Here is a 40,713-nt window from a genome sequence, read left to right as displayed (position 1 = left end):
CACCTGGAAGTTAGAGAAAAGTAGAGCAGCGGACAACAACCCTGACAGAGGGGGGAAAGCTTCAAGTTCTCTTTCTCACAATTATTGTCGTCTGGCTGTTACCTGATTGGGACTGGTCCAAAATTAATTCACGAAACCAATCACTTCAAACTTCGATTGACGTTCCGCCATATGCAACCCGATATACCCGCGAAATGAACGATACTGCACTGGAAGTGGCAGCGCGATTCCCCGACCCGCATTCCTGCCTCGTGGCCGGAACAGAGAACCAGCAATCGCCAGAGCGGCTGAGGATAGATTGGGAACGGATCAACTGGACTACCGAAGCTGAAGTGTGCATTTTCCGGCTTCTATCCGCACTGGGAGGGATCGAAGCGTCCCGCCCTTTCATGGAAGCGCAGGGGTTTTCGATGTCGCCAGACAGTTTCAGCTCTGAGAACCCTTATGTGGAGGCTAGCGACGATGCACTTCGCATTACGGCGCAATGGTCCATTCGCAACAATGAACCAGAATTTCCCACACGCGGCGTTCTGGCTCGCGTTAGGGCAGTAGTTCCGTATTCAATGAAGGTGAATGTCTATTTTAGCCAGGACGGGAGCGCGGTGCTGGCGGTGCAAATTGGGTACAATACGCTTTGATCTGCCGAAATTCGACCTTCTGAGGAGCCTCTTGAATGCGGAAGATGAACGGAAACACTCATTCTCTCCAAGAACAACCATTGTGAGGTCACCACGATAGGTAGGCGCATTGCCCTCTCATCAGAACAGACATTGGTGCGTGATGCAGCATCCAGCACAACGGGCTCAAAGTGAACTTTCGCTGATGTCAGCTTGGATAAGCACTGGGTTGGCCGCCGCAAGGTCGCTCACCCAGTGCCGTCATAAGCGGCCATCGACCTGAATAAGAAGCCTCGAAGAAAAATTTCGAGGCTCCTTGTGTGCCCCAAAATCCGGAATGCGCCACATTTTCATGCCGAGCCTTCTGTCTACTCATCACTCCGGCACGCACTGCTGCGGGCCGTCCTCGTTAAAGCGACATTCGCACAAATTACCCAGACACCAGTTAACCAGCATGTCTCAAGAGCTACGGTTCAATCAGTTCAAAGGTTTCACTCATATCGATGAAAGGGGTCTTTAGTTAAACTAGAGCTCTGTAAGGGGCGCTGCTGCAAGGATGCTACCTGTGGGCGCACCAGTGGGTGATCCGCCCGCTGGCTCGTCCGAGATCGCGAGTGTCAGCTCACCCGCACGGTCACGCAACGCTTGCGGCAACGAGACGCGCATGGTCGCCTCCTCCGACAGTACGCCCAATGAAACAGGAGCAGCCTCCGGCACAATCGCCCACAGCTCGAACGCGCGGCTTTCGCCCTCTTTGCCTGCGACACGGCTAAGCGCCACATCGCCGCGCGCACTATCAAATACGGCGAGCACCTGAAGCGGGACGTCAGTACTACTAAGCTGGGTCGCATAAAGCGCATCCGTACCCGAGACCGGATTAACCGCAAGCTGCTGGACCCCCAAATAGGTGGCAACGGCCAAGGCGGCCACGCTAAGCCCTTTCCAAACCCACAACCGCTGTGACAGCGGCACAGGCATAGTATTGAACAAACGTTTGAGAAGGCGTTTTTTGGCGCGGCGCGGCGGTGCAACCGGTTCGATAGCATCGGTCATAGGGACAAAGCGTTCCTGCCAACCGGCTACCAAAGCGGCAAAAGTCGGCTCCGTGCGGCTCTTCGTCAGTGCATCACGCTGCTCGTCGCCCGCAAGCAGACCAAGCACCAACTCAGCGGCCAGCAGGTTATCGCCCTGCGGCGTGCTCTCATCTACCATTTCGGGTCCCTCACTCACGGCTCATGCACTCCCGCAACGAAATCAGGCCACGGCGCAGCCATGTGCGCATGGTATTGAGCGGGACGGAAACCGTCTTCGCCAGATCGGCATAGGTTTTCCCGTCAAGGTAAGCACCGCGCACCGCAGCACCGCGATCCTCGGCCAGCTCATCCAGACATCTGGTCAGCCGCCGCGCTTCACCGGCCGCCACAGCCAACTGCTCAGGTCCCGCGGTGGCGGCAGCAAGCTCAAGCCCCGGGGCGTCAATATCCACGTGGCCCTTGCGCGTGGCCCGCAGCCGGTCAATGGACGTGTTGCGGGCAATGGTGATCAGCCACGTCATCGGGCTAAGCTCGTTGGACTGGTAGCGCGACGCGTGCTTCCAAACCTTTACAAAACTGTCCTGCATAGCATCCTCGGCGGCTGATCTGTTGTGCAACACACGCAGGCATACCCCGAAAAGTTTCGCTGAAGTCGCGTCATACAGACCCGAGAACGCCTCGCGATCATTCATCGCTACCCGCCCGATCAAAACTTCTATCTCTTGACGGTCCATCCAATGACACCCTTACCATACGGTCATGAGAGTGGCGCATCCGCGTGCAAAGTCAAACAACCACACGACAAATGCCCCCGAAAGGATCACCATGAGCAATAATGTGATAGAATATTTCTACTCGGCCCATTCCGCCTATGCCTATCTGGGTGCCCCTGCCCTGACGCAGATCGCGCAGGATGCCGGATGGACCATCGCGCATCGGCCATTTGATTTCCTGCCTGTGATCGCCAGCGCAGGCGCGCCGGGGTTTAAAGGACGAAGTGCAGCGCATATCGACTATTTCTTTGGCCGCGAGCTGAGCAGATGGGCGCAGTGGCGTGACCTGCCGATCCTCTGCCATCGACCAACCCACCACGACAACCCGCTTGCACTTGCTAGCGGTATGATCATGGCCGCATCCGACCCCGACCGCCTCAGCTTTGCCATTCTGCAAGCGCACTGGCGCGATGACGTCGATATTTCCGACCCCGAAACACTGCACGCACTAGCCCAGACATGCGAAGAGGACGCGGCATCCATACACGCCGCCGCAACAAGCGCGCAGATGCAAGAGCGGTTCAGTGCCAACACCCAAGAGGCGATCGAACGGAATGTCTTTGGCTCTCCGACCTATTTTATAGGCGGCGATATGTTCTATGGGCAGGACAGGCTTGAAATGGTTGCGCGTGCCATTGCATCGCCATTTGATCCTTGATGATATCTCTGGGCAAAGCATCCGAGCCGTGGTTATCGTGCCGGTGTTCGTTCAGCAGAAAGCACTTCTATGCAGGCTCCATCCCGCTCAAGTTATGATGTATTAATCGTTGGCGGCGCCATCTACGGTTCTGCCGTAGCTTGGTGGCTGACCCAGATGGCCGGTTTTGACGGCAAGGTTCTGGTGGTCGAGCGTGACCCGACCTACGCCTTCGCCTCGACCTCGCACACCAACAGCTGCATTCGCCAGCAGTTCAGTAATGCCACCAACATTCAGGTCAGCCAGTTCGGCGCAGAGTTTATCAAGAATTTCCGCCAATTCATGGGCGGCAATCCCGACGTCCCGCATCTATCGCTGCATAGCTTTGGCTATTTGTATCTGGCCGATACGCCTGAGTTTGCCCTCACGCTGGAACGTGCGCAGGCCGTGCAAGAAGCGTTGGGCGCAGGCACCCGCCACCTTTCCCGCAAAGAGATCGCCGCCGCTTACCCCTTCTACCAGCTGGATGACATCATCGCCGGCAACCACAATCTTGTGGATGAAGGCTATTTCGACGGCGGCACGATGTTTGATTGGTTCAAACGCAGCGCGCGCGCGAACTGCGTCGAATATATCCACGGCGAAGTGACGGCCATCACCCGCGCAGGCAACGCCGTGCAAAGCGTGACCCTGAGCGATGGCACACGAATCGACTGCGGCGCGCTGGTCAATGCTTCGGGTCCTCGCGCGGCGGCGACCGCGCGCATGGCAGGGCTAGAAATTCCCGTGGTGCCGCGCAAGCGCTATACATTCGTGTTCGACGCAGCCGAACCGCTGGATCGCGACCTGCCGCTTACGATTGATCCCTCTGGCGTACATGTACGCACGGAGGGGAAATACTATCTGGCTGGCTGCCCACCGGACGAGGATGACGACGTCGCCTATGACGATTTTATCTTTGATCACAGCATTTGGGAGCAAAAGGTATGGCCTGCGATCGCCACCCGCATCCCGCAATTCGAAGCGGTCAAAGTCATCAACCAGTGGGTCGGGCATTATGCCTATAACACGCTGGATCAAAACGCGCTGCTGGGCCGCGCACAGGAATGCCCGAATTTCATCTTCGTCAACGGATTTTCCGGCCACGGCCTGCAACAATCCCCTGCCATGGGGCGCGGCATCGCCGAACTGATCACCTATGGCGAGTACCGCAGTCTTGATCTGTCGGCCTTTGACGTCAACCGCGCCACCACCGGCACCCGATTTCTTGAAACCGCTGTCATCTGACCTGCAAGGAGCCTGTCATGTCTGTCACCATCCGCCCCCTTGAGCCAAGCGATAAAGCCGCTTGGGAAACCCTGTTTCAGGGCTATGCTAAATTCTACGCCGTCGAACAGACACCGCAGATGCGCGAGACGGTTTGGGGCTGGCTGAACGATCCCGACCACGGCTCGAACTGCCTTGTCGCTGAGCAAGACGGCAAGTTGATCGGCTTCACCCACTACCGCCCCTTCGTCTCAACCTTGAGGGCCATCACCAGCGGTTTTCTGGATGATCTGTTTGTGGACCCCACCGCACGCGGCAGCGGTGCGGCACAGGCGTTGATCGACGCTGTCAGCGCTGTGGGCCGCGAAAAAGGCTGGGGCGTGATCCGCTGGATCACCGCCGAGGACAACTACCGCGCGCGCGGCGTTTATGACCGTGTCGCCACCCGCACGCCGTGGGTAACCTACGACATCAAACTTTAAGACAGGACAAGAATATGAGCAGGCAGGACGCGCGCCTCGGCGTGGATATCGGTGGCACATTCACCGATGTGGTGCTGGAAACGCGCGGCGAGAGTTTCTCGACCAAGGTGCTGACCAAATATGACGCACCCGAGCAGGCGATCCTCGACGGGATGCAGGCTGTGTGCGCCAAAGCGGGTATCACACCGCACGACATCACCCAGATTATCCACGGCACCACTCTTGCCACCAACGCCTTGATTGAACGGCGTGGCGCGAAAACCGCGCTGATTACCACCGAAGGCTTCCGCGATGTGATCGAAATGCGCACCGAGTCGCGGTTCGAACAATACGACCTCAACCTACAACTGCCGGAGCCGCTGCTGCCGCGCCAGATGCGCTATACCGTGCCGGGCCGCATTGATGCCACCGGCGCCGAGCTGATCCCGTTGGACCCCGCCGATATCGAACCTGTCGTCGAGGCGATTGCATTGGCTGGTTATGAAAGCGTCGCGATTGGCCTGCTGCACAGTTATCTTAACCCCGCGCATGAGCGGCTGGTCCGCGGCGTGCTGGCGGCACGCCTGCCGGATGTCACGATCTCGATCAGTTGCGAGGTCAGCCCGCAAATGCGAGAATACGAGCGTTTCAACACTGTTGTTGCCAACGCCTATATCAAACCGCTAATGAAAAGCTATCTGGGTCGCCTTGAGGGCCGCCTGCGCGAAACGGGTGTGGATTGCGCGATCTTCCTGATGCACTCGGGCGGCGGCATCATATCGCTGGAAAGTGCGGCAGAATTCCCTGTGCGGCTTGTCGAAAGCGGCCCTGCTGGCGGGGCAGTCTTTGCTGCGCATATCGCCGCGCGCTACGGGTTGGACAAGGTGCTGAGCTTTGACATGGGCGGGACTACCGCCAAGATTTGCCTGATCCAGAACCAGACCCCGAAAACCTCCCGCGTGTTCGAGGTTGCCCGCAGCTACCGGTTCAAGAAAGGCTCCGGCATGCCCATCTCGATCCCCGTGATCGACATGGTCGAAATTGGCGCAGGCGGTGGGTCGCTGGCCCATGTGGACAGCATGCGCCAGATCCGAGTGGGCCCGCATAGTGCCGGGTCCGAGCCCGGGCCTGCCTGCTACGGGCGCGGTGGCTTGAAACCCGCGGTGACCGATGCCGATCTGGTGCTTGGAAAGCTTGATAGTGACAATTTCGCTGGTGGATCAATCACGCTTGATGTGACAGCCTCAAAATCTGCGATTGCTGAAACCCTTGGTGCGCCGCTCGGGCTGGATGACATGACCGCCGCCTTCGGCCTGTCTGAAGTGGTGGACGAAAACATGGCAAACGCAGCGCGCGTGCATGCTGTGGAGAACGGCGAGGATCTGTCAGAATACACGATGATCGCCTTTGGCGGTGCAGCCCCGCTGCATGCCGCACGTCTGTGCGAAAAGCTGGGGGTTGAGCGGTTGCTGGTGCCACCGGGCGCAGGCGTAGGCTCTGCGATCGGGTTCTTGCGCGCGCCGTTCAGCTTTGAGGCGACCCGCTCCGTTTACATGACGCTGGACGGGTTTGACGCGCCGACAGTGCGCAGCCTGCTCTCAGAACTGCAATCCGAAGCCACCGCTTTTGTGCAAATTTGCGCACCCGATGCGGACATCATCGCGGAATACAAAGTCTATATGCGTTACAAGGGCCAAGGCTGGGAAATCCCCATCGCACTCACCCCTGCGCAGGCAAATGCCCCAGACGCCGCCCTGTTCAAAACGCTCTTCGAGGCGGATTACGCCCGCCTCTTCGGGCGCGCCGTTGCGGGTATGGATATCGAGATCACCGTATGGTCTGTTAATGCCACGACCCCGCCCCAAGACACCCCGCTGACCGAGCAAAGCGACGGTGAACGCAGTGCCGTGATGAAGGGCAAATGCACGTTCTTCGACGCCGCCTTGGGCGCGAAGCAAAACGGCTATATCTTTCCACGCGACACCCTGCGCGTTGGTGACATCGCTAACGGCCCAGCAATGATTCCCGAGGACGAAACCACGATCATCATCCCCTCCAGCAGACGCGCGATCCGCCAGCCTGACGGCTGCATCGACATCACTCCAAAGGAGCAAGACGCATGAGCACGCCGTCAACTGTCGCTTATCAAGTTATGTGGAACCGCCTGATCTCGGTCGTGGAGGAACAGGCACAAGCGCTGGTGCGCACGGCCTTTTCCACCTCTGTGCGTGAGGCCGGCGATCTGTCGGCAGGCGTTTATGACACCGACGGCCTGATGCTGGCGCAAGCCGTCACCGGCACACCAGGCCATGTGAACGCCATGGCCGATGCCGTTGCCCATTTCATCCGCCGCATCGGCCGCGAAACGATGGCCGAGGGCGACGTATACCTGACTAACGACCCATGGGAAGGCACCGGCCACCTGCATGACATCACCATGGTTACCCCGTCGTTCCACCATGGCGCGCTGGTGGGCTTTTTCGCCTGTACAGCCCATGTCGTCGATATCGGCGGGCGCGGGTTCGGCGCAGATGCCAACTCCGTCTACGAAGAAGGGCTGTACCTGCCGATCATGCGCTTTGCCGACCGTGGTGAAGTGGACCAGACCCTGCTGCGCATTGTGCGCGGCAACGTACGCGAGCCTGACCAGCTGGTCGGGGACCTTTACGCGTTGGCTACCTGCAACGAAATCGGCCACCGCCGCCTGATCGAGATGATGACCGAGTTCGACCTAGATGACCTGACAGGCATCGCAGAGTTCATCTTTAACAACTCGCGCCGCGCCACATTGGAGCGGCTCGCTGCCCTGCCCCAAACCTCAGCCACTGGCGAGATGACGGTGGACGGCTTCGCCACGCCAATTACCCTGCGAGTAAAACTTACCATCAGCAAGGATCGCATCCTGAGCGATTTCACGGGGACTTCGGGGCTGGACCCCAAGGGGATCAACTGTCCTCTGGTCTATGCCAAAGCCTATGCCTGCTACGCGCTCAAATGCGCGATTGCACCGGAGATCCCCAACAACGCTGCATCCCTTGCCCCATTCGAGATTTATGCACCGGAAAATACCATCGTAAACGCGCTGCATCCGGCACCCGTGGCCCTGCGCCACATCGTCGGTCACTTCGTGCCAGACACCGTCTATGACGCGCTGGACAAAATCCTGCCTGATGTGGTCCCCGCCGAAGGCGCAGGCTGCTTGTGCAACTTTCAGGTCTCACTGCGTCCCCTAAAGGACGCACCCGCTGATGCCCGCCGTGCAGAAGTGCTCACCTTTAACTCAGGCGGTGCAGGCGCGCGTCCGCAGGTGGACGGGCTGAACGCAACCGCCTTCCCCTCTGGCGTGATGACAATGCCAGTTGAGGCCACAGAGCACGCAGGCCCAGTGATCATTTGGCGCAAGGAATTGCGCCCCAATTCAGGTGGCGTTGGCCGAATGCGTGGCGGTTTGGGTCAGTTCATGGAAGTGGGCGCACGCGATGGCTATGAATTCGATCTCTCCGCGATGCTCGACCGTGTAGATCACCCTGCCCGTGGGAGACGCGGTGGCGGCAATGGCGCGCCCACTACAATCGCCCGCGATGACGGCACGCCCATGAAAGGCAAAGGCCGCCAATTCGTCCACCACGGCGCACGCGTACACATGGCATTTCCCGGCGGCGCAGGTTACGGCGCTGCGTCAGAACGCGATGAGGCCGCAATCAAGCGGGATTTGGCGAGAGGTTACATTACCGCAAGTTCTGCCGCCAATGACTATGGTCTGAGCAGAACAGAGATTGAAAAAGTACAAGCTTCTGTTGCTGCTGGTGAGGACATTTAGTGGATTATCCTGACAATCCCTTCACACACGCCCTACGCGCAAAGCAAAAACAACTTGGCCTATGGATCAGCTTGTCGAGCGCTTTCGCAGCCGAAGTCACCGCCCCTGCAGGTTTCGATTGGGCGCTGATTGATATGGAGCATGCACCCAACGATTACTTCAGCACGTTGGGCCAGATGCAGGCCTTTGCCGCCACAGGCACCACGACAATCGTGCGGCCCGAATGGAATGACCCCGTGATGGTCAAGCGCCTGCTAGATCTTGGCGCGCGCGGCCTGTTGTTTCCTATGATCAATACCGTGGCCGAAGCCGAGGCCGCCGTTGCCGCTACACGCTACCCTCCGCGCGGCGTGCGCGGGTTCTCTGGCGCCACGCGTGCCAATAACTTTGGCCGCATCCCTGACTACCTCTCCAGGGTTGAGGATGAGACGACCGTCCTGCTGCAACTGGAGTCGCGCAGCGCCATCGCCCAAGCCGAGGCTATCGCGGACGTTGATGGCGTCCATGGTATTTTCTTTGGCCCGGCTGACATTGCTGCTGATATCGGCAAACTGGGCAAGCCCTTAGACGCCGAAGTCTGGGACCTGATCCGTCCCTGCGCCCAAAAGCTGATCGCCAAGGGCATGCCCGTAGGCACGCTGGTCAATGATGCCACCTTCGCCGCACAGCTGTTGAACGAAGGCTTCACCTTCGTTGCTTGCGGCACCGATACAACGCTTCTGGCTCGCGCCACCGATGCGCTTCTGTCAGATGTTCAAGAACAACTGAAATAACCTACCCCGAAAGGCCTCCACATGCCCAAAAAGCTTAGTAAAATAGTCCTCACTGGTGCCGCAGGGCGCCTTGGCTCCTATCTGCGTGAGCCGCTGACCGCGCTCTGCGACGAACTCGTTTCCACCGATATCAAAGAGCAGCCAGGCACGCTTTATGCAGGCGAGCGGTATGTGCAGGCCGATCTGGCGGACTTTGACGCCATGAACGCCATCATCGAAGGCGCCGAAATGGTGGTACACATGGGCGCTTTCGTGGACGAAGGCCCCTTCGAGCAACTTTTGGGACCAAACTTCATCGGTTCCTACAACATCTGGGAAGCCGCATCGCGGCATGGCGTGCGCCGTGTTGTCTATGGCTCGTCGATCCACGCTGTCGGCATGTATCCCAAAAACGAATTCATCAACACCGAAGTGGCCCACCGCCCCGATACGTTCTACGGCCTTGCCAAGTGCTTCTCCGAAGATCTGGGACGCATGTACTGGGAAAAGCGCGGCGTAGAGAGCGTTCACATGCGCATCCTGTCCTGCGCACAGGTCAACAATGCCCGTGCTTTGGGATCATGGCTCAGCTATGACGACCTGATCCAGTTGGTCACCCGCTGCATTGAAACGCCGGTCACAGGCTTCGCTGTAATCTACGGCGTCAGCAACAACGACCGCGCGCCAGTGGACAATTCAAAGGCAAGCTTTCTGGGCTACCGCCCTACGGACAACGCCGAAAAATTCGCGCAAGAAGTGCTGTCCAACGAGCCCCCCATGGACCCGCATGATCCAAACCACATGTGCCACGGCGGACCCTTCGCAGGTGTAGAGTTGGGCAATTCCGGCCTCGCCACAATGAACGTGGTCGACGACACAAAAAAGAGCTGAGGCAGAGTGCGGGGCTAACATGCTCCGCACCCTTTAACCCGCAAGATAATCGCTCAACATCTGACCAACAGGCAGCCGCGCTTTCAGCTTTACACCCAGCAGATATAAGCCCGCCAACTTTCGCTGCACATAGAGTGCATCCATTTGAATAACGGGTGGCACAAACCCGTCACGCGCCAAGGCTTCACCCGCGCGCTGCATCTTCTGTGTGAGGGTTGTATCCGCGAAATCACAGACAGTTGTGCGCAGGCCATGAAACGCCATCTGCATAAGATCAAGCACTTGATCTCGATGCGCTCGACTTGTATTTTCACCTATAAATCCAATACTTAATGACAGTTCTTCAAGTTCGCGCCGCTGCCCACCAGCGCCTGCCATCAGTAACTTTATGTAAAGCATTGAAATGTCGCTACTTATCTCCCGCACCGCTCCAAAATCGAGTAAAACCACATCACCCGTCACTGGGCCATAGCGATAGTTTGCGAAATTAGGATCGCTCTGTATCAATTTGAATTCAAACACCTCTTTTAGAAACAACTCAATTAGCTTCTGCATGATCAGATTGCGCTGCTCCTGGCTTTCCGACGCGGACTCTTCGATCGGCTTTCCTGCGACAAAACTCATCGCGAGGATGCTTTGTGTGCTCCAGTCTGCATGGACTTGCGGCAGGGTAAATCCCTGTTCATCTGCGAGCAACTCGCGGAACCTATTGAGGTAGTAGGCCTCCCTTAGATAGTCGGTTTCTTCGTGCAGCTGCAGGGCCGCCTCGGCCAGATATGGCTCAAACGCAAAGCCCTTTGGCAGCATGCCCGACATACGGATCAACGCCCCCACATTCGCCACATCGCTGTCGATGCTACGGGCCACACCGGGGTACTGAACCTTGACCGCCAGATCGCGACCGTCACGCAATTGTGCGCGGTGGACCTGCCCGATGGAGGCAGCCGCAATGGGACGCACGTCAAAACGGGAAAATTCCCGCAACCATCCCTCTGGCCACTGCCCCGCCAGCACTTTCTTAAGCTGGGCTGGCGGCATGAAATCGGCATCCTCACGCAGCCGTGCCATAATCGCGGCAAGCTCGGGTGGCAGCACATCGCCGGCGTCCATGGAGACAAGTTGCCCGATCTTCATCGCCGCGCCGCGCATCTTGGAAAGCTGGTCAGCAATGCGCGTGACGTTCGCCGACGTGAGCAGCAGCCCTCTCCAATCAGGGCGCTCCCCGCGGCCAAGCTGCGCCATGCCGCCGATTGCCATGTTCCCTGCAACACCTGCGGTCATGAAGCCAAGGCGCGACAGGCGACCTAACCGGCTGGCCGGAACCGCAAGCCCTTTGTCGCGGGGCCGGCTCATTTGTACTGTTCCCGACGGGTACCAAAGGCATGCACGCGCTTGCGCCACGTGCGGTAGCTTCCCGGCTTCAGCTCCCGCCGCATGAGGGTTTGAACCTCTTTTTCCGACAGGCCATATTCTAGTTCTATCGTGGAAAAAGGCACATGATCGCTGAGCGCCATCTGGATGATCGCACTAACATCGGCTGCATCAAGGTCACGTGATTGCCCCATGCTATTCAACGGTAAAACCTAACGGCCGAGATGGCGATATCGGCCTGCATCTCTTGCCCATAAGCAAGAATACCGATCCGGCGCAGGCGGGCGGGATCGAGCGTCTTGTCGGTCTTGCGAGCCTCGAAGTTGGTCCACGGTAGGCGCAGGGTCCGCCAATCATCGGCCACATCAAAGGCCGCGCGAAAGGATTGCCATGGCCGCTCCAACTGATCCGTGCGCAGCCGCATCTCATAACCGGTGCCAACACCGAGCGCCTCGATCTCGATCCCCTGCCAAACGGAGGCATCCATCACATCACCGTGCGCCACATCAAAGGCCATCTGGATGAACCCGCCACTATTCTCAAGCGAGACATGGCCCGTCAAATGCGCCGCCTGCCGCCCCGCGATCAGCTCTTGCCGGACCTCACCGGTTGAAATTCCGCCCATTACCATGTCCGCCACGTATTCCCATTCCGGTGTCAGTTCCATTGCGCCCCGCCTTTCAACTATCTTGCAATCTAGCTGCCGCAACGCCGCTGACCACTGCGCACGCGACATATGGTCCAAGCGCCCCGAAATCCTGCTGGCCTTCACGCACATCTGCGATAGGACTTAGGCAGCCCACGGAGTGCCCTATGCTGCTGAATGTCAAAGCTCTCAAGAAATTCTACGCAGGTGCCGAAGGCCGCGTGCCTGTCTTGCGCGGCATTGATCTGGAGGTCGCCGCCGGAGACACCCTCGCGCTGACTGGCGAGAGCGGGTCTGGCAAGAGCACGCTTTTGCATCTGATCGGCGGATTGGACATTGCAGATGAAGGCAGCATTCTGCTGGACGGGCAAGATGTCGCGCAGATGGATGATGCGGGTCGTGCGGCTGTGCGGCGGAGTGGCGTCGGGATTATATTCCAACAGTTCAACCTAATACCCTCACTGGATGTAGCTGCCAACATTGCCTTTCAGGCGCGGTTGGCTGGCGTCTATGATCGTGAGGCTGCGGATGAGCTGGCTGCAGCGCTCGGTCTGGGCGCGCATCTGACCAAATATCCGGAGCAGCTATCGGGGGGCCAGCAACAGCGCGTCGCCATCGCGCGCGCCTTGGCGGCTAGGCCGAAGCTTGTGCTGGCGGATGAGCCGACGGGAAATCTGGACGAAGCAACAGCGGCCGAAGTGATGGACCAGATGCTGACCCTGGTACGCCAGACCGGTGCCGCGCTTGTGATGGTCACGCACTCACCCCGTCTGGCAGGGCAGATGCAGCGGCAACTGCACCTGCAACGCGGATTGCTGGCATGACAGCTGCTGCTCTTTCGGCGCTGCTGTCGCATTGGCGGCGCAATCCCTTACAACTGTTTACGCTAGTGGCTGGGTTAGCACTGGCGACCGCTTTGTGGTCAGGCGTGCAGGCAGTCAACGCCGAGGCCCGCGCAAGCTATGACGCCGCTGCCGCCACGCTTGGTGAAGGGCAGTATGACCAATTGCTGCCGCGCGCAGGCGAAACGATCCCCCAAGAGACCTTCATCGCCCTTCGCCGCGCAGGGTGGCTGGTAGGTCCGGTCATAGAGGGCCGTTTGGGGGATGTGCGGCTAGTCGGGATTGATCCGCTCACGGCTCCCGGCGGGTTGGGACCAGTGGGCGGCAGTGGTGTTATGGATCTGCCAGCGTTTCTGGCGCAACAGCCGGTGTTCGCAAATGCCGCGACAGCAGAAAAAATTGAGGGGTTGATTGACGCTCCTGTGGTGGTCCAGCCGTCAATCGCCCCGGGTACTGCCATTACCGATATTTTCGTGGCCCAGCGCCTGCTCGCCGCAAAGGGTGAATTGAGCCGCCTGATTATCGCACCACAGCAGCCTGTGGGCCGCCCCCCGCTGATAGACATCGCCCCCGATCTTATTCGCCGCGTGGCGCAAGGTGGATCCGATGTCGGGCGGCTCACAGATAGCTTTCACCTCAACCTGACCGCCTTCGGTTTACTCAGCTTTGCTGTTGGGATTTTCATTGTGCACGGCGCCATCGGCCTGGCGTTTGAACAGCGGCGAGGCATGGTGCGCACGCTGCGTGCTTTGGGCATGCCACTGCATCGATTGATTGCGCTGATGGCGGCTGAGCTTTTTGTGCTTGCTCTGATCGGAGGGCTTATCGGCGTGTGCCTTGGCTATCTGGTGGCAGCGAGCCTGTTGCCTGATGTGGCTGCGACGCTCAAAGGGCTATACGGCGCGCAGGTGTCGGGGACATTGCAACTGCGGCCCTCATGGTGGCTATCGGGCATTGCGATTTCGGTGCTTGGAACAGGGATCGCAGCGGCCGGTGCGTTGGCATCAATTGCGCGGATGCCGCTTCTGGCCAGCGCCCAGCCACGAGCATGGGCCACAGCACGCGGGTCGCGGCGGCGGCTTCAGATCGCGGCAAGTTTGACTTTGCTGGTCGTCGCCTGCTTGCTTGCCCTGCTGGGGGAAGGGCTGGTCATGGGGTTCGGCCTGCTGGGCTGTTTGCTGGTCGGGGCGGCACTGGCCCTACCCCTGCTGCTGGACGCCACCCTTCGCCTGTCGCAATCCCGCGCCAAAGGGGTCACCGCGCAATGGTTTTGGGCTGACACCCTGCAACAGTTGCCCGGTCTGAGCCTCGCTCTCATGGCGCTGCTACTTGCGATGGCTGCAAATATCGGGGTGTCCACGATGGTCTCAAGCTTTCGGCTCACCTTTACCAGCTTTCTCGATCAACGCCTTGCATCAGAGCTTTACGTGAGCACCGAAAGCAGAGAACAGGCCGACGCGCTGGAGGTCTTCGTCGCCCAACGTGTGACCGAGGTTCTGCCTTTGCTGTCGGTAGAGGCCGAGCTTGCAGGCCTACCTGCAGAGCTTTACGGCGCGCGGATCGGTGCGACCTACCGCGAGAATTGGCAACTGCTTGATGAAATGCCCGAAGTCTGGGACCTGATTGCCGACGGCACGGCTGTGCTGGTGAATGAACAACTCGCCCGTCGCGCAGGGATTTGGGTAGGTGATAGCCTGACGATCGCGCCGGGCCTTGCGCTGCCCATCGCAGGCGTTTTCGGGGACTACGGCAACCCTATGGGGCAGGCTATCATCGCAGAGCCTTTGTTTGCCGAACTGAACCCACAGATACGCGCAACGCGTTTTGGCCTGCGCACTGTGACACCGGATGCCCTGCGAACGGCGCTTACTACCGAATTCGGGCTAACCGCACAAAGCATCACGGATCAGGCCCAGATCAAGGCGTTTTCTTTGTCGGTGTTTGAACGAACATTTACCGTGACAGCGGCGCTTAATGTGCTCACCCTCAGCGTGGCCGGCTTTGCCATTTTCATGAGCTTGCTAACGCTGGCAGGCATGCGGCTGCCGCAATTGGCGCCCGCGTGGGCTCTGGGGCTAACACGGCGGCGGTTGGGGCAGCTTGAATTGATACGGGCAGTGGTGCTGGCCGTGCTAACAGCAATGATGGCTCTCCCACTTGGGCTTGCGCTGGCATGGGTCTTGCTGGCGGTCGTGAATGTCGAAGCTTTTGGCTGGCGCCTGCCAATGTATGTGTTTCCGCGCGATTACGCGGTGCTGGGCCTGTTCGCTTTGGTCGCTGCGGTTGCGGCGGCGGCATGGCCTGCACGCAGACTGGCACGCACCCCGCCAGCTGATTTGTTGAAGGTGTTTGCCAATGAACGTTAAAACCGTACTCCTTATTTCATTCTTTGCCTTTGCTGGCGCCTTCCCAGTTGTAGCCCAAGGGTTCGCCGGCATGGGCAGTGAGGCTGAGGGCTTCGCCACGCCTGAGCCCGCACCGCAGTTTAGCTTTCCCGCCGATCATGGTCCACATCCCGCCTACCGGATCGAGTGGTGGTATCTGACAGCAAATATGGAAGGGCCAGACGGTACCGCATACGGGCTACAATGGACGCTGTTCCGCTCAGCGCTTGCGCCTTACGGCACGCAAGACTGGGACAGCCCGCAAATCTGGTTCGGCAATGCCGCTGTGACGACAGCCGAAGCTCACTACACCTCGGAGCGTTTTGCACGGGGCGGGACGGGACAGGCAGGCGTCACCGCTGACCCCTTTGAGGCTTGGATTGACGAATGGCACATGCGCGGCGATAGCTTCGATGCCCTAGCGCTGCGCGCAGCAGGACCAGACTTTGCCTATGATGTGTCCCTGCAATCGCGCGGACCGCTAGTGTTCCATGGCGCAGACGGCTATTCGGTCAAATCCCAGCAGGGGCAGGCAAGTTATTATTACTCCCAGCCGTTTTTTGAGCTGACTGGCACGCTAACCCTGCCCGAAGGCGACATCCCTGTCACCGGCACCGCATGGCTGGATCGTGAGTGGTCCTCCCAACCGCTAGCGGCAGACCAAACCGGCTGGGACTGGTTTTCGATCTCCTTTGATGCGGGCGAAAAGCTGATGGGTTTCAGACTGTGGCAGGCCGACGGCAGCTATTACACGTCAGCCACATGGATATTGCCTGACGGCACAACGACCACGCTGCCCGATGGCAGCTTTGACGCCACCCCGATAGCGACCTCGGATGTAGACAGGCGCAAAGTTCCAACCCGCTGGCAGGTCCGTGTCCCCGAATACGGCGTTGATATCACCGTGGATGCGCTGAATCCGCAGGCATGGATGGACATGGCTGTGCCCTATTGGGAAGGGCCAGTCCAAGTCAACGGCAGCCACAGCGGACGGGGCTATCTAGAGATGACTGGCTACGACTAGGACAATGTGACCCTAAAATCCCCCCGCGAAAACGCACTGCTGATGGGTCAGGCGGCGTCATATCGGGAAAGCGGCAAAGCCGACGAAGCAGTAGCACATCCTCCCGCATGGACAGATCATTCTGAGATCATACGGTCTGTATTTGGCAAACCGCAATCCATGCGTGGCGTGCAAAAAGCACACAGATGTCGATTGCAGCCAAATCTTCCGCGATACCGCTGAGAGGGACAAAGCTCTTTGCTAGAGCAGCCAACGTGGAGGCTCGCGCCTCGAGGGCGTCTGCGCGCACCCTGATATGGGTGAGCAACAAGCCGCACCCCCCTACCGATTTGGCCATTCTGCCAATTTCGCTTGGGGTGGGCATGAGCGCCTGCATGGCCGGATACGCGCCCTCCCCGTCCAAGCGATAGCACCAGTGCAGCAACAAATCCGCGCCGGCACACAGCGCTGTCAGCGCATCGCACAAACTGGCATCACCGGAATAAACATACTTGCGGCCTTCGCTTTCAACTGAAAAATCAAGGCAGTCCAGCGCGGGTCGGGCATGGGGCACCACGCAAGATTACACTCCCCATCCCGCGCCTGAACATACAAATCCGGGGTAGATTTCAGTCACATCCGGCATGGCCCACGGGCGCGGCAGCTTTCCGTCGCGGGCTTTCCAGACTTCCTGACTGGGCAACAAGCCCGTTCTAGCATGCAGATCGTGCATCAGCACACCGCTTGAACCGAAATAGCCGTCCGTGATCCAGGCAATGGGTGCAGGGCGGTCTTCATCATCTGCAATGCTTCTGAATAAGCCGGATCACCAGTCAGATCGACCAATTCCTCCGTATCGATAACAAGATTGGAAAATCCGGGTGCAAAGTCAACGTACCAGTTGAGCTTCCACCGCCCCTCACGGAATATCATCCCACCAGAAACCGCGCCAACAGCGTGATCCTTGCTCTGAGCCTCACACTGTTGGCCCACAGGTTTTTGCGCAATTTCGGGCAATGACCTGCAATCACTATCAAGGGCGAAAAGCGCGGGGATCATCGCCGCCACATCCGGTAACGAGACAGGCGTTTCAGACACCCCCACAGCGATTTCGGGGCGTGCCATGATCATGGGGATGCTAACGCTTTCCTAATAGAGCTTGGACTTGCCTCAAAGCCCGCGCGCGCCCAAATTATCGCCATGATCGCACGTATAGACGATGCTGGTATGTTCGCCAAATCCGGCTGCATCCAATGCGCTAGCGATCTGCCCGATATTGTGGTCAAAAAATGTGCACCATCTGTATTAGGCCGCCATGGCGCGCAGACGCTCTTACGCGTCCTCGAACTGAGCCGCATAGTTCAGCGGCGCATTCTGGTTTTCCACCCAACGATCACGCACACAGCCATCGTCGGGATGCAGCTTTGCCTGTGGCGACTGGTTTAGCGGATAGAGATTGGAATACTTCTGCGGCACCTCGTGCGGGAAATACCGGGTGACCATGCCTACACTGCCCACCACCGACACCAGATATGTTCGACATTAGATTAGGCAGGATCTTCGGCATCGCGGTAATGCAGCTTGCAGATGCTTTCGACCGGCAAGCCGGAACCCTGCAACGCATAGCCCCAGCCACACGGTGCGCTGGTGTAGGGCGTTGCATGGCCCCACAGCCGCGTCTGGCGCACTTGTCGTCTAGCGACAAAGGTGGCGCGGGCCGGTACGCAGATGGGCGAAGGGGTGTAGGCATCGTTAAACTGCATGCCATGCGCCGCCAGAGCATCCAAATGTGGCGTCTGAACAAAGGGATACCCCGCGCATCCCACGGCTCTTTCCGGATACTCGTCCCACATGATGACGAGCAGATCAGACTGTGTCACGTTGGACACTCCTATTCTTCCGAAGCGACCTCAAGCTTGTCTAGAACTGTGCGGAAGACGGCGATTTGATCCTCTGACAGGTCAGCACGCAGCCTGCATTCGCGCGCTTGAGTAATCGGTAGCGCGCCCTAAACGTTCTTGGCTCTTGGTGGTCAGGCTCAGGTCTGGACCCGGTGATCTTTTTGATCGGTTTCGGATTGTAGCAACCCGCCTTCGATCAGCGTCTTGATGTTACGGCTCGACAACCCCTTATCGAACGCGGTTTCTTGCGCCAGCCCAGAGAGCTTTGTACGTCCTGCCGCCCCCACCAATGCGATCACACGCCATTGCGACAGGGTTTTTCCAGCTCTCGCTTCAGCAACCGCGTGGCTTGAGTGTTGAGCTTCGCCTGCACGCGCGAAATCCGATAGGTCAGGCACTGGTGCAATGGCTACTTTTTATTTTGGATCAACTGCTTATTCAATCTCGGTTTGGTCTATTATCATAACTCTCAGAACCTCCTCATCACGCGCCAGAATAACTCTTAATCATTCTAGATCACCCCTCAACTTACGCCGATTTCCTAACAAAAACTGAGGGAGAGAACGTGAAACACTCTATCAAAGCTGCCGCTGCCTCTTTCGTAATGACTGCATCCGCGACTGGCCTCAAGGCTGCCGGCTGGACCCCACCCGGCCCAAGCAACCTGATGATCACCTCTGCCGCGGGCGGAGCTGCTAAACCCCAAGCACGCATAATCGCAGAGAATCTAGAAGCAACGTTGGGTTGGCAGTGCATCCCTGAGCAAATTCCGGCAACGACGAGATGAATCTTCCCATGGCGATCAAGGGCATGCCCAATGACAGCTCCGTCATTGGAATGGTTGTGACAGAAACGCTGGGCTACACTACGCGCGCAGCGGATGCGGGTATTTCCCCTGATAACTTCACCGCTATAACCACAACCGCCAGCTTCCAGATGGGTATTACGTCCAAATCCGACAAAGGCTGGGCTACCATCGTAGATACCGTCGCTGCAGCCAAGGCGGGCGAAAATCTGCGGTTTGGTACCATGAGCCGAAAGCTGGGGATTTGGCGTATCAACGGGCAAGGCACAGGGTGTTGATTTGAAAATCATTTCTGTCAAAAGCGGCAAAGCCGTTATGAACGGTGACATGGAACCAGGATTTACGGACGGCGTTGGGGGCAAAGGTGTCACAGCGGGTGAGCTGGTCGATATGGCATCTGGCTTGTCTATCCCGCCAGACGCGCCGAAGTTAACCGATCTGGGCATGCCATTCAGCTGCCGCCGAATGGGGACGTGTAACTGGCCCGTTCGATTGCATCTGGATGGGGTTTCAGGGGTCTGTCGCCTTCCACATCGGCGGATGGTCTGCGCGATGACACGCATTCAAAAACATGTGCTGATGCCAGTCGTGCTGATGCCAGTCGTGCTGCCGCTCACTCTCACGACGCCCTATGTCGAAGCGTAGCAGATGCACACCATCTCGTTTGCCTTGGTGTTTGGAGTATTTGGTTATTTTGTGCAGCAAGTGGGCATGTCTCCCCTGCCCTTCGAGATTGCCTTCATTCTAGTTGGCAATCTTAAATGCAAGGCGCAGCAGGCCTTCTCGGCCGCAGGCGGAGACCCTTGGTCCCGGTTCATCAGCCCTGTTGCGGTGCTGTTCATGGCGCTCACCGTTCTGGTCGCGACCCAATCCTTGCGCAGATGTTTGGAAAAATGAAAATGACACGCCCTAGACTGCTGACCGTGCCATCGAATTGCTGCGTCATCGCCGTGACGGGGATATACCGTTTTGCATCTGAATGTCCGCCCCCGATCCGCACCAGCCCACAGCCGCATTCCACCGCAAACCGATGAGCAACTTCGCGAGGTCATCGCCAGCACCTATAGTCAGCTCGCTTTTATCGACCACCAGGTGGGCCGTCTAACGAATACGCTGCAAGAGCTTGAGCTGGATGATAATACCATCGTGATCTACGTCTCGGATCACAGTGAATGGCTGCTACGGGTGCAAATGATCGTCAAAGGCGCGGGTGTCGCGGTTGATGAACTTGTCGCTACCCTGGATCTGGAGGGCTACCTTGCAACCCGCCCTAGGGACACACAGCCCGACCGTGTGCCTGTCAGAAACGGCTGAACTTTTAGAGGTCGACCTCGATCACGCCGCCTTCTTTCGCGGCGCGGGACTGACACAAGATCACCGTGTTTTCGCGCTGCGCTTTGGACAGCACGAAATCGCGGTGTTCTACCTCCCCCGAGATCAGCCCGCATTTGCACACCCCGCATAGGCCATCCGCGCATTTGACGTCCAGATGAATCCCGTTTTCCGCAAGCACATCTGTTGCCGCGCGGTCAGCGGGTACAAGTAGATCGCGCCCTGATTTGGCCAGCCGTAGCGTGAAGTCATGGTTCACATAATCAGGTACTTCGGGCACCGAGAAATATTCAAGATGCAGCGCTTCGTCTGGCAATCCAGCCTTTGACGCGGCTTGCATGACGGCGGCCATGTAGACTTCTGCCCCGCAGGTATAAACATGGGTGCCCTCGGGCTGCTTCGCAAAAAATATCGATAAATCCGCGCGGCTACCTTCATCTGAGACGTGCAGCGTCACCCGTGACGCCCAGTCAAAACCGGTCAATTCATCCAGAAATCCCATCGTTCTGCGCGATCGGCCCGAATAGTGCAGCTCGAACGAGCGGCCCTTGGCGGTCAGCTCGTGCGCCATGGCGATCATCGGTGTAATGCCAATCCCGCCGCCCATCAGCACCGTATGCGTAGCCTCATCCACCAGACCGAAATGGTTGATCGGACGAGAGATGAACACACGCCGTCCCTGCGTAAAGATCCGGTGCATCAGTTTTGAGCCACCGCGCCCCTCATCTTCGCGCAGTACGGCGATCTGATAAATGCTCCGGTCCGCTGGGTTGCCTGACATGGAGTATTGGCGCAAGAATTCAGGGGCAACGACGATATCCAGATGCGCGCCAGCCTCCCACTCCGGCAAATCGCAGCCATCAAGGGCGCTGAACTCGTATTTGGTGACCCCTTCGGCAATGAGCTCGACCTTGCTCACCTGTGCGTGGATGACCGGGCTTTCGCCGTCGGCGGTATAGATATGGGCGACCTGATCAACGGTCCCGTTTTCCAGATGCGCTATGTATTGCTCTGCTGTGATCATGGCCTGATACGCTTCGATCCCTGCCTCGCGGTCCATCGGATAGGGATAAGGATAGGGCGGCGGAGCCAATGGCGCGGGATAGACCGCCAGCGTCTGGTCCTCGTATTTGAGATCAAGGTCCTTTTGCAGCTCGCGCGTGTTAACGGGGGCTTTTGCTGGCTGATAACTGCCGCTATCGTCCAGCTCCAGATCCCACCACCACTTCTTGACTGGGTTGAGCCCGCCATTGCCCACCGCATCGTCAAGCTTTGCCAGCAACGGTGCGGCGGAAGGGATGTTCATCGCCGCCCAGCGGAATGGCTTTTCCGCGAACAGCCCTTCCAGATTCCACGGACAGGTTTTCATGCAGCGTCCGCACATCGCCCCGCCTTCGGTGGTGATCCGGTAGGTGGCGCATTTCTGACTGTCCGATTTCCAAATTTCGTAGCCGTTGAACATCAGCTTTGGACCAGCGGTGATTGCCCCCGACGGACATTCACGTGCGCATTTATTGCAGGCTTCGCAGAACTTTTGCAGGCCAAAGTCGATGGGTTTGTCATGGGCCATGGGCAGATCTGTCGTCACAACGCCCGACTTCAAGCGCGGACCAAGGAAGGGGTTAAGGATGACCTCTCCGATCCGGCTGACCTCTCCCAAGCCAGACAGCAACAACAGCGGCGGTTGCAACACTTCGCCGTCCATCACGGTATGTGCCTTGGCGCTATAGCCCAGATTGCGGATTTGCTGTGCAATCACCCCGCCCAACAATGAGAACCGAAGATAGGCGCGCATGGATTGAGCGACACTGATCCAGTCGTCGCCGCTGGCCCCCTCCATCGTCTCATAGCCTTGATCGATGACTACGCTGATCGCCTGATCATGCGGCGGATTAATCACATCGCCACGTGCATCGTGGCTGTACCACGTCCAGCCCGGACAGGCCGAGATACCCACCGCATCACAACCCAACCAATAAGCTGTCGCCTTAACCAGTTCCGCCGCTTCTTGCGGGGGTAGCTCCACCCGCTGCTTTGCGGGTGGGCCATCTTGCAGCAGAACAAAGGCGCCCAGCGCACGGCGTTGCGCCATAGAGGGCGCCGCCTTGCGCGCATAATGGCCGCCCGCCGCTCCCTTCTGCACCGCCTTGCCTAGGTCGCCGAATTGCGCGCGGGCGAACATATCCGCCCGTTTCGGCACCCGTGCCACCCGGGGCGCGTCGATGTAAGTTGTGGGGTTATCGACCCGTTTAAGTGTTTCAAAAGGATGTGCGCCATCGACAAAGCGCCGCTTGGCAAAGGGCACCGCGTTGGAGGCATTGCGCGCATAAGCTCCGCCAAACCGCCACTTCACGCCAAAGGCAGACGAAGGCTGCTGCGCCATAGGCTTTTGTGGCAGATCGGGCTGGACTTCAAACGTGGTTGTGATCGCCGCCAGACCGAACCGCGTGCCTATATATGGATGGCTCAGAACGCCATCCTCTAGCGTGGCTAGGCCGGCGGCAACCGCGAGTTGGTTGAGATCAACATCGGCATCAGCGCCCGTATGGGCGCGGGCATCATAACCCAGAAGGCGGATGTATTCGGCGACGACCACCGCCGTTTCCGCAGCTAAAAGCCCTGCCCGATGACCTTGCGCCTGATGTATCCAGCCAGTTCCTGCTTCGCCTTCCTCTGGCGCGCGGGGGTTTTCATAGAGGAAAACGATTGCATGGGTATGCCCGTCTATCGCGCCCGGAGGTGATTTGATGGAATCCTTCAAATCCGCCATGATCACATCAATGCCAGAGGCCAACGTCTTTGTCTGGCGCGTGCACAAAGTTTCTGCCAGTCGCGACAACGCCGGATTGCGGTGCGGTTTATCCAGCATCGCAGAGCTTGGCAGCAGACAGGTGCCCACCACAGCCGCGTCCGCGAAATAGCCAAAGGACTTCAGATGCGTTGCACGTTCTGCAGGATCATCCGGACAGGCAGCAGGCTGCGCGTTGGTGTTGCCATGGCGGATGGCGTCCAGCATCGCATGATATTCACCCATCGCGTTGACGATGCTGCGGGGGTCTTCGAGGCGTTCAAAAACCAGCTGTGGATGCTTAGGCACCATGGATAAATCCGGGACATCAATGCACCTTGCCAGCAGTTCACAGGGATAGGGACCTTTATGAACCGGCCTGTTTTTGCTTGAAAAAACTTTCATCTATCCCACTTCCTAACGACCTAGACGGCCAGCCTAATACAGTGCTCCAGCAACATCACGACAACCAATTACACAAAAAAGCTTTGCCCGCTTTCGGATTGTCGCACATGACGACAAAGGCCGCCTCCCAGCTTTAGAACTGAGCTGAAGTCGGCATGACATACAAGCAAATTGGTGACAGATGTTGGAGCTCTTGCGTAGCGCACATCATCACAGGTTAAGGCAGAACCCCAACCTGATCAGTTCTGCGCTACCAGCTGATATCCCGGGGCCGCGACGGCCTGAACGGTCGTGATAGGATCATGACCAAGCCATGTAGTACGCTCTATCACCAACAGCGCGGCACCAGCATTGGTCGCGAGGTACTCGGCGCTCTCGCCCTCGGCGCTCATGGCATAGAACCGCACATCAAGGCGGCTATACGGCTTATTGCGCACCAGCCATTCGTTGGCGCTTTCGCTTTCAAGATCGACATCCAGAATATCGGGGTTTGAACGGATATCGACCCAGCGGTCTTCAAAGATGTAGGGCCGGTTGTCGGCCAGATGTAACGCCTTGACCCGAAGCATCTTAACCGGTTGGCGAATGCCGAACCGCGCCATCACCGCTGTGGGAGCGTCTGCCACCGTTCGGCTGATCAACTGGTAATCGTACTTGCTGCCACGCTGTTCAACCTCGCGCCGCGTGATGGGGATGTCAAAGGTGGCGCGGGTGACCGGATCGGCCCTGACGTGTGTGCCGCCTTTGCGCTTACGCTCCACCAAACCGATCTGGGAAAGATCTTGCATGGCACGGTGGACAGTGGGCCGCGCGCAGCCCAACTCGGCTGCGATATCTTCATCCCGCGGCAGTTTATCGCCGGGGGCGTAAGTTCTGCTTAGGATACGGTCGCGGATGGTATCGCGCACATCAGTCCAGGAAAGCCGCGTCTGCCCAGTCAAATGTTAGTCTCCAGTTGTCGCATCACGGTTTTGAAGTTTGAAACTATGGCATCGCGTTTGAAATGGCGACCCTCTTTGACCACACGGCGGCCAGCGCTCCAGACATCGCGTACACATGATTGACCGCCGCCCCCGAAGATCAGGCTGTCCAAGGCTGCATCACCTTGCCGGTTACAGAGCCACTGGTTGTCATCGTCCAATCCTACAAGATCAGCCCATGCGCCCATCTCGATCCGGCCACTATTGCGCCCGCCCGCCTGCGCGCCACCTTTTGCCGCGGCCTCGAACAGGACACGACCCGTCGAGCGACCTTCCGTTGCCAGCGCAGCCCGCGACAGATCGCGCAGGCGCTGCGAGTATTCCAACGTCTTGAGCTCTTCGAACAGTGAGATATGCACATTTGAGTCAGAGCCAAACCCCAAGGTGCCGCCCTGCCCTAAATAGGTAGTGCCGTTAAAAATCCCATCCCCGAGGTTCGACTCGGTCAGCGGACAAAGACCGGCAACGGCACCTGTCTTAGCCAGGGCCGCAGTCTCGGCTTCGGTCATCTGGGTGCAATGGATCAAGCACCAGCGCTGGCCTACGTTGTGGTTGTCCAGCAGCCACTCAGTCGGGCGCGCGCCCAGGTGGGCAAGAACTTCGTTAACTTCCGCCACCTGCTCGGCCAGATGCATGTGAACGGGGCCAGACCCCGCCTGATCAAGGATCGCGGCAAGACCCGCAGGATCAACCGCCCGCAAAGAATGCGGCGCGAGCCCTGATGTATAATCGGTTGGCCCCGCAGCAGCAGCCCTCACGGCATCTGCGTGCAGGCGTAGGAAACGCTCGGGATCATTACCGAAACGTTGCTGCCCGCCGTTGAGCGGGCGCAGGTCGCAGCCGCCATATTGATACTGGACAGGCAGCAAGGTCAGCCCGATGCCACTGGTCATGGCAGCCGAGACGACCCTCTCAGACATCTCAGCAAGATTGTCATAGGGCATACCCCCAACATCATGGTGCAGGTAATGGAACTCTGCGACAGCGCCATAGCCTGCCTCCAGCATTTCCATGAACACTTGTGCGGCAATAGCTTCCACCTGATCCGGCGACAACTGGTCCAGAAATTTGTACATCAGCCGCCGCCAGCTCCAGAAGCTGTCGCGCGGATCAGGGCCACGCGCTTCGGTCAGGCCGGCCATCGCGCGCTGGAACGCATGGCTGTGCAGGTTCAATAGCGCAGGCAGCAGCAGCGCTATGCGGTCTGTCGGAGCGTGCCGCTGCGGCCCCACATCGGCGATTCGACCACTGGCATCCAAGGTAACTTCAAGATCGCTTTGCCAACCATTTGGGGTAAGCACCTGTTTCGCGTGAATTATCTGCACCAAACAACTCCGTTGACTTTATTAAGTACATACATATTAATTTTATGTAACTCTCAACACAAGGATTCTTGATGCCCCCTTCGCAAGTTATGACCGGCCTGATAGCCGCAACGATGGACTCGGACGCCGAAGGGTACGGTCTAATCAATGATGCCGCGATTGTTGTGTCCGAGGGCATAATCGACTGGGTTGGAACCGCCACAGCGCTTCCCAAAAGATACGCCGGACTACAGCGTCAGGACCTTGAGGGACGGCTGGTCACCCCTGCCTTGATCGATTGCCACACGCATATCGTCCACAGCGGCAACCGCGCGCGCGAATTCGAGATGCGCCTGAATGGCGCGAGCTACGAAGAAGTGGCGCGCGCAGGCGGCGGGATCATCTCGACCGTCACGGCAACCCGATCGGCAACCGAGGAAGCGCTGCTAGCGAGCGCTCTGCCGCGCATCGATGCGCTGATCGCCCAAGGGGTCAGCGTGGTCGAGGTCAAATCTGGATATGGATTGGACGTTAAAACCGAGCTTAAGATGCTGCGTGTGGCACGCCAGCTTGAACAACAGCGGCCCGTTCGCGTCGTCACCAGCTTTTTGGGTGCCCATGCGGTTCCCGCAGGCATGGGCGCGAATGCCTACATCGATACCATCTGCTTACCCGCACTAGAGGCGGCCCACGCTGAAGGGCTGGTGGATGCAGTGGACGGGTTTTGCGAAGGCATCGCCTTTGACACAGCCCAAATTGCCCGCGTTTTTGACAAAGCGCGCGCGCTTGGCCTTCCGGTGAAGCTGCACGCCGAACAGCTTAGTCACATCGGCGGCACGGCTTTGGCGGCGCAGTATGGCGCGCTTTCTGCCGATCATGTGGAATATGCCACCCCCGCGGATGCCGCAGTTTTGGCAGCAGCCGGTACGGTTGCCGTGATGCTACCCGGCGCGTTCTACACCATCCATGAAACGCAGGCCCCGCCGCTTCAGGCCTTCCGCGATCACGGCGTGCCGATGGCTGTGGGCACCGACTGGAACCCCGGCTCCTCTCCCATGGGATCACTACTGCTGGCGATGAACATGGCCTGCACCTTATTCCGAATGACCCCCGCCGAGGCACTGGCTGGCACCACACGCAATGCGGCCCGCGCGCTGGGGCTGACAGATTGCGGTGTCATCGCAGAAGGCATGCGCGCCGATCTGGCAATCTGGAACATCAGCGATCCGGCAGAATTATCTTATGGCATCGGGATCAATCCCCTGCATGCCCGCTTATTTGGAGGCGTCGTATGACCGTTAAACTCTACCCCGGCGCGGCCACGCTAGCGGAACTTGAAACGCTGTGGCGCGGGAGCGATGCAGTGCAGCTTGATCCGGACGCACGTGGTGCGGTTGAGGCGTCTGCGGCAACCGTTGCACAGGCGGCAAGCGGCGACACACCCGTTTACGGCATCAACACCGGCTTCGGCAAACTTGCCTCTGTACGGATCGCGCCAGAGGATACAGAAACTCTGCAACGCAATCTGATCCTGTCCCATTGCTGCGGTGTGGGCGAAGCACTGGAGCCTACCACCACCCGCCTGATGATGGCGCTTAAGCTGCTGTCGCTGGGCCGTGGCGCTTCGGGCGTGCGCTGGGACATCTGCGCGCTGATCGAGGCGATGCTGACACGCGGCGTATTACCAGTGATCCCCGTGCAAGGGTCGGTCGGCGCTTCGGGCGATCTGGCACCTCTGGCGCATATGGCTGCGGTGATGATCGGTGAAGGTGAAGCGGTATTTCAGGATAGAACCATGGCAGGTGGTGCGGCCTTAGATGCGGCGGGGCTTCAACCCGTCGTGCTGGGCCCAAAAGAAGGACTGGCCCTGATCAACGGCACCCAGTTTTCGACCGCCCTCGCGCTGGCCGCCCTTTTCGATGGTTGGCCCGCTGCGCGTGCTGCAGTTGTTACATCGGCTATGTCCACGGACGCCATCATGGGCTCTACCGCTCCACTCAATCCTGCGATCCACAGCCTGCGCGGTCATCAAGGCCAGATCGAAGTGGCCGCCGCGATGTCGCGCCTGCTGGACGGAAGTGTCATCCGCGAAAGCCACCGCGAGGGCGACGCACGCGTTCAAGACCCCTATTGCATCCGTTGTCAGCCACAGGTGACGGGCGCTGCCATCGACCTACTGCGCTATGCTGGGCAGACGCTCCAGATCGAGGCGAATGCGGTCACCGACAACCCGTTGGTGATCCCCGAAACGGGCGAGATTCTGTCTGGCGGCAACTTCCACGCGGAACCGGTGGCCTTTGCCGCCGATCAGATCGCATTGGCGCTGGCTGAGATCGGAGCAATTGCCCAGCGCCGCGTGGCGCTAATGGTGGACCCGACGCTGTCCTTCGACCTACCGCCGTTTCTGACACCAGCACCGGGATTGAATTCTGGCCTCATGATCGCCGAAGTCACCACCGCCGCGTTGATGAGCGAGAACAAGCACCTCGCGAACCCCTGTTCGACCGATAGCACGCCGACCTCGGCCAATCAGGAGGACCACGTGAGTATGGCAGCGCATGGCGCACGCCGTCTGGGCCGGATGACGGCGAACCTTTCGGTCATCTTGGGCATCGAGGCGATGTGCGCCGCGCAAGGCATCGAACAACGCGCGCCGCTGGTCACATCAGCGCCTCTGCAATCTGCAATGGATTGCCTGCGCAAGGTCGTGCCGAGCTTGCAGCAAGACCGCTACCTTGCCCCCGACATCAGAGCCGCAGCCGATTGCATTTCCACTGACAGCCTCGCCACGGCCGCCAGTCTGGAGATGATGCTGTGAGCTTGATCGACGTCGCCCAAGGTGACAGCCCGCTGGTGTTGGGCTTGCCACACACTGGCACGCAGATCCCTGAAGATTGTCGCGCGCGATTGAACGAAACAGGCCGTGCCATCGCGGACACTGATTGGCACATCCACACCCTCTATGAGGGATTGGTACCGGACGTGACCACTGTACGCACGACCGTCCATCGCTATGTGATCGACGTCAATCGCGACCCGTCGGGCGCAAGCCTGTACCCCGGTCAGAACACCACCGGACTGTGCCCGTTGACCGATTTCGACGGGGTGCCTATCTACCACGATGACTTGGAACCCGACGACGCAGAGATCGAACGCAGACGCGCCACCTATCATGCACCTTACCACGCGGCCTTGTCGGCAGAGCTGGAACGGGTCAAGACGATCCACGGTTTTGCGCTGCTTTATGACTGCCACTCGATCCGGTCGCGTATCCCGTTTCTTTTCGAGGGCGTCTTGCCAGATTTCAACATCGGCACAAATTCGGGCGCAACCTGCGCGCCTGGCATTGAAGCTTCAATTGCAAGTATCTGCTCTAAATCAGATAATTACACCGCAATCTTAAACGCTATTTTTAAGGGCGGATGGACCACGCGGCACTATGGCAAACCTGCGCAAAGCGTCCATGAGATCCAGATGGAGTTGGCCCAATCCACCTACATGCAAGAGGCCCCGCCGTGGGCCTATGAAACCGTTCGCGCAGCGCGTCTGCGTGTGCACCTCAAAACCATTCTCGAAACCCTGTCTGACTGGAGGCCATCATGAGCGATCCCCGCAAGAATACCCGCGACATCTATCCGCCCACTGGGCCTGAGCTGAACGCCAAAAGCTGGCAAACCGAAGCGCCGCTGCGGATGCTGATGAACAACCTGCACCCTGATGTCGCCGAGAACCCGCATGAGCTGGTGGTATATGGCGGCATCGGGCGCGCCGCGCGGACGTGGGAGGATTTCGACTGCATCGTTGCCAGCCTGAAAGACCTTGAAGCAGACGAGACGCTGGTGGTCCAATCGGGCAAACCGATCGCGATTGTCAAAACCCACACAGACGCGCCCCGCGTTCTGATCGCCAACTCCAACCTTGTGCCGCACTGGGCTACTTGGGATCACTTCAACGAACTCGATAAGAAGGGTCTGGCGATGTACGGCCAGATGACCGCTGGATCGTGGATATACATTGGCACCCAAGGCATCGTTCAAGGCACGTTTGAAACATTCGCTGAGGCGGGCCGTCAGCACTATGGCGGAGATCTTACAGGTAAGTGGATTCTGACCGGCGGTTTAGGGGGCATGGGCGGCGCCCAGCCATTGGCGGCGGTCATGGCCGGCGCCTGCTGTCTGGCCGTGGAGTGCGACGAGACCCGCATAGATTTCCGCATCCGTACGCGATACCTCGACGCCAAAGCTCAAACGCTGGACGAGGCATTAGCGATGATCGCCGACTGGACAGCCAAGGGCGAGGCAAAGTCAGTAGGCTTGCTGGGCAACGCCGCAGATGTCTTTCCCGAACTTGTGAAGCGCATGAAGGCAGGCACAGTCCGCCCCGACATCGTCACCGACCAGACCAGCGCCCATGATCCTCTTCACGGCTACTTGCCCCAAGGGTGGAGCGTGGCAGACTGGCGCGCCAAGCAAGAGAGCGATCCCAAGGCAGTAGAGAAAGCCGCCCGCGCCAGCATGAAGGCACATGTCTCGGCGATGGTGGACTTTTGGAATGCAGGTGTGCCGACGCTGGATTACGGCAACAACATCCGGCAGGTCGCACTGGAGGAAGGGCTTGAGAACGCCTTTGCCTTCCCCGGTTTTGTGCCCGCCTATATCCGGCCGCTGTTCTGCCGTGGCATCGGGCCCTTCCGCTGGTGCGCATTGTCCGGCGATCCCGAGGACATCTACAAGACCGATCAGAAGATGAAGGAGTTGTTCCCCGACAACACCCACCTTCACAACTGGCTGGATATGGCGCGTGAGCGCATCGCCTTTCAGGGCCTGCCTGCGCGTATTTGCTGGATTGGATTGGGGGACCGCCATCGTGCGGGGCTCGCCTTTAACGAAATGGTCGCGAGCGGAGAGTTGAAGGCCCCCGTTGTGATCGGGCGTGATCACTTGGACTCTGGGTCGGTCGCCTCCCCCAACCGCGAGACCGAAGCGATGAAGGACGGCTCTGACGCCGTGTCTGATTGGCCGCTTCTGAACGCGCTAGTCAACACCGCAAGCGGGGCCACATGGGTCAGCATCCATCATGGCGGCGGTGTTGGCATGGGATTTTCACAGCACTCCGGCGTTGTCATCTGCGCCGACGGTACGCCAGAGGCGGCAAAACGGATCGAGCGTGTGTTGTGGAACGATCCGGCCAGCGGCGTCTGGCGGCACGCGGATGCAGGCTATGAAGACGCCGTCGCCTGTGCGCGGGAAAACGGCCTGCGCCTGCCGCGTATTCTGGGGAACTGAGCAATGCCCTGCACCTCTTGAACTAATGAAAGTCGGTGGCGCCGTTCAGCAAGAGTTCGGCGCCACAATAAACGAGCGGGAATAAAAACCACCCGCCCCTAAACCCAACAAGGAGAATTCAAATGGACAGACGGAAATTTCTAGCATCAGTCGGCATTGGTGCTGCAGCCACAACGCTTGCAGTCCCAGCCATTGCGCAGGACGTGCGTGAGTGGAAACTGGTATCGGCGTGGGCGAGCCTTCCTCGGCAGAGGAATGCGGCGTGAACGCGGAAGTGTTCGCGGAGCTGCCGGATGATCTGAAAGAGGTCGTCACGCAGGCCTGTCAGGGTCTCTATAACCCTGTCTGGACTGAATACATGACCAAACATGCACAGTCGCTACAAACACTGGTGTCCGAGCATAACGTTCAGGTGCGCAAGCTGCCCGACGATGTGATCGCAGCCATGGGTGTGGCCGCGCAAGAGATCATGCAGGAATATCTGGCTGATGACGATGAGCTAGTGGTGCGCATCACCAAAAGCTTCATCGCGTACCGTGATTTGGTGGGCGGTTACATGACCTACGCCGACAACGGCCAGATGAATGCCCGCGCGGGCGTGCTCAACTATTGATGCACTTGCGATGCGCGGCTGTTGTGCTGCGCATCGCACTTGAAGCCATGGGGGCGAATAGGCTTGTGATCGCTGATGCAATCGACCAGATGAACCGCGCTGTCGCCAGCGTTGTGCGATGGCTCGCCCTGATTATGGTGTTGGTGCAGTTCTGCATCGTCATCGGGCGCTACGTTTTCGGCTACAACTCCATCGCTGCGCAGGAAAGCGTGCTGTACATGCACGCCGCCCTTTTCATGCTGGGCGCGGGTTTTACCCTGCTGGTGGACAAGCACGTCCGCGTTGACGTGTTTTATGCGAAGGTCAGTGATGCCGCCCGCAGGCGTATTGATATTCTGGGCCACCTCTTCCTGCTGATCCCTTCAATGACGGCCCTGCTCTATTGGTCTTGGCCGTCGGTTCGCAATTCGTGGAAGATTCTTGAGGGGCCAATTTCTGTTGGCGGGATTGAGGCTGTCTTCCTGCTCAAATCCCTCATCCCTGCCTTTTGCATCCTGATCTTGTTGCAATCAGTATCGCTGCTGGTGCGCTTGTTTCATAAAGAAAGCACCACATGACCGAATATCTTGACCTGATCATGTTTGCAGCCCTGATGGCCGCAGTGCTGTCGGGCTTTCCCGTTTCCTTCAGCATCGCTGGTGTGGCCATTGCCTTTGCCTATCTGGGCTGGATGCTTGGGGTTATGGATGTCTCGCTGCTGGGTGCTTTGGGGCAACGTGCGTATGGGCTGATTGGCAATCAGGTGCTGATCGCCATTCCTGTGTTTGTGCTGATGGGCGCGATCCTGGAGAAAAGCAAAATCGCCGAAGAGCTTTTGGACACGATGGGTCGCTGCTTTGGGCAGCTGCGCGGGGGCTTAGGCATTTCTGTCGTGCTGGTTGGTGCCCTGCTGGCCGCCTCGACCGGCATTGTTGGTGCAACAGTGGTGGCAATGGGGATGATCGCCCTGCCCTCTATGCTGCGCGCGGGATACAACCCTGCCCTATCCGCAGGCATCGTCTGTACCGCCGGCACGTTGGGACAGATCATTCCCCCGTCTACCCTGCTGATCATTCTGGCGGACGTGATGTCCAATGCCTACCAGCAGGCGCAATACGAACAGGGCAAATTCGCCGTCGAGGCGTTGTCGGTCGGTCAGTTCTTTGCGGCTGCGATGATCCCGGGGCTGCTGCTCGTCTCGCTGTACCTTCTCTATATCCTGATCCGCGGCGTGCTGCGTCCTTCTGACATGCCACCCGCTGACATCGGCCTTGCACGTCCCGACCGGCACGAAATTATCGCCGCCATAGTTCCACCTGTCTTGCTGATTTTCGCGGTCCTCGGTGCAATTCTTGGCGGGGTCGCAACCCCGACCGAGGCGGCCTCTGTCGGGGCGATTGGCGCGCTATTGATGGCCGGGCGCCGAATAGGGATCAATCCAAAGCTGATCCTGACGGGTGCCGCCGCGCTGGTTCTTTTGGGCTTGCTTGCTGGGGCCTACCCTGTGCGGTTGCAACGAAATGACAACGGCGCGCTGGAATACGTGATCGGTGGCTTCTATGCGCTACTCGCGATGGTGGGGCTTGGGGCTGTCGTGCTAGCCCTACGCGCCGCCATTCGCACAAAAATCATCCATGACGCAGTGAGCTCAACGCTGACCATGACCGCGATGATCTTTGCCACCATCCTTGCCGCCGGTTTCTTCTCATTGGTGTTTATCGGGTTGGGCGGAGAAGAACGCGTGGCACATCTGCTTGAGAACCTGCCAGGTGGCGCCAATGGCGCGCTGCTGTTTGTGATGCTCTTTGTTTTCGTCCTCGGGTTCTTTCTGGATTTCGTGGAGATCTCAGTGATCGTGCTGCCGCTTGTGGCCCCTTCCCTGATCATCATGGGGCATGATCCAATCTGGTTGGGCGTGCTCTTGGCGATCAACTTGCAAACCAGTTTTCTCACGCCGCCTTTCGGCTTTTCGCTATTCTACCTGCGCGCCGCTGCGCCCAAGGAGATTACCACGGGCCACATCTACCGTGGCGTAGTACCTTTCATTGCACTGCAGGCGGTCGGCATCCTTCTGGTCTGGGCTTTACCTTCCCTCGCAACTTGGCTGCCGTCCGCCCTTTTCTAAGCGCGCGACAAGACATCGGCAGAGCACCGTTGATACGCTGGCCACAAGAGCGTGCATAGCTGCACAGATCACGTGATTGCCGGTGCAGAATAAAAGTGAACTAAACGGTTTGCTTTTTTCAGAAAGCGATATAGGTGACCATTACATATTCTTGTCTATGGCCGAGGAACGACACATGCGCAGTCATTGGTTTTTCACTGGGGTTTTAGCCCTCATTATCCCGTTTACAGCAATGGCTCAGGAAGAGGCGGTGCAGCCTGCCCCGAAGCCGGTCAAGCTGATGGAGCTGTCAAACCGGCCAGTTGTATTGCAACGACAGTTCTTTGGTCAGGTCGCAGCGCGTCAGACCGTAGATCTGGCCTTTCAGGTGGGTGGTCAATTGCTGGCACTGAGCGCCGAAGAAGGTGCCACCATGCCATCTGGCGCATTGATCGCGCAGCTTGATCTTGCGGGTTATCAACGCGCCGTTGCTCAGACTCAGTTGAATTATGACAAAGCGCAGCGTGATGCGAAGCGGCTTGAAAGCCTGCAGGGACAGGCTGTCTCGGCCGTTCAGGTGCGCGATGCGGAAACCACGCTGAGACTTGCGGAAATCGCGTTGGAGAGTGCGCAGGACAATTTGGGCCACGCGACACTACGCGCGCCATTTGACGCGCTGGTAGCACGCCGGTTGATCGCAAACTATCAGACCGTCACCGCAGGCACGCCCGTTGTACGCCTCCATGACATCTCCGAATTGCGGGTGGATATCGAGGTCCCCGAAGTCTTATTCCGTCAGGCCGGCGCGCGCGATCAGGTGGAGTTCTCTGCTGTCTTCCCCGGAGACGACAGGCGCTTTCCCCTGAACATGAGGGAGTTCGAGACCGAGACCTCCAGCGTTGGTCAATCTTACACGATCACGCTGGCCTTTGCCGACAACCCGGGTGCATTCGTTTTTCCGGGTGCGTCTGTGACGGTATATACCAGCGCCGAAGGCATAGCCCCCAACGGCACCGTCGTGCCCAAAACTGCGCTGATCTACGGCCCCGCTGGTGAGGCTTTTGTGATGGTGTATGAAGATGGAACCGTTCGACAGACATCGGTCGAGATCGAGATGCATGAGGACGGGCTGCTCTATCTGATTGAAGGCCTCTCTGACGGCACGCAGATCGTTTCGACCGGTGCATCACAGCTGCGTGACGGCCAGCCGGTGCGTCCGTTCACCCGTATCGGGGAGTAAGCCGATGTCCATCGCACGCGCCTCTATCGACAAAGCGCTGATCACCTGGATCCTCATGCTGGCCTGCCTGTTGGGCGGCATCTGGGGTTTTGCCACGATCGGCCGCCTTGAAGACCCGTCATTCACGATCAAGAACGCCATCATCATCACGCAATACCCCGGTGCCAGCGCCGAACAGGTGGCGCGCGAGGTATCGGAGCCGATCGAATCCGAGATCCAGAAGATGGGCGAGATCGACTTTATCACCTCGTCCAACAAGCCCGGCATCAGCCGCATTTCGGTGAACATCGAATCAACTTTTGACGGCACTGAACTGCCTGCCATCTGGACTAAACTGCGCAACCGCGTGACCGATGCCCAACGCAACCTGCCCCCTGAGGCAGGCACTCCGATCGTCAACGACAACTTCGGGGACGTGTTTGGCGTCTTCTATGCCGTCACCGCGCCGGGGTTCAGCGATGCCGAAGTGCACGGAATCTCGGAATACCTCCGGCGTGAACTGCTGGCCGTAGAAGGCGTGGCAGACGTTGCTGTTGCAGGCCTGCCATCCGAAGCGATCTATGTGGATGCCCGTACATCTATTATGAATAACCTCGGCATCGGCCCCGCCGCAATCGGCAGCGCGCTGGCCAACACGGATTCGCGCACAACCTCGGGCAGTGTCTCCCAGAACGGGCAAGACATCCGCATTCAGGCGCCGGAAGGCTCTGACACAGTGGACGAAATCGCCAATCTGACCATCGGTATCGGCGGCGACATAATCGACCTTCTGGACCTTGCCGACGTCAAACGCGACCGCGTGGAAGAACCCACCGAGATCGTCCGCTTTCAGGGCGAGGAAGCATTCACGCTGGGCATCGCGGGCAAAGCAGACTTGAACATTGTGGACGTTGGTCAGCGCGTTGACGCGCGTCTGGCAGAGATCATGCGCGACGTGCCAGCGGGCGTAGAGATGCACCCGATCTATCAACAGCACGTGGTTGTTGACGAAGCGTCCAACGCCTTCCTACTGAACCTCGCCATGTCGGTCGCCATCGTGTTTATCGTGCTCGCCCTATTCATGGGCTGGCGCGCGGCTGTGGTCGTGGGCGTCACGCTGTTGCTGACCGTCGTGGGCACCATCTTTATGATGGCTATTTTCGGCATCGAGATGGAGCGGATTTCGCTCGGGGCGTTGATCATTGCCATGGGGATGCTCGTAGACAACGCAATCGTGGTGGCAGAGGGCATGCAAGGCGACATGGCGCAGGGCAAAAACGCACGCGATGCGGCTGAAGATGTTGCGAAAAAAACGCAAACGCCACTTCTGGGGGCTACGGTCATTGGTATCATGGCCTTTGCGGGGATCGGTCTCAGCCCCGATGCGACAGGTGAATTCCTGTTTTCGTTGTTTGCCGTGATCGGCATTTCGCTGCTGTTGTCATGGATACTTGCCATCACCGCGACGCCATTGCTAGCACATTACTTCTTCAAGGTCGGGACAGGTGAAGGCGGAGACCACTACGGCGGCCCGCTGTTCCGCGCGTATCGCAAGGTGCTCTCGGCAGCGTTGAACCTGCGTTATCTCGTGATCCTCGGGTTAGTCGCGATTACTGTTCTTTGCTACATCGGCTTTGGTCAGGTGAAGCAGCAGTTCTTCCCCGATAGCAACACGCCGCTGTTCTATGTGCACTACAAGTTGCCCCAAGGGGCGAGCATCCACCGCGTATCCGAGGACATGGAGGCGCTGGAGGACTGGTTGGCAGAACGCGAAGAAGTCAAATCCGTTGCTACCTTTATCGGCGGCGGCGCGACACGCTTCATGCTTACCTACGCACCCGAAGAAGCCTTGCCCACTTACGGCCACCTGATCATCCGGACAGACACGCTTGAACAAATTCCGGACCTGCGGGCTGATCTAGAAACCTTTGGCCGGTCCACGCTGACATCTGGCGAATTCCGAACCGAGCGGTTGGCCTTTGGCCCCGGTGGCGGTGCACCTATTGCGGCGCGATTATCCGGCCCTGATCTGGTTGTGTTGCGGTCATTGGCAGAACAGGCCGAGAAAACGCTAAGGGGTGCCTCTGACCAGTTACAGGACCTGCGCACCGATTGGCGCGAGCGCGAGCTTGTCATCGTACCTCGTTTTGCGGACGAGCGGGCAAAGGCTGCCGGCGTTGGCCGCGATGATCTGGCCCAAGCTTTGCAGTTTGGTACGGACGGCCTGCAAGTTGGCTATTACCGTGAGGAAGATCGGCTGATCCCGATCATCATGCGTTCTGACAGTGCAGAAATCGAAGGCGGCGCGCACCTTGCTGATCTGCCAGTCTATTCAGAGGCTGCAGCCACCTACATTCCGGTTTCTCAGGTCATGGACGGGTTAGGATGGGAGGCGCAGAATACCTTCCTTGTGCGCCGTGATCGTGTGCCGACCATCACCCTTGAGGCCGATGTGCCCGCTGGTGTGAACGCCTCGGCTGTGTTTAACCAGATCCGAGGCGCGATTGAGGCGATTGATCTACCCGAAGGCTACACGCTGGAATGGGGTGGCGAATACGAAAGCTCGACCGAGGCTCAATCGTCTCTGGGCAAGCAGTTGCCATTGTCTCTTATCATCATGGTCCTGATCTCGGTTTTGCTGTTTGGCACAATCCGGCAACCATTGATCATCTGGCTGCTTGTCCCGATGAGCGTGAACGGTGTTGCTCTGGGCCTTCTCGCCACAGACCTGCCGTTCTCCTTCACCGCACTGCTTGGACTGCTTAGCCTGTCTGGCATGCTGATCAAGAACGGGATTGTCCTTGTGGAAGAGATCGACCTTGTGCGGGCCGATGGCGTACCATTCCGTGATGCCATTCTGGATGCGTCAACTTCGCGCTTGCGCCCTGTGATGCTAGCAGCAGCAACGACAATTCTTGGGATGATCCCGCTTCTGTCAGATGCGTTCTTTTCATCCATGGCCGTCACGATCATGGGCGGTTTGGGCTTTGCATCGATCCTGACACTGATTGCGGCTCCTGTGTTCTATTACAGCTTCTTCCCGACTGCGCGCAAAGAAGACGCCTTGGCGTCCAAAACCAAGGCAGCCGCCACAGCGTAATCAAACAATGGATCGGCCCTAATCCGGGCCGATCCTCCAGATCAGCTGGCACGATCAACAAACGCGCAGAAACTCCCCTCAAGACCAGTTATAGCTAAATCGCAGCTTCTTCACGGGCGCTGAAAAAATGCTAAAGTGCCGCGAAGGCTTGCGCTTTGGCGCAGCGCTTGGCACGCATTCATTGGCAGGCAATGCGCGTTGCGCACGCCGGATGGAACAAGAGACTTAGCAAGGAAATAAACACATGAAACTATCGCGTTACGGAGACCGCTATGGCGCCAAAACCCCCTGTATCATAGATACTGATGGTGTCGCGCGCGACGCGTCGTCCATTGTCGCCGATTTTGGCCCGCGCACCTTGTCACCGGACCTTATGGCGCAACTGTCCGCTACCGATCCCAAAAGCCTGCCCGTCGCTGACATCAAAGGCAAACGTCTGGCTCCACCAGTCGCACAGCCCTTCAACATCTGGTGCGTCGGGCTGAACTACTCGGACCACGCAAAAGAGGCAGGCCTGCCCGTCCCTGAAGAGCCAATCCTGTTCAACAAATCAACCGTCACCTACTGCGGGCCTGACGACAACATCCTCAAATCCCCCCAGATGACAAAGCTGGACTGGGAGGTCGAACTGGGCATTATCATCAGCAAACCCACCCTGAACATTTCCAAAGCCGAGGCAATGGATCACATCGCAGGCTTCGTGCTGGTCAATGATGTGTCCGAGCGTGCCTGGCAGATGGAGCGATCAGGCCAATGGGTGAAAGGTAAGAGCTTTCCAAACTTCTGCCCGACAGGCCCGTTCATGGCGACGAAGGACGAGTTCGCGGATATCCAGAACCTTGAAATGTGGCTTGATGTGAATGGGGAGCGGATGCAGGACGGCAATACAGCCACCATGATTTTCGATGTGGAAACCATCGTCAGCTACATGTCTGAATTCACCCGTCTGGAACCCGGTGACCTGATTTGCACCGGCACACCTCCGGGCGTGGGTGCTGGCAAGACCCCACAAGTCTGGCTGAACGAAGGCGACGAAGTACGCCTTGGCATCGACGGGTTGGGCGAACAGCGGCAAAAGGTTGTCGCCCTCTAGCCGTATCAAATGTTCATGACCGAGAAGTCGGCATAGCCTTTTTCTTCCCTAGTGACCTCCCAGTGCGTAGTGCACAAACCCACTGGGGAAGAATGGATGATCCTGCGATACTGGGCCCATCCACTTGGCGCGACTGTTTTTGCGTCTACGTTTCAGAGTAGCCACAGCCATTCGCAAATGTGTGCACTTTCCGCCAATTATCCAAAAGGATACCTGCGCTGCCCTTTCGGGATGGACGTCGCGCGTTGTAAAGCAGACCAAAACCGACGTTCTCCTAATCCTAAGAACGCTTGAAATGTATTTCAGCAAGGGCGGATAACGGAATGTCGCTTTAGCCTGAGCCAAGGTCTACTACCCGTAGCTGGTGACCTCCGCAAAGCAAAAATCTCCGGCTCGTCGCCACTAGGATGAGCGGCCCATCAAACAGCTCCAATTAGGTGACGAAACTTTTCCCTCCTCCCGCGCGTTGGATTGCAATCGCTGTGAGCACCGCTCTCGGAAACACATAATTTTTAACCGCTTCACTCTTGGAGCAGGAAGAACAGAAAATGACCAACTTGGCACAGGGAATGATCGCGGGCTCTATCGCCACGGCTGTACGGTTGTATTGACGATTATGATGCTTATCAAAGGCTTTTTGGGCCTTGTGACGGAGCTTGAACCGGTAGGCATGATCTCCGGAATGATCGGCGCTCCCGAGATCGTAGGTTGGATCGGTCATTTTGTTATTGGCACAATCGCATGGGGTGGTGGGTTCGCGATCCTGCACTCGTATATTCCTCCTAGCAACGCGATCATTAAAGGCATCGTCTTTGGTGTAGGAGCGTGGCTCATCATGATGGTTATTATGATGCCTCTGGCAGGTGCCGGCCTGTTCGGAATTAACCTTGGCATCGGCGCGTTGGCTGCAGCCTTGGCATCGATGCTGCATGTCGTATTCGGGGCAGTTCTCGGATTGGTCTATTCAAAGGAGATAACCGGCAAGTGATGCATTACACGTCTATTGAAACTTGATTTCACTTTAGTAGACAGAATTCTATAAAGGGTCAAATTTAAAGGATATGCATATGTCCACTGTAGGCTAACGCAGGGTAAGCACCGTCGACCAAAACTTTGATCGGCAAGATTTGAGGGCGGTTGATAAATCATTCGAAGAAGAACTGTCAGGCAAGAACTCTAAAGATCGCCCCGCGCTCATATCAATGTTGGATTGGGTGAGAGACCGAGACACTGTCGTTGTTCATAGCATTGACAGAGGTGGTCCCAGTAATTCGACCAGTTTGCAGCCAACTTAAGGTGTACCAAGGT

At 58.3% G+C, this 40,713-nt stretch carries 40 protein-coding genes and 1 pseudogene; 28 read left to right on the top strand and 13 right to left on the bottom strand.

The genetic code is table 11. From position 1 onward, the window contains the following. Positions 1 to 194 precede the first annotated feature (194 nt). Complete coding sequence (locus V7730_RS14720; RefSeq protein ID WP_335748355.1) at positions 195 to 638, top strand: hypothetical protein; 444 nt, start codon at positions 195 to 197, stop codon at positions 636 to 638. A gap of 504 nt (positions 639 to 1,142) precedes the next feature. Here the strand turns inward: V7730_RS14720 and V7730_RS14715 are convergent. After that, positions 1,143 to 1,829 carry an anti-sigma factor gene (locus tag V7730_RS14715; RefSeq protein ID WP_335748354.1) on the bottom strand — a complete coding sequence of 229 codons (687 nt, stop codon included), beginning with the start codon at positions 1,827 to 1,829 and terminating at the stop codon, positions 1,143 to 1,145. Positions 1,830 to 1,839: 10 nt separating this feature from the next. Continuing rightward, positions 1,840 to 2,385, bottom strand: coding sequence for a sigma-70 family RNA polymerase sigma factor (locus V7730_RS14710; RefSeq protein WP_335748353.1), 546 nt, complete (start codon positions 2,383 to 2,385; stop codon positions 1,840 to 1,842). Between the two features lie 91 nt (positions 2,386 to 2,476). On the opposite strand from V7730_RS14710, the gene V7730_RS14705 reads away from it, so the two are divergent. The 7 genes from V7730_RS14705 (at position 2,477) to V7730_RS14675 (ending at position 10,251) form a co-directional block, all read left to right on the top strand. Further along, the gene (locus V7730_RS14705; protein WP_335748352.1) at positions 2,477 to 3,082 is read left to right on the top strand and encodes a 2-hydroxychromene-2-carboxylate isomerase; all 606 of its coding nucleotides are present in this window, start codon (positions 2,477 to 2,479) and stop codon (positions 3,080 to 3,082) included. A 69-nt stretch (positions 3,083 to 3,151) separates the two neighbouring features. Continuing rightward, positions 3,152 to 4,348, top strand: coding sequence for an NAD(P)/FAD-dependent oxidoreductase (locus tag V7730_RS14700; protein ID WP_335748351.1), 1,197 nt, complete (start codon positions 3,152 to 3,154; stop codon positions 4,346 to 4,348). Between the two features lie 17 nt (positions 4,349 to 4,365). After that, positions 4,366 to 4,809, top strand: coding sequence for a GNAT family N-acetyltransferase (locus V7730_RS14695; protein ID WP_335748350.1), 444 nt, complete (start codon positions 4,366 to 4,368; stop codon positions 4,807 to 4,809). Between the two features lie 14 nt (positions 4,810 to 4,823). Beyond that, entirely contained in the window at positions 4,824 to 6,911 is a 2,088-nt protein-coding gene (locus tag V7730_RS14690; RefSeq protein WP_335748349.1) for a hydantoinase/oxoprolinase family protein, read from the top strand. After that, positions 6,908 to 8,608 (top strand): hydantoinase B/oxoprolinase family protein, encoded by a 1,701-nt coding sequence (locus tag V7730_RS14685; protein WP_335748348.1) that lies wholly within the window; start codon positions 6,908 to 6,910, stop codon positions 8,606 to 8,608. The genes V7730_RS14690 and V7730_RS14685 overlap by 4 nt, the downstream gene beginning before the upstream one ends. Then, entirely contained in the window at positions 8,608 to 9,381 is a 774-nt protein-coding gene (locus tag V7730_RS14680) for an HpcH/HpaI aldolase family protein (protein WP_335748347.1), read from the top strand. Before V7730_RS14685 ends, V7730_RS14680 begins: the two co-directional genes overlap by 1 nt. A gap of 21 nt (positions 9,382 to 9,402) precedes the next feature. Beyond that, positions 9,403 to 10,251, top strand: a complete 849-nt coding sequence (locus tag V7730_RS14675) for an NAD-dependent epimerase/dehydratase family protein (protein WP_335748346.1) — start codon at positions 9,403 to 9,405, stop codon at positions 10,249 to 10,251. 33 nt (positions 10,252 to 10,284) lie between these two features. Here the strand turns inward: V7730_RS14675 and V7730_RS14670 are convergent, their stop codons facing one another. Genes V7730_RS14670 through V7730_RS14660 form a run of 3 tightly spaced genes read right to left on the bottom strand, consistent with a single transcriptional unit; the run spans position 10,285 to position 12,289 of the window. Next, positions 10,285 to 11,604: an ABC1 kinase family protein gene (locus tag V7730_RS14670; RefSeq protein WP_335748345.1), complete on the bottom strand. Its 1,320-nt coding sequence runs from the start codon at positions 11,602 to 11,604 to the stop codon at positions 10,285 to 10,287. Then, positions 11,601 to 11,816, bottom strand: a complete 216-nt coding sequence (locus V7730_RS14665) for a TIGR03643 family protein (protein WP_335748344.1) — start codon at positions 11,814 to 11,816, stop codon at positions 11,601 to 11,603. Before V7730_RS14665 ends, V7730_RS14670 begins: the two co-directional genes overlap by 4 nt. Before the next feature lie 5 nt (positions 11,817 to 11,821). Then, positions 11,822 to 12,289 (bottom strand): CIA30 family protein, encoded by a 468-nt coding sequence (locus V7730_RS14660; protein ID WP_335748343.1) that lies wholly within the window; start codon positions 12,287 to 12,289, stop codon positions 11,822 to 11,824. A gap of 146 nt (positions 12,290 to 12,435) precedes the next feature. Between V7730_RS14660 and V7730_RS14655 the strand changes: the two genes are divergently transcribed. From V7730_RS14655 to V7730_RS14645, 3 genes are read left to right on the top strand one after another with little or no spacing between them, the layout of a single operon-like run. Further along, positions 12,436 to 13,092, top strand: a complete 657-nt coding sequence (locus V7730_RS14655) for an ABC transporter ATP-binding protein (protein WP_335748342.1) — start codon at positions 12,436 to 12,438, stop codon at positions 13,090 to 13,092. Then, complete coding sequence (locus V7730_RS14650; RefSeq protein WP_335748341.1) at positions 13,089 to 15,476, top strand: ABC transporter permease; 2,388 nt, start codon at positions 13,089 to 13,091, stop codon at positions 15,474 to 15,476. The genes V7730_RS14655 and V7730_RS14650 overlap by 4 nt, the downstream gene beginning before the upstream one ends. Beyond that, positions 15,466 to 16,518 carry a lipocalin-like domain-containing protein gene (locus V7730_RS14645; protein WP_335748340.1) on the top strand — a complete coding sequence of 351 codons (1,053 nt, stop codon included), beginning with the start codon at positions 15,466 to 15,468 and terminating at the stop codon, positions 16,516 to 16,518. Before V7730_RS14650 ends, V7730_RS14645 begins: the two co-directional genes overlap by 11 nt. A 127-nt stretch (positions 16,519 to 16,645) precedes the next feature. Here V7730_RS14645 and V7730_RS14640 read toward each other — a convergent pair whose 3' ends face one another. The 5 genes from V7730_RS14640 to V7730_RS14620 all read right to left on the bottom strand — a co-directional run bounded on the left by V7730_RS14640 (position 16,646) and on the right by V7730_RS14620 (position 18,796). Then, positions 16,646 to 17,071, bottom strand: a complete 426-nt coding sequence (locus V7730_RS14640) for an MBL fold metallo-hydrolase (RefSeq protein ID WP_335748339.1) — start codon at positions 17,069 to 17,071, stop codon at positions 16,646 to 16,648. 158 nt (positions 17,072 to 17,229) lie between these two features. After that, the gene (locus tag V7730_RS14635; RefSeq protein ID WP_335748338.1) at positions 17,230 to 17,622 is read right to left on the bottom strand and encodes a hypothetical protein; all 393 of its coding nucleotides are present in this window, start codon (positions 17,620 to 17,622) and stop codon (positions 17,230 to 17,232) included. Between the two features lie 207 nt (positions 17,623 to 17,829). Next, a complete protein-coding gene (locus V7730_RS14630; RefSeq protein WP_335748337.1) occupies positions 17,830 to 18,000 on the bottom strand; it encodes a hypothetical protein in 171 nt (56 codons plus the stop codon). Between the two features lie 44 nt (positions 18,001 to 18,044). Then, positions 18,045 to 18,377 carry a sulfatase-like hydrolase/transferase gene (locus V7730_RS14625; RefSeq protein WP_335748336.1) on the bottom strand — a complete coding sequence of 111 codons (333 nt, stop codon included), beginning with the start codon at positions 18,375 to 18,377 and terminating at the stop codon, positions 18,045 to 18,047. Between the two features lie 158 nt (positions 18,378 to 18,535). Continuing rightward, positions 18,536 to 18,796 carry a helix-turn-helix domain-containing protein gene (locus tag V7730_RS14620; RefSeq protein WP_335748335.1) on the bottom strand — a complete coding sequence of 87 codons (261 nt, stop codon included), beginning with the start codon at positions 18,794 to 18,796 and terminating at the stop codon, positions 18,536 to 18,538. A gap of 167 nt (positions 18,797 to 18,963) precedes the next feature. Between V7730_RS14620 and V7730_RS14615 the strand changes: the two genes are divergently transcribed. The 5 genes from V7730_RS14615 to V7730_RS14595 all read left to right on the top strand — a co-directional run bounded on the left by V7730_RS14615 (position 18,964) and on the right by V7730_RS14595 (position 20,517). Then, a complete protein-coding gene (locus V7730_RS14615; RefSeq protein WP_335748334.1) occupies positions 18,964 to 19,185 on the top strand; it encodes a hypothetical protein in 222 nt (73 codons plus the stop codon). Continuing rightward, the gene (locus V7730_RS14610; protein ID WP_335748333.1) at positions 19,182 to 19,481 is read left to right on the top strand and encodes a hypothetical protein; all 300 of its coding nucleotides are present in this window, start codon (positions 19,182 to 19,184) and stop codon (positions 19,479 to 19,481) included. Before V7730_RS14615 ends, V7730_RS14610 begins: the two co-directional genes overlap by 4 nt. A 1-nt stretch (position 19,482) precedes the next feature. Then, positions 19,483 to 19,848, top strand: coding sequence for a hypothetical protein (locus tag V7730_RS14605; protein ID WP_335748332.1), 366 nt, complete (start codon positions 19,483 to 19,485; stop codon positions 19,846 to 19,848). 3 nt (positions 19,849 to 19,851) lie between these two features. Further along, positions 19,852 to 20,100 (top strand): hypothetical protein, encoded by a 249-nt coding sequence (locus tag V7730_RS14600; protein WP_335748331.1) that lies wholly within the window; start codon positions 19,852 to 19,854, stop codon positions 20,098 to 20,100. A 72-nt stretch (positions 20,101 to 20,172) separates the two neighbouring features. Beyond that, positions 20,173 to 20,517 (top strand): sulfatase-like hydrolase/transferase, encoded by a 345-nt coding sequence (locus V7730_RS14595; RefSeq protein WP_335748330.1) that lies wholly within the window; start codon positions 20,173 to 20,175, stop codon positions 20,515 to 20,517. A 4-nt stretch (positions 20,518 to 20,521) separates the two neighbouring features. Here V7730_RS14595 and V7730_RS14590 read toward each other — a convergent pair whose 3' ends face one another. The 3 genes from V7730_RS14590 to V7730_RS14580 form a co-directional block, all read right to left on the bottom strand. Further along, on the bottom strand, positions 20,522 to 23,728 hold the full coding sequence (locus V7730_RS14590) for a reductive dehalogenase (protein ID WP_335748329.1): 3,207 nt from the start codon (positions 23,726 to 23,728) through the stop codon (positions 20,522 to 20,524). 239 nt (positions 23,729 to 23,967) lie between these two features. Next, positions 23,968 to 24,669: a GntR family transcriptional regulator gene (locus V7730_RS14585; RefSeq protein ID WP_335748328.1), complete on the bottom strand. Its 702-nt coding sequence runs from the start codon at positions 24,667 to 24,669 to the stop codon at positions 23,968 to 23,970. After that, a complete protein-coding gene (locus V7730_RS14580; protein ID WP_335748327.1) occupies positions 24,666 to 26,033 on the bottom strand; it encodes a formimidoylglutamate deiminase in 1,368 nt (455 codons plus the stop codon). The genes V7730_RS14585 and V7730_RS14580 overlap by 4 nt, the downstream gene beginning before the upstream one ends. Positions 26,034 to 26,104: 71 nt before the next feature. On the opposite strand from V7730_RS14580, the gene hutI reads away from it, so the two are divergent. The 12 genes and pseudogenes from hutI to V7730_RS14520 all read left to right on the top strand — a co-directional run. Further along, positions 26,105 to 27,307 (top strand): imidazolonepropionase, encoded by a 1,203-nt coding sequence (hutI, locus tag V7730_RS14575; protein WP_335748326.1) that lies wholly within the window; start codon positions 26,105 to 26,107, stop codon positions 27,305 to 27,307. Next, positions 27,304 to 28,830: a histidine ammonia-lyase gene (gene hutH / locus V7730_RS14570; RefSeq protein WP_335748325.1), complete on the top strand. Its 1,527-nt coding sequence runs from the start codon at positions 27,304 to 27,306 to the stop codon at positions 28,828 to 28,830. Before hutI ends, hutH begins: the two co-directional genes overlap by 4 nt. 2 nt (positions 28,831 to 28,832) lie before the next feature. After that, positions 28,833 to 29,615 carry an N-formylglutamate deformylase gene (gene hutG, locus V7730_RS14565; protein ID WP_335748357.1) on the top strand — a complete coding sequence of 261 codons (783 nt, stop codon included), beginning with the start codon at positions 28,833 to 28,835 and terminating at the stop codon, positions 29,613 to 29,615. Further along, positions 29,612 to 31,297, top strand: a complete 1,686-nt coding sequence (hutU, locus tag V7730_RS14560) for a urocanate hydratase (RefSeq protein WP_335748324.1) — start codon at positions 29,612 to 29,614, stop codon at positions 31,295 to 31,297. The genes hutG and hutU overlap by 4 nt, the downstream gene beginning before the upstream one ends. Positions 31,298 to 31,508: 211 nt before the next feature. Beyond that, positions 31,509 to 31,910, top strand: a complete 402-nt coding sequence (locus V7730_RS14555) for a hypothetical protein (protein ID WP_335748323.1) — start codon at positions 31,509 to 31,511, stop codon at positions 31,908 to 31,910. An 89-nt stretch (positions 31,911 to 31,999) separates the two neighbouring features. Beyond that, positions 32,000 to 32,467, top strand: coding sequence for a TRAP transporter small permease subunit (locus V7730_RS14550; RefSeq protein ID WP_443070226.1), 468 nt, complete (start codon positions 32,000 to 32,002; stop codon positions 32,465 to 32,467). Then, positions 32,464 to 34,014, top strand: a complete 1,551-nt coding sequence (locus V7730_RS14545; RefSeq protein WP_335748322.1) for a TRAP transporter large permease — start codon at positions 32,464 to 32,466, stop codon at positions 34,012 to 34,014. Before V7730_RS14550 ends, V7730_RS14545 begins: the two co-directional genes overlap by 4 nt. Before the next feature lie 175 nt (positions 34,015 to 34,189). Then, the gene (locus tag V7730_RS14540; protein ID WP_335748321.1) at positions 34,190 to 35,233 is read left to right on the top strand and encodes an efflux RND transporter periplasmic adaptor subunit; all 1,044 of its coding nucleotides are present in this window, start codon (positions 34,190 to 34,192) and stop codon (positions 35,231 to 35,233) included. A 4-nt stretch (positions 35,234 to 35,237) separates the two neighbouring features. Next, the gene (locus V7730_RS14535; protein WP_335748320.1) at positions 35,238 to 38,312 is read left to right on the top strand and encodes an efflux RND transporter permease subunit; all 3,075 of its coding nucleotides are present in this window, start codon (positions 35,238 to 35,240) and stop codon (positions 38,310 to 38,312) included. Between the two features lie 244 nt (positions 38,313 to 38,556). Next, on the top strand, positions 38,557 to 39,405 hold the full coding sequence (locus V7730_RS14530; protein ID WP_335748319.1) for a fumarylacetoacetate hydrolase family protein: 849 nt from the start codon (positions 38,557 to 38,559) through the stop codon (positions 39,403 to 39,405). A gap of 466 nt (positions 39,406 to 39,871) precedes the next feature. Next, positions 39,872 to 40,393 (top strand): DUF6789 family protein, encoded by a 522-nt coding sequence (locus V7730_RS14525; protein ID WP_335748318.1) that lies wholly within the window; start codon positions 39,872 to 39,874, stop codon positions 40,391 to 40,393. 112 nt (positions 40,394 to 40,505) lie between these two features. Beyond that, a pseudogene (locus tag V7730_RS14520) lies at positions 40,506 to 40,700 on the top strand (recombinase family protein); the annotation flags it as partial. Positions 40,701 to 40,713: the final 13 nt, after the last annotated feature.

This window comes from Sulfitobacter sp. (assembly GCF_036961165.1).
Classification (GTDB): Bacteria; Pseudomonadota; Alphaproteobacteria; order Rhodobacterales; family Rhodobacteraceae; genus Sulfitobacter.
The sequence above is the reverse complement of the archived record's forward strand: the minus strand, read 5'-3'. Positions and strand labels throughout refer to the sequence as shown.

What these genes read in the sequence shown, in the direction of transcription:
- V7730_RS14720 (WP_335748355.1), top strand. Translation starts at nt 195, where the DNA reads ATGAACGATACTGCACTGGAAGTGGCAGCGCGATTCCCCGACCCGCAT.
- V7730_RS14715 (WP_335748354.1), bottom strand. Translation starts at nt 1,829, where the DNA reads ATGGTAGATGAGAGCACGCCGCAGGGCGATAACCTGCTGGCCGCTGAG.
- V7730_RS14710 (WP_335748353.1), bottom strand. Translation starts at nt 2,385, where the DNA reads ATGGACCGTCAAGAGATAGAAGTTTTGATCGGGCGGGTAGCGATGAAT.
- V7730_RS14705 (WP_335748352.1), top strand. Translation starts at nt 2,477, where the DNA reads ATGAGCAATAATGTGATAGAATATTTCTACTCGGCCCATTCCGCCTAT.
- V7730_RS14700 (WP_335748351.1), top strand. Translation starts at nt 3,152, where the DNA reads ATGCAGGCTCCATCCCGCTCAAGTTATGATGTATTAATCGTTGGCGGC.
- V7730_RS14695 (WP_335748350.1), top strand. Translation starts at nt 4,366, where the DNA reads ATGTCTGTCACCATCCGCCCCCTTGAGCCAAGCGATAAAGCCGCTTGG.
- V7730_RS14690 (WP_335748349.1), top strand. Translation starts at nt 4,824, where the DNA reads ATGAGCAGGCAGGACGCGCGCCTCGGCGTGGATATCGGTGGCACATTC.
- V7730_RS14685 (WP_335748348.1), top strand. Translation starts at nt 6,908, where the DNA reads ATGAGCACGCCGTCAACTGTCGCTTATCAAGTTATGTGGAACCGCCTG.
- V7730_RS14675 (WP_335748346.1), top strand. Translation starts at nt 9,403, where the DNA reads ATGCCCAAAAAGCTTAGTAAAATAGTCCTCACTGGTGCCGCAGGGCGC.
- V7730_RS14670 (WP_335748345.1), bottom strand. Translation starts at nt 11,604, where the DNA reads ATGAGCCGGCCCCGCGACAAAGGGCTTGCGGTTCCGGCCAGCCGGTTA.
- V7730_RS14665 (WP_335748344.1), bottom strand. Translation starts at nt 11,816, where the DNA reads ATGGGGCAATCACGTGACCTTGATGCAGCCGATGTTAGTGCGATCATC.
- V7730_RS14660 (WP_335748343.1), bottom strand. Translation starts at nt 12,289, where the DNA reads ATGGAACTGACACCGGAATGGGAATACGTGGCGGACATGGTAATGGGC.
- V7730_RS14655 (WP_335748342.1), top strand. Translation starts at nt 12,436, where the DNA reads ATGCTGCTGAATGTCAAAGCTCTCAAGAAATTCTACGCAGGTGCCGAA.
- V7730_RS14650 (WP_335748341.1), top strand. Translation starts at nt 13,089, where the DNA reads ATGACAGCTGCTGCTCTTTCGGCGCTGCTGTCGCATTGGCGGCGCAAT.
- V7730_RS14645 (WP_335748340.1), top strand. Translation starts at nt 15,466, where the DNA reads ATGAACGTTAAAACCGTACTCCTTATTTCATTCTTTGCCTTTGCTGGC.
- V7730_RS14635 (WP_335748338.1), bottom strand. Translation starts at nt 17,622, where the DNA reads ATGGCACGCCCCGAAATCGCTGTGGGGGTGTCTGAAACGCCTGTCTCG.
- V7730_RS14630 (WP_335748337.1), bottom strand. Translation starts at nt 18,000, where the DNA reads ATGGTCACCCGGTATTTCCCGCACGAGGTGCCGCAGAAGTATTCCAAT.
- V7730_RS14610 (WP_335748333.1), top strand. Translation starts at nt 19,182, where the DNA reads ATGAATCTTCCCATGGCGATCAAGGGCATGCCCAATGACAGCTCCGTC.
- V7730_RS14600 (WP_335748331.1), top strand. Translation starts at nt 19,852, where the DNA reads ATGCACACCATCTCGTTTGCCTTGGTGTTTGGAGTATTTGGTTATTTT.
- V7730_RS14590 (WP_335748329.1), bottom strand. Translation starts at nt 23,728, where the DNA reads ATGAAAGTTTTTTCAAGCAAAAACAGGCCGGTTCATAAAGGTCCCTAT.
- hutI (WP_335748326.1), top strand. Translation starts at nt 26,105, where the DNA reads ATGCCCCCTTCGCAAGTTATGACCGGCCTGATAGCCGCAACGATGGAC.
- hutH (WP_335748325.1), top strand. Translation starts at nt 27,304, where the DNA reads ATGACCGTTAAACTCTACCCCGGCGCGGCCACGCTAGCGGAACTTGAA.
- hutU (WP_335748324.1), top strand. Translation starts at nt 29,612, where the DNA reads ATGAGCGATCCCCGCAAGAATACCCGCGACATCTATCCGCCCACTGGG.
- V7730_RS14550 (WP_443070226.1), top strand. Translation starts at nt 32,000, where the DNA reads ATGAACCGCGCTGTCGCCAGCGTTGTGCGATGGCTCGCCCTGATTATG.
- V7730_RS14545 (WP_335748322.1), top strand. Translation starts at nt 32,464, where the DNA reads ATGACCGAATATCTTGACCTGATCATGTTTGCAGCCCTGATGGCCGCA.
- V7730_RS14540 (WP_335748321.1), top strand. Translation starts at nt 34,190, where the DNA reads ATGCGCAGTCATTGGTTTTTCACTGGGGTTTTAGCCCTCATTATCCCG.
- V7730_RS14535 (WP_335748320.1), top strand. Translation starts at nt 35,238, where the DNA reads ATGTCCATCGCACGCGCCTCTATCGACAAAGCGCTGATCACCTGGATC.
- V7730_RS14530 (WP_335748319.1), top strand. Translation starts at nt 38,557, where the DNA reads ATGAAACTATCGCGTTACGGAGACCGCTATGGCGCCAAAACCCCCTGT.